This is a genomic window from Variovorax sp. Root318D1 (assembly GCF_001424835.1).
Taxonomy (GTDB): domain Bacteria; phylum Pseudomonadota; class Gammaproteobacteria; order Burkholderiales; family Burkholderiaceae_C; genus Variovorax.
Genome location: NZ_LMCQ01000012.1, coordinates 56564 through 112234, shown reverse-complemented (window position 1 = coordinate 112234; position 55671 = coordinate 56564). Strand labels below are relative to the sequence as shown.

The following is a 55671-nucleotide window of genomic DNA, read 5'->3' as shown; positions in this document are numbered from 1 at the left end:
GCATCGAGCTTGCGGGCAAGGACATCACGCATGCCAAGGCGAACACGCGCGGCTTGGGCATCGTGTTCCAGACCTACGCCCTCTTTCCGCACATGAGCGTGGCCGACAACGTGAGCTTCGGCCTGGAGATGCGCAAGATGCCGAAGTCCGAACGCACCGAACGGGTGAAGCAGGCGCTCGCGCTGGTTCACCTCGAAGCGCACGCCACGCGCTACCCGCGCGAGCTCTCGGGCGGGCAGCGCCAGCGCGTGGCACTCGCCCGCGCCCTGGTAATCGAACCGCCGGTGCTGCTGCTGGACGAGCCGCTCTCCAACCTGGACGCCAAGCTGCGCGAGGAAATGCAGTTCGAGCTGCGCCAGATCCAGCGCAAGGTCGGCACCACCACCGTGATGGTCACGCACGACCAGAGCGAAGCCATGTCCATCAGCGACCGCGTGGTGGTAATGGAAGGCGGCTGCGCCACGCAGATCGACCATCCGCACCGCGTGTACGAGCATCCGAGCACGCGCTTCATCTCCACTTTCGTGGGCAAGGCCAATTTGCTGGACGCGCGCGTCAAGGCTTGCGGCGCGCGCAGCTGCCATGTCGAGATCGGTTCGCTGACCGTGGAGGTCGACGACACCGGCTACGCATCGGGCGCGTCGGTGCTGATGAGCGTGCGGCCCGAAAAGCTGCAGCTGGTGGAGGCCGGCCGCGGCCGCCTCGACGGCACGGTGCAAGAACGCTTCTTCCTCGGCAGCCAATGGCTCTACCGCCTGAGCACGCACGCCGGCGACCTGACCGTGCTCAGCCCCAACGACGGCCGCGACGCGCTCGATGAAGGCAGCAACGCCGGCATCGACTGGCCCGCGCACTGCACGCGCCTGCTGCCGGCCGACGAGGCGGTGGCGGCATGAGCGGTTCGACCAAGGCGGCCACGCCGTGGTGGCTCTCCGGCCCCGCGCTGCTGCTGTTCGCGGCCCTGCTGCTGGTTCCGCTCGCGCTCACCGCGGTGCTGTCGTTCAACGTCTACGACCCGGCCACCGGCCCCAAGGCCGGCGAGTTCACGCTCGAGCACTACGCGCACGTGTTCACCGACTCGTACTACCACGGCATCTTCTGGCGCACCTTCTGGATCTCGGGCCTCGTCACCCTGATCTGCGTGCTGATCGGCGCGCCCGAGGCCTATGTGCTGAGCCGCATGCGCAACCCGTGGCGCTCGGTGCTGTTGCTGGTGGTGCTGGCCCCGCTGCTGGTGTCCGTGGTGGTGCGCGCCTTCGGCTGGAGCATGCTGCTCGGGCCCGAAGGCGCGGTGAACGGCCTGCTGCGGCTGGTGGGCATCGGGCCGGTGAAGATGCTCTACACCGAGATTGCCGTGATCGTGGCGCTGGTGCACGTGATGCTGCCCTTCATGGTGATCCCGGTCTGGACCTCGCTGCAGAAGCTCGATGCGGGCGTGGAGAACGCGGCGCTGTCGCTCAGAGCCTCGCCCTTCACCACACTCAGGCGCATCGTGCTGCCGCAGGTGATGCCGGGCATTCTCTCGGGCAGCCTGATCGTGTTCGGCCTGGCCGCGAGTTCGTTCGCGATCCCGGGGTTGCTCGGTGGGCGTCGATTGAAGATGGTTGCCACCGTCGTCTACGACGAATACCTGCACGAACTGAACTGGCCGCTCGGCGCGGCGGTGGCGCTCACATTGCTGGCAGCCAACCTGATCGTGATGCTGAGCTACAACCGCCTCGTCGAAGGCCGCTACAAGAAAGCGCTGGGATAACCGAATGAGCAAGAACGGCCCCCTCGCCCTCGCGTTCAACGCGCTCGTCATCACCTTCATGCTGGCGCCGCTCGTGGTGGTGTGCATCGTCGCGTTCACGCCCGAGAGCACATTGACCATTCCCACCACGCACTTCTCGTTGCGCTGGTTCGAAGCGGCGTTCGCGCATCCGGACTTCATGCAGTCGTTCTGGAACAGCCTGTGGCTTGCGCTGGCCTCGGCCACCATCGCCACGCTCATCGCGGTGCCGGCCGGCATGGCGATCACGCGCTACGCGTTCCCGGGACGCGATTTTCTCAACGGCCTGTTTCTCTCGCCGCTGATCATTCCGCACCTGGTGCTGGGCGTGGCCTTGCTGCGCCTGTTCGCGCTGGTGGGCGGCACGGGCAGCTTCGGCTGGCTGGTGATGGCGCACGCACTGATCGTCACGCCCTACACGCTGCGCCTGGTGGTTGCCGCGCTCGTGGGCTTCGACCGCAGCGCCGAGCAGGCCGCGCTCTCGCTGGGCGCGAGCCAGGCCACGATGTTCCGGCGCATCACGCTGCCCATGATCCTGCCGGGCGTCACGGGCGGCTGGCTGCTGGCTTTCATCAACAGCTTCGACGAAGTGACGATGTCGATCTTCGTCACCTCGCCCAGCACGGTGACGCTGCCGGTGCGCATGTACATGTATGCCACCGAGTCGATCGATCCGCTGATGGCGGCGGTGTCGGCGCTGATGGTGGCGGTGACCGCCATTGCCATGGTGGTGCTCGACCGCGTCTACGGGCTGGACCGCGTGCTGGTGGGGCGCCGATAGATGAGCCTGCCACCCCTTCATCAACCGCTGCTGCACCGCGTGGCCGAGACCGGCCGCGCCGCGGTGCCCTTCACGCTCGACGGTGAACCCGCCTCCGCGCTCACGGGCGACACGGTGCTCACGGCCGTGCTCACGCAAGCCGCCCAGTTGCGCCGCAATGAATTCAGCGGCGCGCCGCGCGCGGGCTTCTGCATGATGGGCGCGTGCCAGGATTGCTGGATCGCCACCGAGCAAGGCGATCGCCTGCGCGCCTGCTCCACTTTCATCGCGCCCGGCATGGCGCTGGTCACGGGAAGGAGCGGCACATGACGACCTCCTCTTCCGCATTGCAGCCGGTGATCGTCGGCGCCGGCCCGGCTGGCGTGCGAGCCGCCGAGGCGCTGGTGGCGCACGGCCTCCGGCCAGTGGTGATCGACGAAGCGTCGCGCGCCGGCGGCCAGATCTACCGGCGGCCGCCCGCGAGCATGGCCGAGCGCAGCGCGCAGGCGCTCTACGGCTTCGAGGCCCGCCGTGCCGACGCGGTGCATGCCGCCTTCGACTCAATGGAGGGCCACATCGACTACCGCCCAGACAGCCTGGTGTGGAACGCGCACGGCGGCCGGCTCGACGTGCTGCACGGCCCGACGCGCAGCACGACCAGCGTGCCGTATGGCCAGCTGATCGTTGCCACCGGCGCCACCGACCGCGTGCTGCCGGTGCCCGGCTGGACATTGCCCGGCGTCTACACGCTGGGGGGCGCGCAAGTCGCACTCAAGTTCCAGGGCTGCGCCATCGGGCAGCGCGTGGTGTTCATGGGCACCGGCCCCCTGCTCTACCTGGTGGCCTATCAGTACGCAAAGGCCGGCGCGAAGGTCGCCGCCGTGCTCGACACGGCGCGGCTCGCCGACCAGCTGGCCGCCACGCCCGCGATGCTGCGGCAACCCGCGGTGTTCGCAAAAGGCGTGTACTACGTGGCTTGGCTGCGTGCGCACGGCGTGGCGCTGCACAGCGGCGTGCGGCCGCAGCGCGTGCTCGGCGACGCCACCGAAAGCCGCGTGGCCGGCGTGGCATGGCGCGACGGCCGCGAAGAGCGCACGCTGGCCTGCGATGCCGTCGGCTTCGGCTATGCGCTGCGCTCCGAAACCCAGCTGGCCGATCTGCTCGGCTGCCGATTCGACTTTGCGCCGCTGCACCGGGCCCACCTGCCGGTGCGCGATGCCGCCGGCCGCTCCAGCGTAGAGGGCGTGTACCTCGCGGGCGATGGCGCCGGCATCATGGGGGCCGATGCAGCCGAATGGGCCGGCGAACGCGCCGCGCTCGCGCTGCTGGCCGACCGTGGCGTGGCCGTCGATCCCGCGCGCGCCGAAACGCTCGAACGCAAGCTCCACAAGCTCGGCGGATTTCGCCAGGGGCTGGAGCGCGCCTTCCCGGTGCCCTCCGATTGGGCCGCGCAAGCGCCCGACGAACTGGTGGTCTGCCGCTGCGAGAACATCACGGCCGGCACGTTGCGCCAGAGCGTTGCCGAGAACGGCACCGACGAAATGAACCGCCTCAAGGCCTTGTCGCGCGTCGGCATGGGCCGTTGCCAGGGCCGCATGTGCGGCGTGGCCGCGGCCGAGATCCTGGCGCACGCCACGGGGCTGCCATTGCAGCAGGTGGGACGGCTGCGCGGCCAGGCGCCGATCAAGCCGATTCCGATCCAGCTTGCCGTGCGCGAGCCTGCTGAAGGCGTCGACGCATGAGTTCGATCAAGACACTGCGCACCGACGTGGCCATTGTCGGCGGCGGCATCGTCGGCTCTTCGGCCGCGCTCGCGCTGCGGCAGATGGGCATCGGCGTGGCGCTGCTGGAGCGCGACCTCTGCGGCTCCCGCTCCAGCGGCGTGAACTTCGGCGGTGTGCGGCGCCAGGGGCGCCCGCTGAGCCAGTTGCCACTCGCGCAACGCGCGCATCGGATCTGGGGCCGCCTGCCTTCGCTGATCGGCACCGACGGCGAATACCTGCGCTCGGGCCATTTCAAGATCGCGCGCAGCGAGTCGGACATGGCCTCGCTCGAACGCTACCGCTCCCAAAGCCTGGACTTCGACCTCGGACTCGAGTTGATCTCCGATGCCCGCCTGCGCGAGCGCTGCCCCTGGCTCGGCGCGCGCGCCGTCGGCGGCTCGCTGTGCGTGGAAGACGGGCAGGCCAATCCGCGGCTGGTGTCGCCGGCCTTCGCGCTCGCGGCGCAGCGCGCGGGCGCGCAGGTCTTCGAGCGCCACGCAGTCGACGAAGTGGCGCACGACGGCGCGATGTTCATGCTGCGCTCGGGCAATGCGCTCGAAGTGCACGCGCCCGTGCTGCTCAACTGCGCGGGCGCCTGGTCCGGCCCGATCGCGACCCGATTCGACGAATCCGTGCCGCTGCGCTCGGGCAACCCCGTGATGGTGGTGACCGAGCCGATACCGCATTTCATGGACTGGAGCCTCGGCGTGGAGGGCGGCGGCATCTACGGCCGGCAGGTGGCGCGCGGCAACCTCGTGCTCGGCGGCGGCGCGGGCATCGCAGTCGATGCCGACCGCGCCCGCGCCGCCAGCGACGCCATCGCCACGCTTGCGGCACAGGCTATCGAGCTGCTGCCCGCACTGCGCCACGCGCATTTCATCCGTACCTGGAGTGGCACCGAAGGCTATCTGCCCGACCGCGAGCCGGTGCTCGGGCCCAGCCGCACCACGCCCGGACTGTTCCATGGCTTCGGCTTCTCGGGCGCGGGCTTCCAGATCGGCCCCGCGGCCGGCGAAGTGCTGGCCGAACTCGTGCGCGACGGCCGCAGCAGCACGCCGATCCAGGCCTTCTCGATCGAACGCTTCTTCGCAGAAGAACCAACCACCCCCACCCCACCCTGAAAGGAAAACACCATGTCCCGTTTCCAGAAGACCTCTTTCTTCTCTCTTCGCCGGACCGTGCTCGGTGCGGCGGCGGTTGCCGCGCTCGCGGCCGGCGGCGCAGCCAGCGCGCAGACCAAGACGCTCTACATCGGCATGAACGGCGGCACCATGGAGAAGGCGTACACGCAGTACGTGTTCCCCGCCTTCGAAAAGCTCCATGGGGCCAAGGTGGTGGTGGTGCCGGGCACCTCGTCCGACATCCTCGCGAAGGCGCAGGCCAACAAGGACCGGCCGCAGATGCACGTGATGTTCCTGGACGACGGCATCATGGTGCGCGCTATCGGCATGGGGCTGTGCCAGAAGCAGCGGCCCAATCCGTCGCTTGCAGAAATCTATCCGGCCGCGCGCTTCAAGGACGACATGGCCAGCGGCGTGAGCCTGGGCATGACGGGCCTGGCCTACAACGCGAAGATGTTCAAGGAAAAAGGCTGGGCCGCGCCCACGTCGTGGATGGACCTGGCCGACCCCAAGTACAAGGGCAAGGTGGTGTTCCAGTCGATGTCTTCATCGTCCTTCGGGCTGCACGGCTTCCTGATGTTCAACCGCATCCAGGGCGGCAACGACAAGAACGTGGAGCCCGGTTTCAAGGCCTGGCCCACCAGCATCGGCCCGAACGTGCTCGAGTACATCCCCAGTTCGGCCAAGCTGTCGGAAATGGTGCAGACCGGCGAGGCCGCGATCTTCCCGCTGACGCCCACGGCCGTGGCAGCGCTCAAGACCAAGGGCATTCCGGTGGAATACGCGCCGCCCAAGGAAGGCGCGGTGGTGCTGATGGTGGGCCAGTGCGTGATTGCCAACAACAGCGAGCCCGAGCTGTCGCAAAAGCTCGCCGAGTTCTTGCTGAGCCCGCTGGCTCAGGCCAACGTGCTGCAGTACGGCGCGCAGATCCCCACCAACCCGAAGGCACCCGCCGTGGGTGACGGCGTGCAGCAGGTGGCCGACATCAACAAATGGATGAAGACTGCGGTCACCATTGACTGGGACAGCATCAATGCGAATCGTCCTGCGTGGAATGCTCGGTGGAACAAGACGATCGCTCCCGCCGACGGGGTACCTTGCTCCGCGAATGTCCCCCGGCCTGCGGCCTCCTCCTTTATTTCGCTGCGCAAGGCACCCCATCGACGTGAGCGTTATGCGCGTGGGTCGTTGATCGGCGAAACACCAGCAGCGTGCCCCAGTGCACAGGGCATCGGGTGCTCCCCGCAGCGAAATAGAGGAGGAGCCGAAGGCGGGGGACATTCGCGGAGGGGAGTACCCGGTGGCCTGGGCACGCCACCCTGAACAGCAGCGCCTCGAAACAGCAACAGCCCCGAACAAACGCCTCAGCGATTCGCTTCCAGAATCCACCCCGCAGCCTTCTCAGCCATCATCAACGTCGGGCTGTTCGTGTTGCCGCTCGTGATCGTAGGCATCGCGCCCGCGTCCACCACGCGCAGCCCCTGCACGCCGCGCACGCGCAGCTTCGAATCGAGTACCGCCATCGGGTCGCCGTCGGCGCCCATCTTGGTTGTGCCCACCGGATGGAAGATGGTGGTCGCGATGTCGCCGGCCAGGCGCGCCAGATCTTCGTCGCTCTGGTACTGCACGCCGGGCTTCCATTCCTCGGGCTTGTACTTGGCAAGCGCGGGTTGCGACGCTATGCGGCGCGTCACGCGCAGCGAATCGGCGGCCACCTTGCGGTCTTCGTCCGTGCTCAGGTAGTTGGGCGCAATGGCGGGCGCGTCCTGGAAGCGCGAGCTCTTGATGCGCACGGTGCCGCGGCTCGTGGGGTTGAGGTTGCACACGCTCGCCGTAAAGGCCGGAAAGCTGTGCAGCGGTTCGCCGAAAGCGTCGAGCGACAACGGCTGCACGTGGTACTCGAGATTGGGCCACTCATGCTCGGGCGAACTGCGCGTGAAGGCGCCGAGCTGCGAAGGCGCCATGCTCATCGGCCCGCTGCGCTTCATCAGGTATTCGAGACCGATTTTCGCCTTGCCGTACATCGACGATGCCAGCACGTTGAGCGTGGGCGCACCATTGATCTTGTAGACCGCGCGAATCTGCAAATGGTCTTGCAGGTTGGCGCCGACGCCCGGTGCGTCGACCACCACATCGATGCCGTGCTGGCGCAGCAAATCGGCCGGGCCGATGCCCGAGAGCTGCAGGATCTGCGGCGAGCCGATGCTGCCGGCGCACAGCACCACCTCGCGCGTGGCGTGCGCGGTCACCATCTCGTGGCCGTCCCACACCTGCACGCCGGTGCAGCGCTGGCTGCCGTCGGGCTGCGCCTCGATGATCAGCTTGGTGACATGCGCGTTGACCCACATCTCGAAGTTGGGCCGGCCATAGCAGACTGGCCGCAAGAAGGCCTTGGCGGTGTTCCAGCGCCAGCCGTTCTTCTGGTTGACCTGGAAGTAGCCGACGCCTTCGTTGCTGCCGCGGTTGAAGTCGGTGCTGTGCGGCACGCCGGCCTCCACGGCGGCTTCGGCGAACGCGTCGAGGATGTCCCAGCGCAGCCGCTGCTTCTCCACGCGCCATTCGCCGCCGGCACCGTGCAGTTCGTCGGCGCCGAGGTAATAGTCCTCGTGCTTCTTGAAATCGGGCAGCACGTTCTGCCACTTCCAGTCGTCGTCGCCGGTGAGTTGCGCCCACTGGTCGTAGTCGCGCGACTGGCCGCGCATGTAGATCATGCCGTTGATGCTGGAGCAGCCGCCCAGCGTCTTGCCGCGCGGATAGCGCAGCGTGCGGCCGTTGAGGCCCGCGTCGGGCTCGGTGCTGTAGAGCCAGTCGGTGCGCGGGTTGCCGATGCAGTAGAGGTAGCCCACCGGAATGTGGATCCAGTGGTAGTCGTCCTTGCGGCCAGCCTCGATCAGCAGCGTGCGCTGTTGCGATTTGCGGGTCAGCCGGTTGCACATCAGGGCGCCGGCCGTGCCGCCGCCGATAACGATGTAGTCGAATGTGTTGTCGGCGCTCATGGCGGGCTGCTTGTCTCCGAAGAACGATATTTTTGAAGCTCATGGGCCCTGCGGGGGCCTCTGCAGGCAGTTTCGCCTAAGCCACAGGCAAAAAGCCAATGATTTCGGTGCAACTGGCTTATAAATCGTTCTTATATGACTGCCGCCGCCTTGGACCTCCAGATTCTGCGCGCCTTCGTGCTGGCGGCACGCGAGGGCAGCGTGTCGCGCGCCGCCGAGCGGCTGCATCTGACCCAGCCGGCGGTGAGCCTTCAGCTCAAGCGGCTGGCGGAAGAAACCGGACTCCAGCTCTTCACGCGAACGCCGCACGGGCTAGCGCTCACGGCCGACGGCGCGGCGCTGCTGCCGCAGGCCGAGCGCGTGCTCGCGGCCGTGGGCGACCTGCAGCAGGCCGCGCGCAACTTGCAGGGCACGGTGCGCGGTGCACTGCGCATCGGCACCATCCTCGACCCCGAATTCACCCGGCTCGGCGTGTTCCTGCGCGAACTGGTGGAGTCGGCCCCCCAGATCGAAACCGAGCTGCGCCACGGGATGAGCGGCACGGTGCTGGCGCAAGTGCTGCGCGGCGAGCTCGACGTGGGCTTTCACCTCGATGCGGATGACACGGACGATGGGAACGCCGCCGCGCCGGCGCCGCTCGCGGCGCGCACGCTCACGCGCTTCACCTACCGCGTGGTCGCACCCGCGGGCTGGGGTCCGCAGGTGCTGGGCCGCGACTGGAAGGCGCTGGCCGCGCTGCCCTGGCTCGCCACACCGCCGGAGTCCGCGCACCACCGGCTGCTCGACAAAGTGTTCGGCCCGCTCGGGCTCTCGCCGCGACGGGTGGCGCTGGTCGACCAGGAAGCCTCCATGCTCGACCTGCTGAAGTCCGGCGTGGGCCTGAGCCTGCTGCGCGACTCCATCGCCATTCGCGAGAGCCAGTCGCACGGCCTCGTGATGGCCGACCGCGTGCAGCTGGACTGCGCGCTGCGTTTTGTCTCGCTGGCGGCGCGGCGCAACGAGCCCGTGATCGCAAGCGCATGGAACGCGCTGGCGCGGGCCTGGCACTGATGACATTCGGACGGCCGCAAGTGTCTCGCCGGACGGCGTTCCGCCCTACGCAAACCGGAGCCGCAACGTAAGAAGGACGCCGACTCATCCGGTTACGATGCGGCCATCGAGACCGCCTCTTTTTTCTTACTTCGCCCTGCACCGCCGCATCATGTCCCCAGCAACTTCGACTGCCGACGCACCCGCCGCCGGCAGCGCGTTGCCGCGTGTCGAAGAACGCGAGGAGGACGGTCGCCGCTGGACCGTGGCCAGCGGCCGCTGGACCACGCTGGCCATGTCGTCGCGCCCTTCGTGGCAGGCACTTACCAGGGACCTGGCGGGCGCGCCTCCGGCTGAAGACCGCGCCTGGGATCTGCGTCCCATCGAGCAGCTCGATCACATCGGCGCGCAGTTGTTGTGGGAGCACTGGCGCCATGCCTGGCCGGCCACGCTCGAGATGTCGCCGCAGCACAAGGCGGTGCTCGACCAGGTGGCCCTGTACACGGTGGGAACGCCCGACGAGCCGCCGCCCACGCTGGCCGAGCGCCTGAAGCATTTCTCGCACACCGGCCCGCGCGCGCTGGAAATGATGCGCGATTTCGTCGGGTTGATCGGCCAGCTTGCGCTCGATGCCTTCACGCTCCTGCGCGCGCCGCACCGCGCGCCCTGGCGGGATTTTTCGGGGCACCTCTATCAGTTCGGCGCCACGGCACTGCACATCACGGCGCTGGTCGGCCTGTTGATCGGCGTGGTGCTGGCCTATTTGATCTCGCAGCAGCTGCGCCAGTACGGCGCCGAGGCCTTCGTGGTCAACATCCTCGGGCTGTCGCTGATCCGCGAGCTCGGGCCGGTGCTGGCCGCGGTGCTGATTGCGGGGCGCTCGGGCTCGGCCATCACGGCGCAGATCGGCGTGATGCGCGTGACCGAAGAGCTCGACGCCATGCGCGTGATGGGCATTCCGCACGGCTTCAGGCTAGTGATGCCGCGCGTGCTGGCGCTGGCCATCGCGATGCCGCTGATCAGCCTCTGGACCTCGATGGCGGCACTCGTGGGCGGCATGTTCGCGGCCGACGCCGCGCTCGATATTTCGCCGTCGTACTTCCTGTCGGCATTGCCGCGCGCGGTGCCGATCGTCAACCTCTGGCTCGCGCTCGCGAAGTCGGCGGTGTTCGGCATTCTGATTGCGCTGATCGGCTGCTACTTCGGCATGAAGGTGAAGCCGAACACCGAAAGCCTGGGGCGCGGCACCACCTCGTCGGTCGTGACCTCGATCACAGCGGTGATCCTGGTCGACGCGCTGTTCGCGGTGCTGTTCAAGGGCGTGGGGTTCAGGGCATGAGCGCAGCGCCGGGCCGCCCCAAGCAAGCTCGCACCGCAGTGCGAAGCGCGGAGGTTTTCGAGTGACCGATTCCCCAGTCGTCGTCGACATCCGCAAACTCTGGACGGTGTTCAAGAACGCCGACGGCGAGCATGTGGTGCACCGCGACCTCGACCTGCACATCGAGCGCCGCGAGGTGCTCTCGCTGGTCGGCGGATCGGGCACCGGCAAGACCGTGCTGCTGCGTCAGATCCTCGGCCTCGAAAAGCCGTCGAAGGGCACGGTCGAGGTGCTGGGCCGTGCGCCCGGCGAGCTCAGTGCCAAGGGCGCGGCCAACGTGGGCATGCTGTTCCAGCACGGCGCGCTGTTCTCTGCCTTCAGCGTGCTTGAGAACATTGCTTTCCCGCTGCGCGAGCTCAAGCTCTTGCCGGACGAGCTCATTCGCAACGCGGCGCTGGTCAAGCTGCAGATGGTGGGCCTCCAGCCCCGTCATGCCAACATGAGCCCGGCGGATTTGTCGGGCGGCATGATCAAGCGCGTGGCGCTGGCGCGTGCGCTCATCATGGACCCGCCGCTGCTCCTGCTCGACGAACCCACTGCCGGCCTCGATCCCGAATCCTCCGACAGCTTCTGCGATTTGCTGCGCGGCCTGCACCGCGAACTGGGGCTGACGGTGGTGATGGTCACGCACGACCTGGACACGCTGTTCGACCTGAGCACCCGCATCGCGGTGCTGGCCGACCACAAGGTGATCACCAGCGGCTCGGCGCGCGAAGTCATCACGTATCCGCATCCGTTCATCCACGAATATTTTCTGGGAGGGCGCGGCCAGCGTGCCCTGGAGGCCCTGCATGACAAACCCGCCAAAGCCCCGCCGCCACCCGTCGGCGCGGGCCACTGAAAGGTAGCCACATCATGGAAAACAAAGCCCATGCCATTGCCGCCGGCGCTTTCGTGCTCGGCCTCATCGCCGTGCTCGTGGGGCTGGTGGTCTGGTTCACGCGCGACAACACCGTGCGCAACGTCTACGAACTCTCCACCCGCGACGCGGTCAGCGGCCTGCAGCCGCAAGCCATGGTGCGCTACCGTGGCATCGCGGTCGGCAAGGTGACCTCGATCGACTTCGACCCCAAGGTGAAGGGCAACGTGCGCGTGCGCATCACCGTCGACGAACGCGTGCCGCTCACCACCTCGAGCTTTGCCACGCTGAGCTACCAGGGCGTGACCGGCCTGGCCTTCATCGCGCTGGACGACAAGGGCGAATCGAACGTCGTGCTCAAGCCCAACAACGACGATCCACCGCGCATTCCGCTCAAGCCCTCGATGCTGGCGCAGCTGCAGGACCGCGGCGAATCGATCATCAACCGGGTCGAGGAAGTGACCAAGCGCGCCAACACCCTGCTGGGCGACGACAACCAGAAGCGAACGGCCGACGCGCTCGAAAACATCGCGGCGGCCTCGGCCAGCGCCAACGCGCTCATCAAGCAGCTCGACAACACGGTGAAGACCGGCCTGAACCCCGCGCTGGCCGCACTGCCCGACACGATGACCTCGGTTAAAAAGGCGGCCGGCGACGTCTCGCGCGTGGCCAATAACTTCAACACCACCGTGGGCCGGCTGAACGCGCCGGACGGTCCGGTCGAGCGATTGAGCGACGGCACCAAGGCGCTGGCTCAGGCGGTCGATTCGTTCAATGCCGCGACGCTGCCGCGGGTGAACCGCGTGGCCGACGACACCTCCCGCGCGGTGCGCCGGCTCGGCCGCGCGGCCGATGGCATCAACGACAACCCGCAATCGCTGCTGTTCGGCTCCGGAGGCACCGCCGCGGGGCCCGGCGAGCCCGGCTTCTCGGCGCCGCCGGCCACCAACTCCCTGGCACGCCCCTGAAGGCGATGATGACCATGAAGAACAAAGCCACTCGCATCCCGACGTTCACCGCCGCCGGCCTTGCCTTGCTGATCGCCGGCTGCGGCGCGCTGCCGGACAAGCCGGTGCGCGCCACGCTGTACGACTTCGGACCGGGCGCTGCCTCAGCGGCCACCGCCGCCCAGCCGCCCACGGCCGCTTTGCCCACGCTCGCACTCGCCGAGATCGAGAGCAATACCCGGCTCGACGGCACGCAGATCCTCTACCGCCTCGGCTATGCCGATGCCAACGAGCTGCGCCCTTACGGGCAGTCGCGCTGGAGCCTGCCGCCAGCGCAGCTGATGCGCCAGCGGCTGCGTGACGCGCTCGCCGAGCGGCGCACCGTGCTCGGCCCGGAAGAAAGCGCGACCATCGCACGCACCGAGGGCAAGGTGCCCGACACGCTGCGCATCTCGCTCGACGAGTTCAGCCACTATTTCGAGTCGGCCGGCAGCAGTGTCGGCCTGGTCCGGCTGCGCGCCACGCTGATCCGCGGCGGCAGCGGCGGCGACCGCGTGGTGGGCCAGCGGACCTTCACCGTACGGCATCCCGCGCCGAGCGCCAACGCGCCCGGCGGCGTCAAGGCACTGGCCGCGGCCACCGATGCGGCCGTGGCCGAGGTCGTGCAGTGGGTGGACCAGCAGGCGCGGCCGTAGGCTCGGCTCACAAGGCAAGGCGAATTTTCATCACTGGAGGAGACCCACCATGAACGCAACACGCATCATCGGCATCCTGCTCGTCGTCGCAGGCATCGCGGGACTCGGGCTCGGCGGCTTCAGCTTCACGAAGGAAACGCACCAGGCCAAGCTGGGTCCGTTGGAGTTCTCGGTGAAGGAGAAGCAGCAGGTCAACTTCCCCGCCTGGGCGAGTGTGGCCGCCATCGTGGTGGGCGGCGCGCTGGTGCTGCTGGGCGGCAAGAAAGGCTGAGCCGGGTCGGGACGCCCGAATCGCGGGACGGGCCCGGGGTCAGGGACCCGATTTTCCGGAACCGTTTTTTCCGGCAGGCGCTGCGCCCAGCCGCCCGGAGACCGTGCCCGCGCAGGCCTTGAGCGCGCGTGCGATTTCGCCGTCCCAGGCGGTATCGAAGATGGCCGCCGGCCCAATGGCCGTGACCGACAGCACGATGGCCCCCGTGTGGTCGAACACCGGCGCTGCCATGGCGCTCACACCTTCGATCACCTCGCCTTCGGAACGGCTGATGCCGTGCAGCCGCACTTCCTGCAGCTGGCGCTCGAACTCGCTCCACGCTGGCAGGGGTGGTTGCGGCGGCATGCCGGCCTCAGGCGGCTCTTCGCCGGACTTGCGCTGCTTCTCGCGCCGGCCCTCTGCGTCGAGCAGCTGCCTGACCGTGTCAGCGGCGAGGTAAGCGGCAAAAATTCGGCCCGAGGCCGTGTTCGTGAGCGAGAACACCGTGCCGTGCCGCATGTTCACGTGCACTGGCGAAGGCGATTCGGCCGTGCGAACGATGGTGGCGCCGCGCGCGCCCCAGACCGCGAGCGCCACCGTGTGGCCGAGGCGCTGGGCCACCTCGGCGATGAGCGGCGTCGCAATGTGCACCGGGTCGGCCTGCTGCAGGCTGATGAGCCCCAGTTGCAAGGCCAGCGGCCCGAGCAGATAGTGGCCGCTGGCGCGGTCCTGCTCGATCAGGCCGAGCCGCCCGAAGCTCACCATGTAGGGATGGGCCTTGGCGGCCGTCATGTCGGCTTCCCGCGCCAGGTCTTTCAGCGCCATCGGCCGGCCGTGGTGCACCAGCGCGCGCAGCAGCTGGCCACCCACCTCGATGCTTTGGATACCGCGCTGGGCGGCGCGGTCGTTGTCAGGGGCTGACATGGCCGCCTTGGCGTCTGATTGTTCGTTCATGAAGAAGGGATTAGACATTAACCGATCTCGGGTTTAAACTCGCCAAATTCGTTAACCGCGAATTCATTTGCTTTAGACGAACAAGATAGCCAGCCATCCAACGGAGACATTCCCATGAGCCAAGCCAAGAAGTTCGCCAGCCAGGCCGACCTGGAAGAGAAGAAGATCACCTTCAGCCAGATCTCCGAGCACGCCTGGGCCTACACCGCCGAGGGCGACCCCAACACCGGCATCGTCATTGGCGACGATTGCGTGCTGGTGGCCGACACCCAGGCCACGCCCGCCATGGCGGCCGACGTGGTGCGCCGCATCCGCGAAGTGACCGACAAGCCGATCAAGTACGTGGTGCTCACGCACTACCACGCGGTGCGCGTGCTGGGCGCGGCCGGCTACGGGGCCGAGCACATCCTTGCCAGCCAGGACACGCGCGACCTGATCGTCGAGCGCGGCGAGCAGGACAAGGCCAGCGAGATCGGCCGCTTCCCGCGCCTGTTCCAGAACGTGGAAACGGTGCCGCCGGGCCTGACCTGGCCCACCATGACCTTCACCGGCAAGATGACGCTGTGGCTGGGCAAGCTCGAGGTTCAGCTGATTCAGCTGGGCCGCGGCCACACCAAGGGCGACACCGTCGTGTGGCTGCCAGAGGAGCGCACGCTGCTTTCGGGCGACCTGGTCGAATTCGGCGCCACGCCGTATGCAGGCGATGCCTACTTCCAGGACTGGCCGCAGACGCTGGACAACATCGCCGCGCTCAAGCCCGCCGCGCTGGTGCCAGGCCGCGGCGCCGCGCTCACCACGCCCGCCGAAGTGGCCGAAGGCCTGACCGGCACGCGCAACTTCATCTCCGACGTATACGCCAGCGTGCAAGAGGGCGTGAAGGCCGGCCGGGACCTCAACACGGTCTACAAGGACACCTACGCGAAGCTCAAGCCCAAGTACAGCCAGTGGGTGATCTTCGACCACTGCATGCCTTTCGACGTGAGCCGCGCGTACGACGAAGCCTCGGGCCACGCCGATCCGCGCGTGTGGACGGCGGAGCGGGACATCGAGATGTGGAAGACGCTGGAAGGCTGATTGCCTTGCTCCCTCCCCTCCCGGGGGAGGGTTGGGGTGGGGGCAGGCAGAGCGCCAATTTCAAGCGCCGCCGAGCCCCCATCCCAGCCTTCCCCCAAAGGGGGAAGGAGCAAGACAAGACACGGAGACAACACGTGATCGACTATCAAAGCCTGCGCTTCGACTACAAGCGCCACGCCGACCAGGACGCGGCCACGCCCGCCCGCCACCCGGTGGTGATCGTCGGCGCCGGCCCCGTTGGCCTCACGCTGGCCATAGACCTTGCGCTGCGCGGCATTCGCGTGGTGCTGCTCGACAACGACAACACGCTTTCGAGCGGCTCGCGCGCGATCTGCTTTGCCAAGCGCACGCTCGAAGTGTTCGACCGCCTCGGCTGCGGCGACCGCATGGTCGACAAGGGCGTGTCGTGGCACGTCGGCAAGGTGTTCTTCCACGACGAACAGGTCTACCGCTTCGACCTGCTGCCCGAGCCCGGCCACGAGCGCCCTGCCTTCATCAACCTGCAGCAGTACTACGTCGAAGGCTATCTCGTCGAACGCGCCGCGGCGCTGCCGCTGATCGACCTGCGCTGGAACAACAAGGTCGTCGGCATTGCACAGAACGGCGATGCTGCGGTGCTCACGGTCGAGACGCCCGAGGGCAGCTACCAGCTGGCGGCCGATTACGTTGGCGCCTGCGACGGCTCGCGCTCCAACATGCGGCAGCTGATGGGCCTCGAAGCCAAAGGCCGCGTGTTCCGCGACCGCTTCCTGATTGCCGACATCACGATGGATGCGGACTTGCCTACAGAGCGCCGCTTCTGGTTCGACCCACCGTTCCACCCCGGCCAGAGCGTGCTGCTGCACAAGCAGGCCGACGGCATGTGGCGCGTCGACTTCCAGCTCGGCTGGGACGCCGATCCGGTGGAAGAACGCAAACCCGAGAACATCACGCCGCGCGTACGCGCGCTGCTCGACAGCATCGGCTTTGAGGGCGTGCAGTTCCAGATCGGCTGGGCCAGCGTCTACACCTTTGCGTGCCAGCGCATGGAGCACTTCCGCCATGGCCGCGTGCTGTTCGCGGGCGACTCGGCGCACGGCGTGTCGCCCTTCGGCGCGCGCGGCGCCAACTCGGGCGTGCAGGACGCCGACAACCTCGCATGGAAACTCGCCGCCGTGCTCGAAGGCGACGCGCCCGATGCGCTGCTCGACAGCTATGCGAGCGAGCGCGAATACGCGGCCGACGAGAACATCCGCAACTCCACGCGCGCCACCGACTTCATCACGCCCAAGAGCGAAGTGAGCCGCCTGTTCCGCGACGCAGTGCTGGAGTTGACGAAGCGCCATGCCTTCGCGCGCACGCTGGTCAACAGCGGGCGGCTTTCGGTGCCCGCGGTGCTGCGCGACTCGCCGCTCAACACGCCTGATGCCGACGCGTTCAAGGGCGCGATGGTGCCGGGCGCCGCCGCGGCCGATGCGCCGCTCGTGCGGGCCGACGGCAGCACCGGCTGGCTGCTGCGCGAATGCGACCCGGTGCGGTTCACCGCGCTGGTGTTCGGCACCGGCGAGGCGGCCGAGCGCAGCCTGCAGGCACTGAAGGGCTGCGACTTTCCGCTGCACATCGTGCGCGTGCAAGGCGCGTCGTCCGAAGGCGCACTTGCCACGCAGCGCTACGACGCGCAACCCGGCACCGTGTATCTGCTGCGGCCCGACCAGCATGTGTGCGCACGCTGGCGGCATCCCGCGGCCGAGAACATCCGCGCCGCCATCGACCACGCATTGGCAAAGACTTGAGCACCACCATGCAACAGCGGCAACAACACCTGAACACGGCGCCGAACCTCGAAGCGCCGGACGATTTCTACGAAGCGCTGATCGAGGCGCACCAGGGCCTTTCCACCGAAGAGAGCAACGCGTACAACGCGCGCCTCGTGCTGGTGCTGGCCAACCACATCGGCTCGCTCGCCGTGCTGCGCGAAGCGCTCGACGCGGCGAAGTAAGACCATCCCCAGCCATTTCATGAGGACACCATGACCACCGCAACCCCCGCCGCCGAACGGCTCTATCAAAGCGGCTTCGGCAACGAGTACGCCAGCGAGGCCGTCGCGGGCGCCCTGCCTCAAGGCCGCAACAACCCGCAGCGCGCGCCCTTCGATCTGTACACCGAGCTGCTTTCGGGCACGGCCTTCACCGCGCCGCGCCGCGAGAACCGCCGCACCTGGCTCTACCGCCGCCAGCCCTCGGTGGTGTCGGGCCGCTACCAGCCGTACGCGCAGGCGCACTGGACCACCGGCGCCGACCGCGAGATCGCGCTGCCGCCCGAGCCGCTGCGCTGGAATCCGCTGCCGCTGGACGGCGCGGCCGAAGCCGACTTCATCGACGGCATGCACACGATCGCTGCCAACGGCGACGCCGAAGCGCAGGTGGGCATCGGCTCGCTCATGTACCTGGCGGGCCGTTCGATGGAGCGCCGCGCTTTTGTCAACGCCGATGGCGAGATGCTCGTCGTGCCGCAGCAGGGTCGCCTCGTGATCACGACCGAGCTCGGCGTGCTCGACGTGAAGCCCGGCGAAATCGCGCTGCTGCCGCGCGGCATGGCGTTCAAGGTGGCGCTGCCGGATTCGGAGGCTGGCGCCGGGCCCTCGCGCGGCTATGTCTGCGAGAACTACGGCGCACATTTCCGCCTGCCCGAACTCGGGCCCATCGGCTCCAACGGCCTGGCCAACGCGCGCGACTTCCAGGCGCCCGTGGCGGCTTTCGAGGACGGCGGCGGCGCCTACGAACTCGTCAAGAAGTTCGGCGGTCGCTTCTGGAAGGCACCGGCGAAGCAGTCGCCCTTCAACGTGGTCGCATGGCACGGCAACCTGGCGCCGGTGAAGTACGACACGGCCAATTTCATGGTCATCGGCTCGATCAGCTTCGACCACCCCGATCCGTCGATCTTCACCGTGCTGACCTCGCCCACCGACACGCCCGGCACGGCGAACTGCGACTTCGTGATCTTCCCGCCGCGCTGGATGGTGATGGAGAACACCTTCCGCCCGCCATGGTTCCACCGCAACCTCATGAGCGAATTCATGGGCCTGGTGCTGGGCGAGTACGACGCCAAGCCGGGCGGCTTCAAGCCTGGCGGCGCGAGCCTGCACAACTGCATGGTGCCGCACGGACCGGACGAGGAAGCCTTCGACAAGGCCGCGCACTCCGACCTGAAGCCGCACAAGCTGGACAACACGCTGGCCTTCATGTTCGAGAGCCGCTTGCGCTTCATTCCGACGAACTTCGCGCTCCAGAGCCCCGCGCTCGATACCGACTATGCGAACTGCTGGGCTGGCCTCCAGGACCAGTTCAAGCCGTGACCTCGTTGGACACTTACAGAAAGACATTCATGACCACCGCATTGAACGCCACCCATGACCCGAAGCTGCGCAGCTGGGTCCAATCGGCCAACGAGCCCGGCTGCGACTTTCCGATTCAGAACCTGCCCTTCGGACGCTTCCGCGCCGCCGGCAGCAACGAAGGCTTTCGCATCGGCGTGGCCATCGGCGACCAGGTGCTCGACCTCCGGGCCGCAGGCCTCACCGGCACCGACGATATGAACGCGCTGATGAGCGCCAGCGCGAAGGACCGACAGGCTCTGCGTGCCGCTATCTCCGCAGGCCTTGCCGAAGGCAGTGGCAAAAAGGCGGAATGGTCGAAGGCGCTGCTGCCGCAGGCCAAGGCCGAGATGACCGTGCCCTGCCGCATCGGCGACTACACCGACTTCTACACCGGCATCCATCACGCGACCACCATCGGCAAGCTGTTCCGACCCGACCAGCCGCTGATGCCCAACTACAAGTGGGTGCCCATCGGCTATCACGGCCGCGCCTCGTCCATCGGCGTGAGCGGGCAGGTCTTCAAACGTCCGCAGGGGCAGACCAAGGCGCCGGATGCGGTCGAGCCGAGCTTCGGCCCGTCGAAGCGGCTCGACTACGAACTGGAACTCGGCTTCTTTGTCGGCCGCGGCAACGAACTCGGCGAGCCGATTGCCATCGGCGAGGCCGAAGAGCATCTGTTCGGCGTGACCCTGCTCAACGACTGGTCGGCGCGTGACCTGCAAGCCTGGGAGTACCAGCCGCTCGGGCCGTTTCTCTCGAAGAACTTCGCGAGCACGCTCTCGCCGTGGATCGTGACGATGGAAGCGCTGGCACCGTTCCGCGCCAGATTCGAGCGCCAGGCGGGAGACCCGCAGCCGCTGCCATACCTCGATGCGCCCTCCAACCGCGAAAGTGGCGCGCTCGACATCACGCTCGAGGTGCTGCTGCAGACGGCAAAGATGCGCGCCGCGGGCGACGCCCCTGCGCGCCTCACGCGCGGCAACACCACCGAGGCCGCCTACTGGACCGCCGCGCAGCTCGTCACGCACCACACGGTGAACGGCTGCAACCTGCAGCCCGGTGACCTGCTGGGGTCGGGCACGCTCTCGGGCCCCAAGCCCGACGAAGCCGGTTCGCTGATAGAGATCACACTGGGCGGCAAGCAGGCGATCACCTTGCCCAACGGCGAGAAGCGCACCTTTCTCGAAGACGGCGACACGCTGATCATGCGCGGCTACTGCGAGCGCGCGGGGGCGGTGCGGATCGGCTTGGGTGAAGTCAGCGGCACGGTGGCTTAGAGCCTTATCCCCTCCCCGCGTTGTCCCCTCTCCCTCTGGGAGAGGGCTAGGGTGAGGGCAGGCGGCCTTACAACATCGCGCGGCCTTGAATGCCGCTTGCCCTCACCCCAACCCTCTCCCAGAGGGAGAGGGAGCAAGATTCAAGGGGCGGTTGCAGCCGTGGCGGCCGCCGGCCACGCCACTTCGCTGGCTACGCGCGGCTTGCCCATGGGGGCGGCGGCCTTGCCGACCTTGATGGCGGCCATGTCGGCTTCGCTCGGGTACTGGTCCAGCAGCCAGTAGTCGAACACGCGGCGCGCAATGGGTGCCGCGGCGCCGGCGCCCCAGCCGGCGTTCTCGACGATCACGGCCAGGGCGATCTTCGGATCGTTCACCGGCGCGAAGGCCATGAACAAGGCGTGGTCGCGCTGGTGCTCCTCGAGGGCGCGTGCGTTGTACTTCGTGTTCTGCGCCTGCGTCACGGCCTGCGCCGTACCGGTCTTGCCGGCTGCCTGGTAGCTGGCACCGGCGAAAACGCCGCGCGCCGTACCGCTGGTAACCACGCTGGTCAGGCCCTCCCGAATCACCGCAACGTTGGCGGCGGTGTAGCCGAGGTTCTCGGCCGGCGGCTGCGGCAGCGGCGCCACTTCACCGCTCACCGTGTTGCGCGTGGCCAGCACCAGATGCGGCTTGTGCTTCAAACCACCGTCGGCCACGATGGCCGTGGCCTGCGCCAGTTGCAGCATGGTGAAGGTGTTGTAGCCCTGGCCGATGCCCAGCGAGATGGTCTCGCCCGCATACCATTTCTTCTGCTCGGGCCGCTTGTAGGCGTTGCGCTTCCACTCGGTGCTCGGCAGCACGCCGCGCACTTCGCCGCCCAGGTCGATGCCGGTGATCTGCCCGAAGCCCATCGGCTTCATGAAGTCGTGGATCAAATCCACGCCCATCTCGTTGGCCAGCGAGTAGTAATAGATGTTGCTCGACACCTGGATCGAGCGCCGCATGTCGACGCCGCCCAGGTTGCCTTCGGGGCTGCCGAAGCGGTGGCCGCCGAAGTTGAAGTAGCCGGGGTCGTTCACCACCACGTTCGGGCCGCGCTTGCCGGTCTGCAGCGCGGCCAGCGCCATGAAGGGCTTGTAGGTCGAGCCGGGCGGATAGGTGCCGCGCAAGGCGCGGTTGAGCAGCGGCTTGTCGAGCGACTCGCTGAGCTCCTTCCAGCTTTCGGTGTCGATGCCCTCGACGAACAGATTGGGGTCGAAGGTCGGCTTGCTCACGAAGGCCAGCACCTCGCCGGTCTTGGGATCGATGGCGACCAGTGCGCCGCGGCGGTCGCCGAACATGTCTTCCACCAGCTTCTGCAGCTTGATGTCGAGCGACAGCATCACGGTGTTGCCGGGCGTGGCCGGATGGCTCGCGAGCCGACGCACCGCACGGCCGCCGGCCGATGTTTCCATCTGCTCGACGCCGGTCTGGCCATGCAACGTCTTCTCGTAGCTTTGCTCGATGCCGAGCTTGCCGATGTAGTCGGTGCCCTTGTAGTTGGCCTGGTCTTCCTCGGCCCAGTCTTCCATCGCGGTCTTCTCGCGCTGGTTGATGCGGCCGATGTAGCCGAGCACGTGCGAGGCGATCTCGCCATGCGGGTAGTTGCGGAACAGCCGCGCCTTGATCTCCACGCCCGGAAAGCGGTAGCGCTGCGCCGCGAAGCGCGCCACCTCCTCGTCGCTCAGGCGGGTGCGGATCGGAATGGAGTCGAAGCTGCGCGAGTCCTCGCGCAGCCGCTTGAAGCGGCGGCGGTCGCGCGGCGAGACCTCGAGCACCTGCGTCAGGCTTTCGATGGTTTCCTCGACGTCGCCCACCTTGGAGGGCGTGATCTCCAGCGTGTAGGCCGAATAGTTCGAGGCCAGCACGATGCCGTTGCGGTCGAGGATCAGGCCGCGATTGGGCACCACCGGCACGATGGCCGTGCGGTTGCTCTCGGCCTGCTCGGCCAGGTCTTCATGCCGCACCACCTGCAGGTACACCAGCCGCGCGCCCAGCAGACTGAAGGCGAAGAGCACCACCATGCCGATCACGATCACGCGGCGCTTGAAGCGCGCGAGGTCGGCGGCAACGTTGCGGATTTCGGTCATGGCGGCGTGAGCTTAGGCGCGTGCAAGTGCGGTGGCAAATGCAACGGCAAATTTGAGCTTTGGCTTAGAGGGGACGGTTCTCGTCGGGTTCCGGCGTACGGCGCTGAGGGGCCAGCAGAAGCGCGGTCGCCAAGGGCCACAGCACGGCTTCGAGCGCCGGGGAAATCAACACCGTCCAGCCCGGGAATACGCCGCCGCCAACCAGGCGCGTGACAACCTCGACCAGCTGCGAAACCGCAAAGAGCGGCAGCACCTGCAGCGCTTGCGACAACACCGGGTACCAGAGCAGGCGCCGGTGGATGGTGATCGCGAAGAAGCCCAGTGTGGTGTAAGACAGCGCATGCTGGCCCAGCATGGAAGCTTGGTGCACGTCCATGCACAGGCCGAAAACGAAGGCCACGCCAATGCCCACGCGCATCGGCTGGTGCACGCCCCAGAACACGATGGCCAGGGCCAGCAGGTCGGGCATCCACGCGGCGCGGCCGATCGGGATCATGTTGATGAGCAGCGCCACCACCAGGCTCGACCACATGAAGAGCGGGCTCACGGGCAGCAGGAGCTGCTGTTGTCCGGGACGCTTGATCATCGGGCGCGCTCCGCGGGTTTCTTGTCGGCCTTGGCGGACTTGGCCTCCGGCTTCTTGCGCACCGCGGCTGCGGGCGCGGCGGGCGGCGGCGCCGAGGGCGTGCCCGTGGGCGCCAGCACCAGCACGTAGCGCGCGGCCGTCACGCGGGCCAGCGGCACGCAGTAGATGCGCGCAAAGGCGGAGTCGGCACGCCGTTCGATGCGCTCGATCTTCGCCACCGGCAGGCCCGGCGGATAGACGCCGTCGACACCGCTGGTGGAAAGCAGGTCGCCCTCCTGCAGGTCGGCATTGGCGGCCATGAAGCGCAGCTCGAGCCCACCGCCGTGCGCCGACGCGTCGCCGAAGGCCACGCTGCGCACGCCGGTGCGGGTGTTCTGCACCGGGATGGAAAGATCGCGGTCGATCACCAGCGTGACTTCGCTGGTGAATGGCAGCACCTGCGTCACCTGCCCGAGCACGCCGTGCGCGTCGATCACGGGCGAGCCTGGCGCCACGCCCTGCGTGAGCCCCTGATCGATGACGATCTTGCGCGTGTACGGGTCGGCCGCGTCGTACAGCACCTCGGCCGCACGGCCCGGGGCCTGGGTGGTCTGGCGCAGATCGAGCAACGCGCGCAGCCGCGCGTTGTCCTGCGCCAGGGTATCGGCCTGGCTCGCGCGTTCAGCCTGCAGCATGAGCGCCTTGCGTGCCTCGTTTTCGTTGCGCTGCGCAGTCTGCAGGTCTTCCAGATAGCGGCCGCCGCCCACCACCAGCTGCACCGGCTTGAGCGCCAACCATTGCACCGGGTAGAGCACCGCGCCGACGGCCGCGCGAAGGGGCTGCACGAGATGGAGGCGCGCATCGGCCACCATCAGGAACAGCGCCAGCGCGCCGAAGAAGATCAGCTTGCTCAGCGCCGACTGCCCCTGGTTGAACAGGGGCGGGGCTGTGCGATCGAGCGTGCCCAAGGGCATGGTTCAGGCCTGGCGGAGCAACAACGTCAGATGGCAAAAAGGCCGGCCTGCGCAAGCAGAGCCGGCCGATGATGGCGGTGGCGCATTCACTCGCTCGTGAAGATGCTTCCCAAGCGGTCCATGCGCTCGAGGGCAATGCCGCAACCGCGCACCACGCAGGTCAGCGGGTCTTCGGCCACCAGCACCGGCAGGCCGGTTTCCTCGGCCAGCAGGCGGTCCAGATCGCGCAGCAGCGCGCCGCCGCCGGTGAGCATCATGCCGCGCTCGGCGATGTCGGCGCCGAGTTCGGGCGGGGTCTGTTCCAGCGCGTTCTTCACGGCCGAGACGATGTTGTTGAGCGGATCGGTCAGGGCTTCCAGCACTTCGTTGCTGCTGATGGTGAAGCTGCGCGGCACGCCTTCGGACAGGTTGCGGCCCTTGACTTCCATCTCCTTGACCTCGGAGCCCGGGAAGGCCGAGCCGATGTTCTTCTTGATCACCTCGGCCGTCGGCTCGCCGATCAGCATGCCGTAGTTGCGGCGGATGTAGTTGATGATGGCTTCGTCGAAGCGGTCGCCGCCCACGCGCACGGAGCCCTTGTAGACCATGCCGCCCAGGCTGATGACGCCCACCTCGGTGGTGCCACCGCCGATGTCGACCACCATAGATCCCGAGGCTTCGCTCACGGGCAGGCCGGCGCCGATGGCCGCGGCCATGGGTTCTTCGATGAGATAGACGGAAGTAGCACCGGCCGCTTCGGCCGCGTCCTTGATGGCGCGGCGCTCGACCTGGGTGGAGCCGCAGGGCACGCAGATGATGATGCGCGGGCTGGGCGTGAGCAGCGTCCGCGGGTGCACCATCTTGATGAACTGCTTGATCATCTGCTCGGTGATCACGAAGTCGGCAATCACGCCGTCCTTCATCGGGCGAATCGCCTCGATGTTGCCGGGCACCTTGCCCAGCATGGCCTTGGCTTCGCGGCCGACAGCCTGGATCACCTTCTTGCCGTGGGGACCGCCTTCGTGGCGGATGGCGACCACCGAGGGCTCGTCCAGCACAATGCCCTTGTTGCGGGCAAATATCAGTGTGTTGGCGGTGCCGAGGTCGATCGCAAGGTCGGTCGAAAAGTACCGACGGAAAGCTCCAAACATGTGCGGAATCCTCTGGAGCACGGCCTGCGCGTCGGCAGATCGTCGCTCTGTTTTTGGTCGTGTGACGGGGTGAATTGATTGTTTTTGGCGCAAAAGCCGGCGCGTTCGCGGGGGTTGCGGCAAAGGCGGGATAATACCCGAATCCCCTCTGGAATCCCGTGTCGGCACCCCTTCCGGCGTGCATTACCTCCGGTTTTTTTGGCCGGTTTCACCCATGTCCCTTTCCGCTTCAGATATTGCACGCATTGCCTCGCTGGCACGGCTGCAGCTTGCCCCCGATGAAAGCGAGCGCATGCTCAGCCAAATCAACGGCTTCTTCGACCTGGTCGAACGCATGCGCTCCGTCGACACCGCCGGCGTCGAGCCGCTGGCCCACCCGGTGGCCGCCGTCGAGAACGTCACGCTGCGCCTTCGCGACGACGTGGTGAGCGAGCCCGACAACCGTGAAGCCAACCAGAAGAGCGCCCCGGCTGTCGAAGCGGGACTGTTCCTCGTGCCGAAGGTGATCGAATGATGAGCGGCGAATTGCATCAGATGGGCGTGGTCGCCCTCGCCAAGGCATTGGCAGAGCGCAAGGTTTCCGCCGTCGAGACCGCGCAGCTTTTCCTCAGCCGCATGAAGGCGCACGAATCACTGGGTACTTTTGTAGACATCAACGAAGAAGTCACGCTGGCCCAGGCCCGCGCGGCCGACGCGCAAATCGCCAAGGGCAACGCGCCTGCGCTGGCCGGCGTGCCAATTGCGCACAAAGACATCTTCGTCACCACCGATTTCGCCACCACCGCCGGCTCGAAGATGCTCGCGGGCTACCGCTCGCCCTTCGATGCCACCGTGGTGCGCCGCCTGGCCGAGGCCGGCGCGGTCACGCTCGGCAAGCTGAGCTGCGACGAATTCGCAATGGGCTCGGCCAACGAGAACGTCGCCGTGCCCGCCGTGGGCCACGACAAGGCCGTGCCGGTGCAGAACCCCTGGAACCGCGAACACATTCCGGGCGGCTCCTCCGGCGCCAGTGCGGCCGCCGTGGCGGCGCGCCTCGCGCCCGCGGCCACCGGCACCGACACCGGCGGCTCGATCCGCCAGCCGGCCTCGTTCTGCGGCGTCACGGGCATCAAGCCCACCTACGGCCGCGCCTCGCGCTACGGCATGGTGGCCTTCGCATCGAGCCTCGACCAGGCCGGCCCGATGGCCCGCTCGGCCGAAGACTGCGCGCTGCTGCTGTCGGCCTTCTGCGGCCCCGACCTGGACCGCGACTCCACTTCGCTCGACAAGCCCGCGGAGAACTTCGGCCGCTCGCTCGACGACTCGCTCGAGGGCCTGCGCATCGGCGTGCCGAAAGAATTCTTCGGCGAAGGCGTGGCGCCCGGCGTACGCGCTGCCATCGATGCGGCGCTCGCACAATACGAGAAGCTCGGCGCAAAGCGCGTCGAAGTCACGCTGCCGCTCACCGAGCTGTCGATTCCCGTGTACTACATCCTGGCCGCGGCCGAAGCCTCGAGCAACCTGAGCCGCTTCGACGGCGTCAAGTTCGGCCACCGCGCGAAGCAGTACAAGGACCTGGCCGACATGTACGAGCGCACGCGCGCCGAAGGCTTCGGCGACGAGGTGAAGCGCCGCATCATGATCGGCACCTACGTGCTCTCGCACGGCTACTACGACGCGTACTACCTGCAGGCGCAAAAGGTGCGCCGCATGATCGCGGACGACTTCCAGCAGGCTTTCAAGCAATGCGACGTGATCGCCGGCCCCGCCGCGCCGACCACCGCATGGAAGATCGGCGAACACGGCGGCGACCCGGTGGCCGACTACCTGGCCGACATCTTCACGCTGCCCGCCTCGCTGGCCGGCCTGCCCGGCATGAGCGTGCCCGCGGGCTTCGATGACAGCGGCATGCAAGGCTCGAAGCAGGGCATCGGCAAGCCGATGCCCGTCGGCCTGCAGCTGATCGGCAACTACTTCGGCGAAGCCAAGCTGCTGAACGCGGCCCACCGCTTCCAGCAGGCCACCGACTGGCACACGCGCACGCCGGAGGGATTCTGAGATGAGCGAACCCGTGAACACTTTCGAAGCACAACAACAAGGCCGCCCGACCGGCCCGCTGGTGCGCGGCTATGAAGTCATCATCGGCTTCGAGACGCACGCGCAGCTGTCGACCGCGAGCAAGATCTTCAGCCGCGCCTCCACCGCCTTTGGCGCCGAGCCCAACACCCAAGCCAGCGCGGTGGACCTCGCGCTGCCCGGTACCTTGCCGGTGATGAACAAAGGCGCGGTCGAGCGCGCCATCAAGCTGGGCCTGGCGCTCGGCTCGCACATTGCGCCGCGCAGCGTGTTCGCGCGCAAGAACTATTTCTACCCCGATCTGCCCAAGGGCTACCAGATCAGCCAGTACGAGATCCCGGTCGTGCAGGGCGGCTCGGTCTCGTTCTTCCTCGGCGAAGAAAAGAAGACCGTGCGCCTGGTGCGCGCCCACCTCGAGGAAGACGCGGGCAAGTCGCTGCACGAAGACTTCATCGGCCAGAGCGGCATCGACCTGAACCGTGCCGGCACGCCGCTCTTGGAGATCGTGACCGAGCCCGACATGCGCTCCACCGCGGAAGCCGTGGCCTATGCGCGCGAGCTGCACAAGATCGTCACCTGGATCGGCATCTGCGACGGCAACATGCAGGAAGGCAGTTTCCGCTGCGACGCCAACGTGTCGGTGCGCAGGCCCGGCGAGAAGCTCGGCACGCGGCGCGAGATCAAGAACCTGAACAGCTTCAAGTTCATGCAGCAGGCGATCGACTACGAGATCAACTCGCAGATCAACGAGCTGGAAGACGGACGCAAGATCGAACAGGCCACCGTGCTGTTCGACCCCGATACCGGCGAGACGCGCACCATGCGCACCAAGGAAGACGCGGCCGACTACCGCTACTTTCCCGACCCGGACCTGCCGCCGCTCGCCATCGAGCCCGAATGGATCGAGCGCGTGCGCGCCACCATGCCCGAGCTGCCGCGCGCCATGGCCGAGCGCTATGTGCGCGACCACGGCATGTCGGAATACGACGCGGCGCAACTCACCCAAGGCCCGGCGCTCGCACGCTATTTCGACGATGCGGTGAAAGCCGGCGCCACGCCCAAGCTGGCCAGCAACTGGATCACCGGCGAGATGGCGCGCCGCCTGAACGCACAAGAAATCGGCATCGACGCCGCACCGGTCACGGCGCAGCAGCTGGCCCAGCTGGTGAAGCGCATTGCCGACGGCACGCTGCCCAACAACGCCGCGCGCCAGGTGTTCGACGCTCTCTGGACCGGCGAAGGCAGCGACGTCGACGCCATCATCGAAGCCAAGGACCTGAAGCCCATGAGCGACACCGGCGCGCTCGACAAGATCCTGGACGAGGTCATTGCCAAGAACCAGAAGAATGTCGACGAGTACCGCGCCGGCAAGGAAAAGGCCCTCAACGGCCTGGTGGGCCAGGTCATGAAGGCCAGCGGCGGCAAGGCGAACCCCGCGCAAGTCACCGAACTCCTCAAGGCCAAGCTGGCCTGATCGGCCCCCTCCGGCGGCGAGCTACTTGCCGCCGCCGTTCTGGGGCGACCAGATTTGCTTGAGGCGCGCGCGCTCCTCGTCGAAGCGCGCATTCACGCGCCTCTTCTCGTCTTCCTGCTCGCCGATGAAGCGGTTCTGCACCGCCACGCTCTGCTTGTTGTCATCGAGCTTGCGGCGCACCGCGCCCGGTGCCTTGCTGACGTCGTGCTTGTAGAACTCGAGTTCCTCGTCGATGTGCTTGCGGTCTTCACCGAGCTCTTCGAGGCGCTTCTTGGCCGCCTGGATCACCGCATCGATCTGCACCAGCGCCTCGCCGCGTTCACGGTCATGCACGGTGATGTTGGGATAGCGCACCAGCAGTGCACGCTCGCGGCGGCGCTCGTCGAGCAGCCGCGCGGCCTGCAGCGACGCCTCGCGGGCGCGGTCTTCGCGCTCGGCCAATTCGCGGGCCGTATACGTCGGCTCGATGCGGCGGCGCGTGGTGCCGCTCGGACTCAGTTCGCGCTGCTCGCGGTCGGTGCATTCGGCAATCGGGCGGTCGGCCGTCAGCGTGCGGCCGCGCGCGTCGGTGCAGGTATAGATGCTGGCGGGCGCCTGTACGGCGGGCTGCGCCGGCACTTCGGCGGGCAGCAGCATCACCAACATCGTCATCGGCAGCAGCGCCGCTGCTGCGAATGGTCGTACCCTCTGGTTCTCGAGCTTGTGCACAGGCATCGAGTTACCTCAGCGGGCGCCGTAGCGCGCGCGGTAGGCCAGCACGCGCTCCCGGTGCGCGCCCAGATCAGCGGCGGCATGGTTGCCTGACAGGTAGTTCAAGAGGTCGTCGAGCGTCGCAATGGGCACCACCGCCAGGCCCAGCTGATTGCGCACGTACTGCACCGCACTGTGGTCCACGTCGACACCGTTCTCGGTGGCTTTCTCCTGCCGGTCGAGCGCAATGGCCACCGCATGCGGCGTGGCGCCCGCGGCCTCGATGGCGGCAATCGATTCGCGCACCGCGGTGCCCGCCGACATCACGTCGTCGACGATCAGCACCCGGCCCTTGAGGGGCGCGCCCACCAGGTTGCCGCCCTCACCGTGCGCCTTGGCTTCCTTGCGGTTGTAGGCAAAGGGGTAGTTGCGGCCGCGCCGGGCCAGTTCGGCGGCCACCGTGGCGCCCAGTGGAATGCCCTTGTAGGCGGGGCCGAAGATCATGTCGAACTCGACGCCGCTCTCGATCAGCCGGTCTGCATAGAATTCGGCGAGCCGCGCGATCTTGGCGCCGTCGTCGAAAAGGCCCGAATTGAAGAAATAGGGGCTCAACCGGCCGGCCTTGGTCTTGAACTCGCCAAAGCGCAGCACGCCCGCGTCGAGCGCAAACTGGACGAAGTCCTGCGCCACCGCACTGCTTTCCACACCATCTACAGCCATCGGAATTTCCTTGTGTTCAAACTGACCAGCCTCAATCTCAATGGCCTGCGTTCGGCCGCCACGAAAGGGGTGGCGGACTGGGTGGCCGAACTTGCGCCGGATTGTATTTGCATGCAGGAAATCCGGGTCCAGGCGAGCGACATCGAGGGCCGCTTCGAAGAAATGGCGGGGCTCAAGGGCCACTTTCATTTCGCCGAGAAAAAAGGCTACGCCGGCACCGCGATCTACACGAAACACGCGCCCAGCGACGTCGTCGTGGGCTGGGGCGACGCCGAATTCGACGCTGAAGGCCGGTATCTCGAGCTGCGCTTCGACACCCCCGCCCGCAAGCTGTCGATCATCAGCTGCTATTTTCCGAGCGGGAGCTCGGGCGAGGAGCGGCAGGAGGCCAAGTTCAGGTTCCTGAAGGGGTTCTTCCCGCACCTCACCGCACTCAAGAAAGAGCGCGAATTCATCCTCTGCGGTGACATCAACATCGCGCACAAGGAGATCGACCTCAAGAACTGGCGCGGCAACCAGAAGAACAGCGGCTTCCTGCCCGAGGAGCGCGCTTGGATGACCCGGCTGCTCGACGCCGGCACCGACGGCGCGGGCCTGGTGGACGTCTACCGCACGCTCAAGCCCGACACCACGGGCGAGGCCTACACATGGTGGAGCAACCGCGGCCAGGCCTATGCAAACAACGTGGGATGGCGGCTCGACTATCACTTGGCCACGCCCAACACGGGCGCCCTGGCGCGCACCGAGCAGATCTACAAGACCATCAAGTTCAGCGATCACGCGCCGATCACGGTCGAGTACGACTTCACGCTCTGACCGGTCAGCGCGGCGCGGCCGTCTTGCCCGCATGCCGCGCCAGGTGAACCTGGTGCAGCGTGATCTTGCGCACCTCGGCCTGGCTGGTCTCGATGTGCGCGCGCAGCAGCATCGCAGCCTGGTCACCGCGGTTGGCGCGAATGGCCTTGAGGATCTTGCCGTGCTCCTCGTAGGTGGCGTCGATGCGCGGCTGCTGGGTGAAATCGAGCCGGCGGATGATGCGGATGCGGTCGGTCACGTCGCTGTGAACGCGCGCCATCTCGGCGTTGCCCGCGGCAGCCACCAGCGCGCAATGAAAAGCCTCGTCCCATTGCGCCACCTGCGCGGTGTCGCTGCTGCGCTGCGCCACCGGCACCAGCCAGATGTCGGCCAGCGCGTCGAGCACGCTGCGGTCGACGCGGCGGTCGGCTTCGCACAAGCGGTGCACGGCGGTGGTCTCCAGCACCATGCGCAGGTCGTAGAGCTGCTCGAACTGGTCGAAGTCGAAGGGCAGCACGCGCCAGCCGCTGCGAAACAGCACTTCGACAAAACCTTCCTGCTGGAGGCGGAACAGCGCCTGGCGCACGGGCGTGCGCGAAACGCCGAGCCGCTCGCTGATCTCGTTCTCGGTGAAACGGTCGCCGGGCACGAGGATGAAATCGGCCACGTCGCGCTTGAGCTGCGCGTAGACCTCGTCGGCGCGGGTACGAAAAACGGTCGCGTCGGCGGCGGCGGGAACGGCGGATGCGGGTGAAGTGGAGCGGGAGCGAACGGTAGACACGTGTGGAATGGTAGTCGCTGTCATCGCCCGCCGAGAAGCGCCGCCAAGAGCGCGGCGCTCGGCGCGGTCCAGCCGACGATTCCGCCCTGGGCACGCACCATGTCGAGCGTGGCGGCCTTGAAGGCCGGAAAGTAGCTTTCGGTGCAGTCTTCGAGCAAGAGGCAGTCGTAGCCGCGGTCATTGGCTTCGCGCATCGAGGTCTGCACGCAGACTTCGGTGGTGACGCCGCCGAACAGCAGGTGCGTGATGCCGCGCTGTTGCAGCAGCTCGTGCAGGCCGGTGGCGTAGAAAGCGCCTTTTCCGGGTTTGTCGACGACGATCTCGCCGCCGATGGGCGCGAGCGCATCGATGATCTGGTTGCCCGGTTCCCCGGCCACGAGGATGCGACCCATCGGGCCTTCGTCGCCGATGCGCAAGGCGGGGTTGCCGCGGTTTCGCTTGGCGGGCGGACAGTCGGAGAGGTCGGGCTTGTGCGCCTCCCGGGTGTGCACCACGAGGCCTCCGGCTTCCCGCCATGCCTGCAAAGCTGTTCTTGTCGCCGGAACGATCGCTTCGAGCAAGGACACGTCGTTGCCCAAGGTTTCGCCGAAGCCGCCGGGTTCGATGAAGTCGCGCTGCATGTCGATGAGGACCAGCGCGGTGTTCCTGATCTCGAACTCGTAGGGGAAGGGGATGGCTTCTTCTATGCGCATGGTGTTGCTCTTTGATTCAAAGGGCCGCTCATGCCGCAGCCTTCAGTGGCTCGTGGTGCCCACCGCCCATGTGCGCCCCGATCACATGCCTCTCAGCGCCTGCAGCCGAAGTCTCGAACACGATGCGTCCCTCGCTCATCACGACGATGCGGTCGGCCAGCTCCAGCAGTTCGTCGAGGTCTTCGCTGATGAGCAGCACCGCCCCGCCCTTCTCGCGCACCTGCACGATGCGCTCGTGGATCTCGGCCACGGCGGCAAAGTCGAGGCCGAACACGGGGTTGGCAGCGATCAGCACATTGATGTCGCCGGCGAGCTCGCGCGCCAGCACCGCGCGCTGCACGTTGCCGCCCGACAGGCTGCGGATCGCGGCGCCTTCGCCCTGCGTCTTGACCCCGTATTCGGCAATCCACTCGCGCGCCCGGTTGCGCCAGAACGGAAAATTCAGCACGCCGCCACGCGACAACGGAGGCCTGTCGAAATCGCGCAGCGCCATGTTCTCCGCCACGCTGAGGTCGCCCACGCACGCGTTGCGCAGCGGCTCCTCGGGCAGGCTGCGCACCTTGAGGCGTCGGTTTTCTGCGCGCCGTGCGCTGTAGGGCTGGCCCATGACGCTCACCTTGCCGGCGAGCCGTGGGCGCTGCCCGACCAGCGCCTCGACCAGCTCGCGCTGGCCGTTGCCCGAGACGCCCGCTACGCCGAGAATTTCGCCCGCGCGCACGGAAAGTGCCAGGTCGTGCAGCGCCAACGTGCCCCGGTCGCCTTGCGCCTTGAGTCCTTCGACCTTCAGTGCAATGGGCGCCGCAGCGAGCACGGGCTTTCTTGCGACGGGTGATGCAGCCGGTGCGGAAACCGCAGCGTCCTCGCCGCCCATCATGGCTCCAGCCAACCGCGCCGGGCTCGTGTCCGCCACGCGGCAATGGTGCACCGCCTTGCCGCGGCGCAGCACCGTCACGCTGTCGGCATAGGCCATCACTTCGCGGAACTTGTGCGTGATGATGAGCACGGTGCACAGGCCGCTCTTCGCGAATTCGCGCACGTGGCCCAGCACTTCGTCGGCCTCCTGCGGCGTGAGCACCGAGGTCGGTTCGTCGAGGATCAGGAGGCGCGGCTTCAGGTAGAGCTGCTTCAGCAGTTCGAGCTTCTGCTTCTCGCCCGCCGCGAGCTCCGACGGCCGCACGTCGAGGTCGAGGCTGAAGGGCGTGGTCGCCAGAAAAGCCTTGAGCTCGGCTCGCTTCGCCTTCCAGTCGATCAGCGCCGGTGTCTTGCCGCCCGCGAGCAGAAGGTTCTCGGCCACGGTCATGCCCGGCGCGAGTGTGAAGTGCTGGTACACCATGCCGATGCCGAGCGCGCGCGCCACGATGGGGTTGGCAATGTCCTGCTCGCGGCCATCGATCAGGATGCTGCCCTCTTCCGCGCGCTGGAAGCCGGCCACGCACTTCACGAGCGTGCTCTTGCCCGCGCCGTTCTCGCCAAGGAGCGCATGCACAGTGCCGGGCTCGACGCGCATCGTCACGCGGTCCATCGCGGTGAAGGCACCGAAGCGCTTGGTCAGCTCATACGTGTCGAGCGCGAGCGCGCCGCTGCCCGCAGGCAGCGCACCGATGGCGTGAGGCGTGGTGCTCATGCGTGGGTCGCTCAGTCCAGCGCCGCCAGCAGCTGCTGCGAGGTGGCGTGCGCGCCGAACACGCCGCCCTGCATCGTGATCATCTTCAGCGCCGCCAGGTGGTTGCCGTGGTCGGTGGCGGCGGTGCAATCGGACAGCAGCAGACATTCGAAGCCGCGGTCGTTGGCGTCGCGCATGGTGGTGTGCACGCAGACGTCGGTGGTGATGCCCGCAAGAATCAGGTTCTCGATGCCGCGCGTGCGCAGGATCAGCTCCAGGTCCGTCGCGTAGAACGAGCCCTTGCCGGGCTTGTCGATCACCACCTCGCCGGGCAGCGGCGCCAGTTCGGGAATGATCTCCCAGCCCGGCTCGCCGCGCACCAGGATGCGCCCGCACGGCCCGTCGTCCCCAATGCCCACGCCGCCCGCGCCAATCTGCCGCGAACGCCAGCGCTTGTTGGCGGGCAGGTCGGCCAGGTCCGGCCGATGGCCTTCGCGCGTGTGGATGATGTGAAAGCCCAGTGGCCGCAGCGCCGCCAGCGTGCGCGCGATGGGCTGGATCGGCGCCTGCACCAGCGAGAGGTCGTAGCCCATCACGTCGACGTATCCGCCCTTGCCGCAGAAGTCGGTCTGCATGTCGATGACGATGAGCGCAGTGTTGTCGGGCCGCAGCGCGCCGTTGTAGGGCCAGGCATAGGGCTCGGCGGCGATGTGGCGAGTGGGTGCGGTGTTCATTGCGTGCTTCCTTCGTAGGTACGCTCGGGCGGCGCGAAGCCGCAGCTGCTGCCGTCGGTCACCTTCACGTCGGCGCTCCATGGCAGCTTGTAGGTTCCGGCGGCCATATCGTGCATGTAGGTGTAGGGGCAGTCCTGCGCGCCGCCCTTCACCGCCACGTAGCCGCGGTGGTAGAGCTGGTAGATGTTGTTCTCCACGCCCCAGCCGGTGCGTGCCTCGCGCACGAGGTCGGGCCGCAGCTCGGCGGTGATGATCTCGTCGACGCGGCCGCCGCCTTCGGCCAGCACGGTGCCGTCGAAGTTGCAGAACATGCCCTCGCCCATCGAGTCGAAGCTGCCGTCGCTGCCGCACAGGCACACGCTCGCGGTGTAGGCCAGGTTGCAGAAGGCGTTGGCCTGGTTGGTGATTTTCCACGCATGGCGGATGGGCGCGGTGTAGCCGGCGGTGCGCAGGATGATCTCGGCCCCCTTGTATGCGGCCTCGCGCGCCATCTCGGGAAACATGCCGTCGTGGCAGATGATGAGCGACAGCTTGCTGCCGTTCGGCCCGTCGCACACCGGCACGCCCAGGTTGCCGGGCTCCCACGGTTCCACCGGCACCCACGGATGCAGCTTGCGGTAATAGAGCCTGATCTCGCCGTCGGCGTCGATGATGAGGCCGCTGTTGTAGGGATTGCCGCCGGGGTTGGCTTCCATGATCGAGAAGCAGCCCCAGATGCGGTGCGCGATGCAGGCCGCCTTGAACGCGGCCACTTCGGGCCCGTCGAGCGTGCACAGGATCTCGGGGTTCATGTCCATCGAGAGGCCGTGCAGTGCGTACTCGGGGAACACCACCAGGTCCATCGTCGACTGGTTGCGGCGCGCCTTGGCCACCATGGCGCAGATGCGCTCGGTCTGCGCGGCCAGGTCCGCTGGCGTCTTCACGCTCGGCAGCTGCAGCTGCACCAGGCCGACGACCACGCCGTGCGCCGATTTGTTGAGGCCTCCGAGACCGCTCATGGCGTTCAGCTCCTTGTCGATGAAAGTTCGCCGGGGCTTCCGGCGGCCGCCGCTCCCGGCTTGCAGGTGAACACCAGGATCACCAGCGTGAGCACGTAGGGCACGGTGTTGAACAGGTGGTAGCCCCAGCCGACGCCGATGGACTGCAGCGCGGGCCCGATGGCGCCCGCGCCGCCGAAGAGCAGCGCCGCGCCGACACAGCGCAGCGGGCTCCAGCGCGCGAAGATCACGAGCGCCACCGCGATCAGGCCCTGGCCGCTCGAGATGCCTTCGTTCCAGCTGCCCGGATAGAACAGCGTGAGCGACGCACCGCCGAGCCCGGCGATGAAGCCGCCCGCCGTCGTCGCCGCGATGCGCAGGCCCGACACCGAATAGCCGAGCGCGCGCGTGGCCTGCGCCGAATCGCCGGCCATGCGCACCAGCAAGCCGGCGCGCGTGCGGGCAAAGCCCCACCAGAGCAGCACGGCCAGCACCACGCCCACGGGCACCAGCGCGTTGAGCTGCAAGGCGGAACGCACCACCGGGTTGTCGCTCCAGAAGCCGAGCGGTATCGCGGGAATCTGCGGCGCCTGCGGCTGGATGAGCGGCTTGCCGAGGTAGAACGCCAGGCCAGTGCCGAGCAACATGAGCGCAATGCCGGTGGCCACGTCGTTCACGCGGTCGAGCGAACACAAGAGGCCATGCAGCAGTGCAAGCAGTGCGCCCGCCACCGCGCCGATCAGCACGCCGAGCCAGGCCGAATCGGTGAGGTACGCGCCGCCGAAAGCCGCCATGGCCGACAGCACCAGCACGCCTTCGAGCCCGAGGTTGATGCGGCCCGATTTTTCGGTGAGGCATTCGCCCAGGCTCACGAACAGGAATGGCGCGCCCACGCGCAGCGCGCCGCCGACGATGCCCGCCACGAGGGCGATCCACTGGTCCGCGGTCATTGGACGGCCTCCGCGGCTGGTGCCGCAGCAGCTGCTGCATTCGCCTTGGGAATGGCCTTGCGGCCCAGCGCCTTCCAATCGACCATGCGCAAACCCTCGCTCGCAAGGATCAGCACGAAGGCGATGCCTTGCAGCACCAGCACCGAGGCATCGGGCAGCCCGAGGCGGCGCTGCAACAGGCTGCCGGCCGCACCGAAGCCGCCGAAGAGAATGGCGACCGGCACGATGGCCACCGGGTTGTGCCGTGCGATGAAGGACACGAGGATGCCCGCATAGCCATAGCCCGCGATCAGCGAGGCGTTGGCGTTGGTGTGCACCGCCGCCACCTCCACCGCGCCCGCGAGCCCCGCGCAGGCGCCGCCCAAGCCGCAGGCGCTGAGGATGAGCCGCGTGGCCGGTAGCCCGACGAGCTGCGCGGTGCGCGGATTGCCGCCCACCACGCGCACTGAAAAGCCCGAGGCCGTGGCGCGCAGCCACCATCCGAGCCCCAGGCAAGCCACCACGCCGATGACGAATCCCCAGTGCACGTCGGAACCGCCGATGCCGCCGATCAGCAAGCCGGTGTCGAGCGCATAGGTCGAGGGTTTGTTGAGACTGGCGGGGTCGCGCAGCGGCCCTTCGACCAGGTGCTTGAAGATGCCGATGGCAATGTAGGCCAGGAGCAGGCTGCTGATGGTTTCGTTGATGCCACGGTACTGGCGCAGCCAGCCCGCAAGAACGATCCACAGCGCGCCGGCCAACGCACCGGCAAGGCAGACCATCGCCGTCCCCGCCATGTTGCCGGGCAGCGGCACTGCATGCGCGAGCGCGGCCGAGGCCAGGCCGCCCAGCACCAGCGCGCCTTCGCCGCCAATGACGATGAGACCTGCGCGCGCCGGCAGCGCCACGCACAGGGCAGTGAGCATCAGCGGCGCGGCGCGCTGCAAGGTGTTCTGCCAGGAGAACCAGTCGCCGAACGCGCCCTTGAAGAGCGTCGCCCAGACCTCCACTGGATCGACCCCGGCAAAGGCCACCAGCACGCCGAACAACAGCAGCGCCGCCGCAATGGCGAACACCGGCAGGGCGAATTCCTTGAGCGCGTGGCGCATGGCGTCGATGCGGCGCGTATCAGGCCGAACCGATGACGCCTTCGACCAGGTAGTTCATCTTTTCCAGCTCGAGGTCGGTCTGCTTCAGCACCTTGCCGGCCGGCACCACGACGGCGCCCTTGTTGTCCTTGATGCCGTCCTTGAAGATGTCGAAGGTGCCCGCGATCATCTTGGCCTTGATTTCGTCGGCCTGCTTCTTCGCGGCGTCCGGCACCATGGGGCCGTAGGCGGACATCTTCACGTAGCCTTCCTTCAGGCCGCCGCGCAAAAAGTTGGGGTGCGGCTTGCCGCTTTGCGCGGCCTCGATGGCGGTCTTGTAGGCCGTAAGCCAGTTCCACTCGGCACCGGTGAGGTACGCGTTGGGCGCCAGCTTGGCCTGGCTCGCGTGGTAGCCGCAGACCATCTTGCCGCGCTTGGCTGCTGTCTCGACCACCACCTTGGGGCCGTCGACGTGCATGGTGAACACGTCGCAGCCCTGGTCGGCCAGGCTGTTGGTGGCTTCCGCTTCCTTCACGGCCATCGACCAGTCACCCGTGAAGATCACGCTGCAGGTGATGTTCGGCTTGACCGAGCGCGCGCCGAGCGTGAAGGCATTGATGTTGCGCAGCACCTGCGGAATCGGCTTGGCGGCGACGAAGGCGATCTTGTTGCTCTTGGTCATGTGGGCCGCGATCACGCCGTTCAAAAACTGGCATTCGTCGATGTAGCCGAAGAAGCTGCCGGCGTTCTTGGGATGCTTGCCTTCGGTCCAGAGGCCGCCGCAGTGGGAGAAGCGCACGTCGGGGTTCTTGGGCGCCACCGCGAGGATGTGCGGATCGAAGTAGCCGAACGACGTGGGGAACAGCAGCTTGGCGCCGTCCTGCGAAATCATGCCTGCCATGGTTTTCTGCACGGCCGCGGTCTCGGGCACGTTCTCTTCTTCCACCACCTTCACGCCGGGCAACTTCTTGACTTCGGCCGCGGCCATGGCGTGCGCCTGGTTGTATCCGTAGTCGTCGCGTGCACCGACGTAGATCACGCCGACGGTCAGCGGCTTGGCCTGTGCACCGGCAAGGGCGCTCCAGCCCCCCAGGGTGCCTGCGGCGCCGAGCGCGGCCAGGGATTTGAGGGAATCGCGGCGGTTGATGGGGCTGGTCATGGCTTTCTCCGATCTTGGATACAAGGTGGGGTGCAAAAAATGTGCCTGCGTGTTCAGTCCATCAGGCTCACGTGCGCGGCGACCACGCGCCAGCCTTCGGCGGTGCGCAGCCAGGTCTGGCTCTGGCGGCCGGTCTGGCGGCTGCCTTCGCGGCGGAACTCGACGTTGGCCGTCGCAAGGTCGCGGCCGTAGGTGGTGATGACGGTGCGCAGCAGCTCGCGCGGCGGGCTCTGCACCGGCAGCGACGCGCGGAAGGCGCGGATGTCGGCGTGGCCGTAGTGGTTCTCCGAGAAGCCGTAGCGCAGCGTGTGCGGGCTGTTCCAGAACAGCTCGTCGAGCACCTCGCGCTGGTTGGTGACGAGCGCTTCTTCGTAGCGCGCGAACACGGCCGTCACTTCGGCGAGCACCTCGGGAATGTTGATCTCCGGGGTCATCTGCGAACCTCTCGCTGGAAGATGTCGAGGCTGAACTTCTTCATCGCGACGAAGCTGTCGCTGCTCAGCGTCTCCAGGGTGCGCGGCCGCGCGTCGCCGTAGCGCAGGATCTCGGCCACCTTGGTCGGCCGCTTGGTCAGCAGCAGCACCTCGTCGGCCAGGTACACGGCCTCTTCGAGGTCGTGCGACACCAGGAGCATGGTGGTGCCGGTCTGCATGAACACCTCCTGCAGCTTCTCGCGGATGAAGAGCGTCATCTCGAAGTCGAGCGCCGAGAACGGCTCGTCGAGAAACAGCACCTCGGGGTTGGGCGCGAGCGCCCGCATGATGGATGCGGTCTGCTGCTGGCCACCCGAGAGTTCGTAGGGAAAGCGCTTGAGGTCGAACTTGACGTCGAACGACGCCACCAGCTCTTCCATGCGCCGGTCGACCTCGGCCTTGCTGCGCCCTTCGAGCTTCAGCGGATAGGCGATGTTGTCGATGGTGCGCATCCACGGGAACATCGCCTCGCGGTAGTTCTGGAACACGTAGCCGATCTTGGTGTCCTTGCGCTCTTTGCCGTCGAACAGGATCTCGCCCGAGTCGATGGGAACGAGCCCCGCGATCATGTTGATGAGCGTGGACTTGCCGCAGCCGTTGGGGCCGAACACCGAGACGATCTTGTGCTTGGGAATGTCGAGGTCGAAGTTCTCGTAGAGCGGCCAGCCCGCAAAGTACTTGGTGAGCCCGCGAATGGTGATGTGGGTGCCGGCCGGGCCGGGCTTGAAGACAGGCTTGGGCACGTCGGCATACACCGGGCCGTTGACGACGATGTCGGGTGTCACTTTCATCGTCCGCTCCAATGCACGATGCGGCGCTCGGCAACCAGGAAAAGAATGTTGAGCGCATAACCCAGTGCGCCCGCCGCGAGGATCGCCGCGTACATGCTCTTCACGTTGAGCACCTGCTGCGCATCGATGATGCGGTGGCCGAGTCCGGTGTCGGAGCCGATGAACATCTCGGCCACGATGACGATCACCAATGCCATCGACACCGCCGAGCGCAGGCCCACGAAGCTGGGCTGAAGGCTTTCCCACACCAGCACGTCCTTGAAGATCTGCCAGCGCGAGGCGCCCATGACGCGCGCCGCCATCACGCGCTGCTTGCGCGCATTGATCACGCCGTAGGCGCTGTTGAACACCACGATGAGCAGCGCGCCGAAGGCCGCGATGGCCACCTTGTTGACGTCCGACACGCCAAAGATCAACAGGAACAGCGGAATCAGCGCGGACGAAGGCGTGGAGCGGAAGAAGTCGATCAGGAATTCGACGCTGCGATACGCCTTTTCGTTGCTGCCGAGCAGCACGCCCAGCGGCACGCCGACCACCGCCGCAATGGCAAAGGCTTGCAGCGTGCGCCACACGGTCATCGCAAAGTCAGTGAGCAGCGGCCCGCCCGCAAGCCCCGTGATGAGAGCCGCAACGGTGTCGGCCGGGGTGGGCAGCAGGATCGGCTTGATGAATCCGAGCCGCACCGCCAGGTCCCACACGATGAACAGCACCACGGGTCCGATGAAGGGCAGCAGCCTGTCGCGCAGCGGCGGCTTCGGTGCCGCCGCATTGGCGCCGGCCGCTGGCGGTGTCCACGGCGCGGCCGTGGTCGTGCTTGCGTCGGCCATGGTCAAGCCTTGTAGAGCAGGCCGTCCACCAGCACCTTCTTCTCGAAGATGCCTTTCTCTGTGAACAGGTCATAGAACTTCTGGAAGTACGCCACGTCGCTCGGCTTGAACTCGTTGTAGAGCATGTAGGAGGCGAGCGGCACTTCGGCTGTGAGCTTGCCTTCGATGGCGGTGTAGCCCTTCATGTGCTGGCGGGCGTCGTCGGGCTTGGTGCGCACCAGTTCGACGCCGCGCGCATAGGCGGCGATGTACTTCTTGGCCACTTCGGGGTTCTTCTTGATGAACTCGCTGGTGAGGCTGGCCGCGCCGCCGTGCCAGGGTGCCATCGGATCACCCAGGATGTACTTGGCGACCACGCCGGCCTCGATGACGCGCGTGGTGCCGTTCATGCGGCCCACGGTGCCGGTGGGCTCGAGCGTGTAGCAGGCGTCGACCTGGCCCGCGACGAGCGCGGCCACGTGCTGGCCGATGGGGAGCTCGCTCACCGTGGCGCCCTTGGCGCCCGCGCGTTCGAGCATGGTCTTGCACAGGGTCACGTTCTGGATGCCGGGGCCGGAGGCGATCTTCTTGCCGGCCAGCTCGGCCATGGTCTTGATCGGACTGTCCTTGGCGACGATGAATTCGTCGAGCACGAACTTGGCGTTGCTCGGGTTGGTGCAGAAGATCTTGAAGAGCCCCGGCTGTGCGATCTCGCCGATGGCGAGGTTGGCCGAGCCGGTACCGTTGGAGCTGCCGTCGCAGCGGCCCGCGAGCATGCCTTCCATGACCTGCTGTGCGCCCGCGAACTTGAGCGGCTCCACGTCCAGGCCCGCCTCCTTGAAATAGCCGCGGTCCACCGCCGCAAAGAAGGGCAGCCCCGCGGCCACGGGCCAGAAGCCGATGCGGATCTTCGGTGCGGCTTGCGCGCGCACGATGGCGGGCGCGGCCAGCACGGCCAGCCCCGCGGCGCCGGCCTGGAGCAACTGGCGGCGCGACGCGGCGGCGGGCGATTTCTCAGGGATGCTCATGAAGACTCCTCGATCGGTCAGGTTGGAATGGCTTGGAAAGAAGCGCCGGCAGCGGCAGGGGTGCGGCTCGCGATGTAGGCGCGCCAGCCGCCGTGGTGGCTCACGTCTTCGGCATTGGCCAGTGCGTGGCCTTCGCAGATGAAGCCGTGCACCCAGCTGCCGTCTTCGAGTTCGACGCTGCCCAGGCCCAGCGGCGGCGGAATCAGCGCCAGGAAGCCGCCGACCTGCGCAAGGGGAACGGACCACACTTCGAGCGCGATGGCCGTTCCGCCGCTGGGGCAGCGCTGCAGGCCCGGCTTGGGCGGCACCGTGCCCGGCAAGGCATGCAGGCTGTAGCAGGGCGAAGTGGTGGTGGCGCGCAGCAGCGTGGCGCCGCGTTCGGTGAGCTGGCCGTTGAGCGGCATGCCCGAAAGGTGCGCGCCGACGACGGCGATGGGCATGGTCTGCACCACGGGCGCGCCCAGGCCCGGCACGGGCTTCGATTCGGGCAGCGGCAATCCCGTGGCGCCCTGCGGCAGGCCGGTGGCGTGGTGGTAGCGCTGGCCCAGATCGGCCAGCGCGAGATCGCTGCCGCAGGGGCCGATCAGCGTGATGCCGAAGGGCAGGCCGTCGGCGCGGATCGCGCTGGGCACCGAGATGGCGGCGTAGTCGAGCAGGTTGACGAAGTTGGTGTACGCGCCAAGGTTGCGATTGAGCACGACCGGGTCGGCGCGCATCTCGTCGCGCGTGTAGTGCGTGGGCGCAGTCGGCACCAGCAGCACGTCGATGCCGCGCCACATCGGCTCGGCCTGCTGTGCGAATGCGCGCAACCGGGTCTGGGCCTCGAACACGTCGGCCGCGCTGTAGCCACGGCCGCTCTCGAGGATGCCGCGCACCGGCTCGATCACCTGCGAGCCGTGCGCATCGAAGAACTCGCGCACCGCGGCATAGCGCTCGGCTACCAGCGCGCTTTCATAGAGCAGCGCGGCGGCTTCGGCCAACGGCGCGTAGGGAATGATCACTGCCGTGCCGCCGAGCGCGACGAGCCGCGCCTGCGCATCGCGAAAGGCTTCTTCGGCCACGCTGTCGCCGAAGAAGCTCAGCGCGTCCGGCACGCCGAACCGGAAAGCGGAGGGGAACGGGTCGGTGCGCAGCGCGAGCTCGCGCGAATAGGGGTCGCGCGCGTCCGGCCCGGCAGCCGCCAGGAGCACGTCGACCGCCAGCGCCACGGTGCGCGCGAAGATCGATACGCAGTCGGCGCTCTGGGCCGCGGGCACCACGCCGAAGGCGCTTAGCAAGCCGCGCGAAGGCTTGATGCCGACGATGTTGTTGAGCCCGGCGGGCACCCGGCCCGAACCGGCGGTGTCGGTGCCGAGCGCGAAGTCGACCTCGCCCGCGGCCACCACGTAGGCCGAACCCGAACTGGAGCCGCCCGAGACGTAGCGCGGATCGAAGGCATTGGGCACTTCGCCATAAGGAGAGCGGGTGCCGTTCAGGCCGCAGGCGAACTGGTCGAGGTTGGTCTTGCCGAGCAGCGATGCACCGGCATCGAGCAGTTTCTGCACCACCGCCGCGTGTACCGAGGGCCTGCGGTCGAAAGCCGGACAGGCTGCCGTGGTGGGCACGCCGGCCACGTCGATGTTGTCCTTGACGGCAAAGCGCAGGCCGGCGAGCGGCCGGTTGCCGGTGTCCGCGCCGGGCACGGGCTGCGCGAAGCGTGCAATCCACGCAGCGGCAGCCGATCCGTTTTTTTCATGCACCATCATCAGGCATCCAAACTTGTGTACAAGTCGAGATGCAAGCAATGTGCCAGGGGCGATCGACCCTCTTTCAACGCCGTGGTGGAGGAATTACTCCCTCTCCCTCTGGGAGAGGGTTGGGGTGAGGGCTCCGTGCCGCCGATGACGCGCGGCTCATATATGAAGGCCGCTGCCCTCACCCCCGCCCTCTCCCGGAGGGAGAGGGAGTCATACGTCAGCCCGCCCTCCCCGAAGGACGGGCCATACCTCAGCCCCGCTTGGCTTCCCTGTAAAGCTTCTCCACCTTCGGCAGATTGGCTTCGAGCTGCTGGATCCGATCCGGCCCGCTCGGGTGGGTGGACAGGAAACTCAGCCCGCCCTGGTTCTTGGACGCCGCGGCCATCTTCTTCCAGAGCGATACCGAGGCCTGGGGGTCGTAACCCGCGCGGGCCGCGAGCTCCAGGCCAACGAGATCGGCCTCGGTCTCGTCGCTGCGGCTGAACTTCAGCGTGAGCAGCTGCGTGCCGGCACGGGCCGCCAGGTCGCCCATCTGGCCGAGGCCCAGCAGCTGCGCGCCGATGGAGAGCGCGGCGCCGGTGCCGGCGCTCTTGGCCATGCGCGCACGCGCATGCTCGCGCAGCGCATGGGCCATCTCATGCCCCATCACCATCGCAACCTCGTCGTCGCTGAGCTTGAGCTGCTCGAGGATGCCGGTGAAGAAAGCGATCTTGCCGCCGGGCATGCAGAAGGCGTTGATCTGCTTGCTGCCGATGAGATTGACCTCCCATTTCCACTGCTGCGCCCGGCTGTTCCACGGCGTGGCAAAGGGAATCAGGCGGGTCGCGATGGTGCGCAGCCGCTGCAGCTGCGCATTGCCGTCGCCAGCAAGCGCCCCCTTGGCGCGCGCCTTTTCGAGCAGCTGGCCGTACTGCTGCACGCCGGCGGCCTCGATGCGGTCGGCCGGCACGAGGTTGCGCGCCATCGATGCATTGCCCACGTTCACCTGCGCCAGCGCCGGGCCTGTGAGCACCGCGCCGGCCGCAGCCAAGAGAAAGGCCCGCCGCGGCTGCCAGGCCGAAGCGCGGGAAAGCAAGTCGGCGGAAGGAACGAGAGGCTCGCATCGTGTGCACATGCGCGGATCATAGGAACAATTGCCGACAAAAAGACGGCTCGGCGCCGGGCGCGCCCTCATGGACAATCCGAGGCTCATGTCTGCCCAGCCCGCCGAAACCCCCACCGCCTCTTCCCTGCCCTGGCGCGACGCGCTGAAGGTCTATCTCGAGCCCGCCACCCTGCGCATGCTGGCCCTCGGCTTTTCCGCCGGGTTGCCGCTGTTGCTGGTGCTGGGCACGCTGAGCTTTCGGCTGCGCGAGGCGGGCATCGACCGCACCACCATCGGCTACCTGAGCTGGGTCGGGCTGGCCTACGGCTTCAAGTGGGTCTGGGCGCCGCTGGTCGACCGGCTGCCGCTGCCGCCGCTCACCACGCTGCTCGGGCGCCGGCGCGGCTGGCTGCTGCTGGCGCAGGGGCTGGTGATCGTGGGACTGGTCGGCATGGCGCTCAACGACCCCCGCAACGGCCTCACGCCGCTGATCTGGTGCGCACTGCTGGTGGCCTTCGGTTCGGCCACGCAGGACATCGCGCTCGACGCCTTCCGCATCGAGTCGGCCGAAACGCGCAAGCAAGCCGCGCTCGCCGCCGCCTACCAAACCGGCTACCGGCTGGCGATGATCTGGGCCGGCGCCGGCGTGCTGTGGGTCGCCGCCTGGGCCGAGGTGGCTCCGGCGGCGGCCGTCACCGGCGCTGCGGCCTACCAGAACGGCGCCTGGAAAACGGCCTACCTGGTGATGGCGGCCTCGATGGCGGTCGGCGTGCTCACGGTGCTGCTCTCGCCCGAGCCCGTGCGGCGCGTGCTGCCCAAGCCGAAGAACGCCGCCGAATGGCTACAAAGCGTGCTGATCGAGCCCTTTGCCGATTTCATCCGCCGCTACAAGTGGCAGGCCGCGCTGATCCTCTCGCTGATTGCGATCTACCGCATCAGCGACGTGGTGATGGGCATCATGGCCAACCCGTTCTACGTGGACATGGGCTTCACCAAGGACGAAGTGGCTACGGTGAGCAAGATCTATGGCGTGGTCATGACGCTGGCGGGCGCCTTCGTGGGCGGCGTGCTGTCGATGCGCCTGGGCGTGATGCGCGTGCTGATGCTGGGCGCGGTGCTCAGCGCGGGGAGCAACCTGCTCTTTGCCTGGCTGGCCTCGCGCGGACACGACCTGACCGCGCTGATCGCGGTGGTGTCGGCGGACAACCTGGCGGGCGGCATTGCCTCGGCGGCGTTCATCGCCTACCTGTCGAGCCTTACGAACATCAGCTACTCGGCCACGCAGTACGCCCTGTTCAGCTCGCTGATGCTGTTGCTGCCGAAGTTCATCGCCGGCTACTCGGGCGTGTTCGTCGATGCCTACGGCTACGCCCAGTTCTTCACCGCCACCGCCCTCCTGGGCGTGCCGGTGCTGCTGCTGGTGGCGCTGGCCGCCCGGATCACCACGACCACAGGCCCGGCCGAGCGTCAATAGAGCACGGGCCTTATAGGAAAACAGCTGACGCAGCGCGGCCCGCTCAACTGGTAGGCTTTGACAATTAGGTTACCTTTCAAGTTACTTTCGCCTCGCTTTGGAAAAAAGCGTTTCCCTCTCACTCCGCCCCCGCCAACCCCCACAAGCAACGTGCCGCCTCGCATTTCTCCTCTTCAGATCAGCGCCTTCACGGCCACTTCGGCCGTCGGCGTCGGCAAGGAGCCGCTCGCCGAGGCACTCGCTCACTCGCGCAGCGGCCTGCGCGCCAACGATTTCGGCGATGCGCCCCTGCCCACGTGGATCGGCCGGGTCGACGGGCTCGAAGACATCCGCCTGCCGGAAGCGCTGGCCTCCTGGGACTGCCGCAACAACCGCCTAGCCTGGCTGGGCCTGCATGCGGACGGGTTCCTCGAAGCCGTGGCCGCCGCGCGGGCCAAGTACGGCGCCTCGCGCATCGCACTGATCCTGGGCACCTCGACGTCCAGCATCGGCGAAACGGAGCTGGCCTATACGCAGCTCGATGCCGATGGCCTCTTTCCACAGAACCAACGGCGTGCGGCCGTGCATACGCCGCATTCGCTGGCCATGTTCGTGCAGCAGGTGCTCGGGCTCACCGGGCCCAGCGAGACGATTTCCACCGCCTGCTCGTCGAGCGCCAAGGTATTTGCCTCGGCCGAGCGGCTGATTCGCCTCGGCCTGGCCGACGCTGCGGTGGTGGGCGGGGTCGACACGCTGTGCGGCAGCGTGCTGTTCGGCTTCAACTCGCTCGAACTGGTGTCGAACGAACCGTGCCGGCCCTTCGACGCCGGCCGCAAGGGCATCAGCCTTGGCGAGGCGGCCGGCTTTGCGCTGGTGGAGCGGGTGCAGGACGAGGCCGGCGCGCCGCTGCGGCTGCTCGGCTACGGCGAAGCCAGCGATGCGCACCACATGTCGACACCGCACCCCGAAGGCCTGGGTGCCGAACGCGCGCTCGACGAGGCGCTGGCGCGCGCGGGCCTGGCGCCCGACGCCATCGACTACATCAACATGCACGGCACCGCGAGCCAGAAGAACGACGAGGTCGAAGGCGCGCTGGTGGCAAGGCGCTTCCCCGCCACCACCCATGCCAGCTCGACCAAGGGCTTCATGGGCCACACGCTGGGTGCGGCGGGCATCGTCGAATCGGTGATCAGCCTGCTCGCGATCGAGCGCGGGCTGATGCCGGGCACGGTGAACACGAATGAACTCGACACAGGGTTCGGGCCGCAGATCCGGCTGCAGCCCGCGCAGGGCGAGGTGCGCTACGCGCTGACCAACTCTTTCGGCTTCGGCGGCAACAACTGCTCGCTGGTGTTCGGCAAGGCTGCGGCATGACCGTCACCCACCAGGCTCCGAAGCCCCCGACTCTCTACATCGAAGGCCCCGCCTTCTGGACGCCCACCCTGCCCGGCTGGGACGCCGCCCGCGCCGCCTTCCGCGGCGAAGGCGCGCTGGCCGACCCGCCCGCCAAGCGCCCGTCGCCGCAGGTGCTGGCACCGGCCGAGCGCCGCCGCGCGCCCGACACCGTGGCCCTCGCGCTCGAAGTGGCGGCCGCATCGATGGCCGCCTCGGGCCGCAATGCGGCCGACGTGCCCTGCGTGTTCGTCTCGGCACACGGCGACCTTTCGATCAACGACTACATGTGCAGCACGCTGGCCACCGATCCCACGGTGCTCTCGCCCACGCGCTTTCACAACTCGGTGCACAACGCGGCCGTGGGCTACTGGACCATCGGCACCGGCTGCATGGCGGCCAGCAATTCGGTTTCGGCCTACGAAAACAGCTTTGCCGCCGGACTGCTCGAAGCCGCGGTGCAATGCGCGGCCGACCAGTCGCCGGTGCTGCTGGTGGGCTACGACACACCCACCGTGGGCGCGCTGACCTCGGTGACCGACAGCCAGGGCCTCTTGGCCGTGGCGCTGGTGATCGCGCCCGAGCGCACGGCGCGCACCGTGGCCGCTCTCGATTGGTCGCTGCAGGAAAGCGGCGGCGGCACTGTGCCGGCCTCGCCTGCTTCCGATGCGGCAAAGACGCTGGTGAACATCAATCCGATGGCCCGTGCGCTCGGCCTGTTCGAATCGCTGGCGCGTGTGGAGGCCGACCCGCCGCCGCTCGAACTGCCGCTGTCTTCTTCCACCCTTTCGCTGCGGCTGCAACTGCGGCCGATCCGGGACTGAAGCTCCATGACCGGCACTGCGCAACGGTATGACGCAGTGATCATGGGCGGCGGGCTCGCGGGGCTCACCCTGGCCCTGCAGCTGAAGCAGCGCTTCGAAGACATCGACGTGCTGGTGCTGGAGCGGCGCAGCCATCCGGTGCCGCACGCGGCCCACAAGGTGGGCGAATCGTCGGTGGAGATCGGCGCGCACTACTTCGACACGGTGCTCGGCCTCAAGCTCCACATGGACAGCGCGCAGTTGCGCAAATTCGGTTTCCGCTTCTTCTTCAGCGAAGGCCGGCGCGACATTGACCAGGTGACCGAGATCGGTGCCAGCCGCTACCTGGCCGTTCCCAGCTACCAGATCGACCGCGGCATCTTCGAGAACTACCTGGCCCAGGAGGCCGTGCGGCGCGGCGTGCGCTTCGACGATGCCGCGCTGGTGCGCCGCGTCGATCTGGCCCAGGACGCCGATGCGCCGCACCGCCTGGAGTGGTCGCGCGGCGACGAAACCCACAGCGCAGAGGCGCGCTGGCTGATCGATGCCTGCGGCCGCGCCAGCCTGCTCAAGCGCAAGCTCGGGCTCGCAGAGGCCAACGCGCACGGCGTGAACGCCGTGTGGTTTCGCATCGGCGAGCGCATTTCCATCGACGAATGGAGCGACGACACGGCCTGGCGCGGGCGCTGCGATCCCCAGGCGCGCTGGCTTTCGACCAACCACCTGGTGGGCGCCGGCTACTGGGCCTGGCTGATTCCGCTGGCTTCGGGCTCGCACTCGGTGGGCATCGTGGCCGACCCGAAGTTGCATCCGCTCGACACCATCGACACCTTCGACAAAGCCATGCAGTGGTTTGCCACCTACCAGCCGCGGCTTTTCGACGCGCTCGACGGCAAGCGGCACCTGCTGCAGGACTTTGCCTTCCTCAAGCACTTTTCGCACGGCTGCAAGCAGGTGTTCTCGGGCCAGCGGTGGGCGTTGACGGGCGAGGCGGGGTTGTTTCTCGACCCCTTCTATTCGCCCGGCAGCGACTTCATTGCGATCAGCAACACCTACATCACCGACCTGGTGGCGCACGACCGCGCGGGCCGCTCGCTCGAAGCGCGCGCGCAGCTCTACGACCAGATCTACCACTCCTTCTACGAAAGTACGCTGGCGCTCTACCAGGACCAGTACCCGCTGTTCGGCGACCCCGAAGTGCTGCCGGTGAAGGTGATCTGGGACTACGCCTACTACTGGGGCGTGCTCTCGCAGATCTTCTTCCAGCAGCGGCTCACCGACCTGATGCTGCTGGGCAGCCTGAAGGAAGAGCTGCAGCACTGCCAGCGCCTGAACCTGGCGGTGCAGCAGCTGCTGCGCGCATGGTCCGCCGCCAGCCCGCAGCGCAACATCCCGGTCATGCTCGACCAGGCGGCCATGCCGTGGTTCGCCGAACTCAATCGCAGCCTGAAAGACCCGCGGCTCGATGCTGCCGCGTTCAAGTCGCGCATCCGAGCCTCGACATTCCAGCTGCGCCAGCTGGCGGGCGAAATCCTCGGGCGGGCGCGGGCGGACAATGCGGCACTGGCGGACTGCACCCTGCCCGCTATCCTCGAGGAAAACTTGACCATACCGCCGGCCGACGCGCCGGCCGGTCCCTTACTTTTCGCGGCACCCCCGGGTTGACATCCGGACGCCGGGTTTACCCAACTTTACGGAGCGTTCAAGCCCCGTTGCCCCCCGTGGAGGACCATGAAGCGCATGAGCACCCCCCAACTCCTGATGATCGAAGACGACGCCCGCCTGGCACACATGGTGGGCGAATACCTGACGCAGTCGGGATTCCTCTTCTCGCATGCCGGCGACGGCGCCAGCGGCCTCGAGCTGCTGCAGCAGCACGCGCCGGACCTGGTGATCCTCGACCTGATGCTGCCGGACACCGACGGCCTCGAAATCTGCCGCCGCATCCGGTCGCTGCCCGCCCCCGCATCGAAGGTGTCGGTGCTGATGCTCACCGCCAAGGGCGACCCGATGGACCGCATCATCGGCCTGGAGATCGGCGCCGACGACTACCTGCCCAAGCCCTTCGAGCCGCGCGAGCTGCTGGCACGCATCCGCGCGGTGCTGCGCCGGCGCAGCGAGAACAGCGCCGACACCGAAGCCAGCACGGTGATGCGCTTCGGCACGCTCGAGATCGACCGCAACGCGCGCACCGTGTCGGTAGGCGGCGCGCTGGCCGACCTCACCTCCTACCAGTTCGACCTCCTCGTGGCCATGGCCGAGCGGGCGGGCCGGGTGCTAACGCGCGACCAGATCATGGAAGCGGTGCGCGGCCGCGAACTCGAAGCCTTCGACCGCTCGATCGACGTGCACATGGGCCGCATCCGCGCGGCGATCGAGGTCGACGCCAAGAACCCGAAGCGCATCCTCACCGTGCGTGGCGTGGGCTACGTCTTCGCCAAGCAGCAAGATTGATTTGATGCTGCGCAACCTGTATTCACGCCACCTGTACGTCCGCATCTGGCTCGCGGTGGTGGGCGGCGTCGTCATCCTCACGCTGATGGCCAACTGGATCGTGCGCGAGGCGGCCGAGGCCGAGCGCGAGCGGCTGGCACCGGTGCCGCGCAACGTGGTGGTGCTCGACGCGCAAGACCGCACCATCGGCAGCGGCAAGGCCCTGCGGGTGCCGGGCCAGGGCCTGGAGTTCGACGTGACGCTAGCCGACGGCAAGGCCATCACGCTGCGCGTGGCGCCGCGCGACCGGCCGCCCGGTGGCGGGTTCGCGCCCTGGCGCACCCCCTTCGGGCTCGGCTGGATGATCGCCCTCGTGGGCATTGCCGTGGCCCTGGGCGTGTACCCCATCGTGCGCCGACTCACCCAACGGCTGGAAACATTGCAACGCGGCGTGCAACGCTGGGGCGAAGGCGACCTCTCGGTGCGCGTGACCGAAGAAGGGCAGGACGAAGTGGCTGATCTCTCCAAGCGTTTCAACGCATCGGCCGAACGCATCGAAAAACTGGTGCGCTCGCACAAATCGCTGCTGGCCAATGCGTCTCACGAGCTGCGCTCGCCGCTCACCCGCATCCGCATGGGGCTGGAGCTGATGGGCGAGCGCCCGAGCCCCGCCGCGCGCGACGAGATATCGCGCAACATCGGCGAGCTGGACCAGCTCATCGACGAAATCCTGCTGGCCAGCCGGCTCGATGCGAGCGAGGCCGACATGGGCACCATCGAGGCGGTCGACCTCACCGGCCTCGCGGCCGAGGAGTGTTCGCAGGTGAATGCCGAACTCGACCTGGTGGAAGGCACCGACAACGCCAAGCTCACGGTGCCCGGCGTTTCGCGCCTGCTGCGCCGCGCGATCCGCAATCTGCTGGAGAACGCCCGCCGCTATGGCGCGGGCGAAATCTCGGTCGAGCTCGGCAGCGCCAACGGCTTTGCGATCGTGCGCGTGAACGACCGAGGCCCGGGTGTGCCGGCGGCCCTGCGCGAGCGCATCTTCGAACCCTTCTATCGGCTCCCCGGCGCCAGCGAGCGCAACGGCGGCGTCGGCCTCGGGCTGGCGCTGGTGAAGTCGATCGCCGAGCGCCACGGCGGCAGCGTGCGCTGCGAGGAGCGCCCGGGCGGCGGCGCGAGCTTCGTCATCCGACTGCCGGCGGCAAGCGGCGCCATCTGACCAGCCGGCGGGCGCGCAGTCAGGTTGGGCCCGAGGGCCCCGCCTAAAATCCCGCCCCTATGCAGAGATCGCACATCGTCAGGCCCGCGGCCATGTTCTGGGGGCTGGTGGTGTTCATGCCCGTCGGCGTCACCTACCTTGCGGCGCTGCTGCTGCTCGCCACCATGGGGCTGGCCGGCGGCTATCGCGAACGCTTCGCGCGGCTGCGTGCCAACCCGCTGTGGTGGCCGATGGTGGCGTACCTGGCGTGGACCTTCATCGTGCTGGCCATTGGCCCGCACTACCCCGAGACCAGCTCGAACCTGTTCCACGGGCTGCGCATCGGCCTCACCATCTTGATGGCGATGGCGCTCACGCGCGAGGAAGCGATATGGGCGCTGCGCGGCTTCCTGCTGATCGCGGCGCTGAACGTCCTCTTGATCGTGGCGTATTACGCCTTCGGCTTTCCGATCTGGTCGCCGTTGCGCGCGGTGGTCATGGAAGTGGGCAACAAGTCGATCAGCAACGCGCTGCTCTTCAGCGTGGTGGCGTCCACGGCTGCCGTATGGGGCATTGCGCAGATCGCAGCACACAGGCCGCTGCGCGCTGTCCCCGCCTTCGTGCTGGTGCTCGGGCTGGGGCTGGTGGTTGCGCTGCCGCTGACCTCGCGCACGTCGGTGCTCGCGCTGATGCTGGTGATTCCGGCCGTGTGCATCCACCAATGGCGCAGTCACCTGAAGATGCTGGTGAGCGCGCTGGTGCTGGGTGCCGTGGTGCTGGCGGCCGGGCTCTATCAGTTGCCGCAGCTGCAGCACAAGGTCGAGACCGGCGTGGAGGAAATCGAGAAGGCGCAAGCCGGCGAGATCTTCAAAGGCAGTTGGGTCATTCGCTACTACATGTACCGAGACACCGGCCTCATGATCGCCGACCGGCCGCTCACCGGCTGGGGCATCGGCGGCTGGACCGACCAGTGGCACAAGCGCGGCCCGGTGCTCTTCGCCGATTCGAACATGCCGCACAACGACTTTTTGTGGGTCGGCGCGCAGGGAGGCCTGCCGGCCTTATTGAGCCTGCTGGTCATCATGGCCGGCGCCGTCTGGCAGGCGTGGAAACGGCCCGATATTGCGGGCCGCTACGCGCTCGCCGCCACGCTGATCGCGCTGATCGCGTCGAGCGTGAACTCGGCGATGCGCGACGCGCAGATCGGCCTGGCGCTGCTGTGGATTGCGATGGTGTACCTGCGGCTTGCGCAGGAACCCCGGAGCGCCCAACCCTGGCGCGATTTGTGGCCGGGGCGCCGTATCGCCGCGGCGCCCGATATGGCCGCCGCCAGCTAGCAGCAGCCCGTCGGAGTCAGTGCCGGGACGACACCGTCTCGCCCGCCTTCAGGCGATAGACAGTGCCGCAGTACGGGCACTTGGCTTCGCCGGTGCGCGCCACGTCCAGGTAGACCTTGGGGTGGGTGTCCCAGAGCTTCATGTCCGCCTTGGGGCTGGGGCAGAACACGCCGCCCTGATGGTTCAGATCCTTGGCCAGGAGTTCGACGACTGCGTTGGTAGGCATGGGTTTTCTCAGACTTTCGTGAGCCAATGGGCGTACTTGGGATTCTTGCCATTCACGATGTCGAAGAAGGCCGCCTGGATCTTCTCGGTGATCGGGCCGCGCGAGCCGCCGTCGCCGCGGTTGCCGATCTCGATGCGGTCGAGTTCGCGGATGGGCGTCACTTCGGCGGCGGTGCCGGTGAAGAAGGCTTCGTCGGAGATGTAGACCTCGTCGCGCGTGATGCGCTTTTGCACGAGTTCGATGCCGAGGTCCTTGCACACGTGCAGGATGGTGTTGCGCGTGATGCCGTTGAGCGCGCCGGCCGACAGGTCGGGCGTGTAGACCACGCCGCCCTTGACCACGAAGATGTTCTCGCCCGCGCCTTCGGAGACGAAGCCGCTCGCGTCGAGCAGCAGTGCTTCGTCGTAGCCGTCGTCCAGCGCTTCCATGTTGGCGAGGATGGAGTTGGTGTAGTTGCTCACCGACTTGGCCTGCGTCATCGTGATGTTGACGTGGTGGCGGGTGTAGCTGGAAGTCTTCACGCGGATGCCGCGCCGCATGCCCTCTTCGCCCAGGTAGGCGCCCCAGGACCAGGCCGCGACCATGGCGTGGATCCGGTTGCCCTTGGGGCTCACGCCGAGCTTTTCGGAGCCGATCCAGATCAGCGGGCGCAGGTAGCAGCTTTCGAGCTTGTTCTCGCGCACGACCTGCTTCTGGGCTTCGTTCAGCTGTTCTGGCGTGAAGGGGATCTTCATGCGCAGGATCTTGGCGCTGTTGAACAGGCGCTCGGTGTGCTCGGCCAGGCGGAAGATGGACGTGCCGCCATCGGCCGTCTTGTAGGCGCGCACGCCCTCGAAGGCGCCGCAGCCGTAGTGCAGCGTGTGGCTCAGCACGTGGATCTTGGCGTCGCGCCAGTCCACGAGTTCGCCGTCCATCCAGATCTTGCCGTCACGGTCGTCCAGCGAGGGGGGGATCGAGCTCATTTCCTGATTCCTTTGTTTGGGAAGCGGTGTGGGGGGTGCGACGGAGAGGAAGTCGCAAAAGCTTGCGATTTTACGGCCGGCCCCGGAACGGGGTGCCCGACAATGGCCGGTTGTCCAAACCAGTGGAAAAAGGGTTTCCGTGTCCGTATTCAAGAACGTCATCGTCTATCGCATCGAACCTGCCTGGTCCCAAACATTGACCGAGGTGGAAGAAGGTCTCGGCAAGCAGCGCTTCGAGCCCTGCGGCCCCTCGCAGGAAAAGTCCGCCGGCTGGGTCGAGCCCCGCGGCGAGGCCAACGGCCCGCTGGCCGAGTCCATCGGCGGCCAGTGGCTGGTCGAATACATGATCGAGAGCAAGGCGGTGCCCGGCTCCGTGGTGCGCCGCAAGCTCGACGAGCGCTGCGCGCAAATCGAGGCCACCACCGGCCGCAAGCCCGGCAAGAAGGAAAAGAAGGAGCTCAAGGAAGACATCACGCTCGAGCTGCTGCCAATGGCCTTCACGCGCAGCGCCCGCGTGGCCGTGTGGATCGACCAGGCCGAGCGCCGCCTGGTGATCAACAGCGCCAATGCCGCGCGCGCCGACGAAGTGGTGACCAGTCTCGTGAAGTCGCTCGACGGTTTTGCCGTGGCCCTCATCAACACGCAGATCGAGCCGGCCGCCGCCATGGCCAACTGGCTGCTCACGCAGGAGCCGCCGGCCGGCTTCACCATCGACCGCGAGTGCGAACTCAAGGCCTCGGACGATTCGAAAGCCGTGGTGCGCTACGCCAAACACCCGCTCGACATCGAGGAAGTGCAAAAGCACATCACCGATGGCAAGCGACCGACGCGCCTGGCGCTCACCTGGGACGACCGCGTGTCTTTCGAGCTGACGCACGGCATGCTGATCCGCAAGATCGTGTTCCTCGAAGGCACGGGCGACGGTGCCTCGGGCGGCAAGAAGGAAGACAACTTCGATGCCGACGTGGCCATTGCCACCGGCGAACTCGGCCAACTGGTGCCGGCGCTGCTCGACGCGCTGGGCGGCGAAGCGGCATTCTCGGGCGCCCCGAAGGATGAGAGCGCGAAACCGGAGGCAGTGCCTGCTGCGGCGCCCACCACCTCGACGCCGGCCGACGCCGTCGAGGAAGAAGAAGACGCACCGTTCTGAAGGAAGGACGGCGCCCCGCCCGGCTTGCCTGATCAGCTCGCCGGCGTTTCTTCTTCGGGCGGAGCCTCGGGCCGCGTCAGCGTCCAGCTCTGC

Annotated in this window: 54 protein-coding genes and 1 pseudogene (2 of these 55 only partly in view); 30 read left to right on the top strand and 25 right to left on the bottom strand. The window is 67.5% G+C overall.

Annotation, left to right across the window (positions count from 1 at the left end; translation table 11 throughout):
- From ASC78_RS10790 to ASC78_RS10760, 7 genes and pseudogenes are all read left to right on the top strand, one after another.
- Positions 1-896, top strand: partial view of an ABC transporter ATP-binding protein gene (locus tag ASC78_RS10790; RefSeq protein WP_055800547.1) — the 3' portion only. It extends 175 nt beyond the left edge of the window; the window shows 896 of its 1071 coding nt (coding positions 176-1071); the start codon falls outside the window, past its left edge; the stop codon is at positions 894-896.
- Positions 893-1753 carry an ABC transporter permease gene (locus ASC78_RS10785; protein WP_055800544.1) on the top strand — a complete coding sequence of 287 codons (861 nt, stop codon included), beginning with the start codon at positions 893-895 and terminating at the stop codon, positions 1751-1753. Before ASC78_RS10790 ends, ASC78_RS10785 begins: the two co-directional genes overlap by 4 nt.
- A 4-nt stretch (positions 1754-1757) precedes the next feature.
- Complete coding sequence (locus tag ASC78_RS10780) at positions 1758-2552, top strand: ABC transporter permease (RefSeq protein WP_055800541.1); 795 nt, start codon at positions 1758-1760, stop codon at positions 2550-2552.
- Complete coding sequence (locus ASC78_RS10775; protein ID WP_055800539.1) at positions 2553-2861, top strand: (2Fe-2S)-binding protein; 309 nt, start codon at positions 2553-2555, stop codon at positions 2859-2861.
- Positions 2858-4273: an FAD/NAD(P)-dependent oxidoreductase gene (locus ASC78_RS10770; protein ID WP_055800534.1), complete on the top strand. Its 1416-nt coding sequence runs from the start codon at positions 2858-2860 to the stop codon at positions 4271-4273. The genes ASC78_RS10775 and ASC78_RS10770 overlap by 4 nt, the downstream gene beginning before the upstream one ends.
- Positions 4270-5415 (top strand): NAD(P)/FAD-dependent oxidoreductase, encoded by a 1146-nt coding sequence (locus ASC78_RS10765; protein ID WP_055800532.1) that lies wholly within the window; start codon positions 4270-4272, stop codon positions 5413-5415. The genes ASC78_RS10770 and ASC78_RS10765 overlap by 4 nt, the downstream gene beginning before the upstream one ends.
- A gap of 12 nt (positions 5416-5427) precedes the next feature.
- Positions 5428-6492: pseudogene (locus ASC78_RS10760) on the top strand (ABC transporter substrate-binding protein); the annotation flags it as partial.
- Positions 6493-6779: 287 nt separating this feature from the next.
- Here ASC78_RS10760 and ASC78_RS10755 read toward each other — a convergent pair.
- On the bottom strand, positions 6780-8411 hold the full coding sequence (locus ASC78_RS10755) for a GMC family oxidoreductase (RefSeq protein WP_055800529.1): 1632 nt from the start codon (positions 8409-8411) through the stop codon (positions 6780-6782).
- A 135-nt stretch (positions 8412-8546) separates the two neighbouring features.
- Between ASC78_RS10755 and ASC78_RS10750 the strand changes: the two genes are divergently transcribed.
- From ASC78_RS10750 to ASC78_RS10725, 6 genes are all read left to right on the top strand, one after another.
- On the top strand, positions 8547-9461 hold the full coding sequence (locus tag ASC78_RS10750; protein ID WP_055800526.1) for a LysR family transcriptional regulator: 915 nt from the start codon (positions 8547-8549) through the stop codon (positions 9459-9461).
- Between the two features lie 151 nt (positions 9462-9612).
- Positions 9613-10779 (top strand): MlaE family ABC transporter permease, encoded by a 1167-nt coding sequence (locus ASC78_RS10745; RefSeq protein WP_055800523.1) that lies wholly within the window; start codon positions 9613-9615, stop codon positions 10777-10779.
- Positions 10780-10840: 61 nt separating this feature from the next.
- Positions 10841-11659, top strand: a complete 819-nt coding sequence (locus ASC78_RS10740) for an ABC transporter ATP-binding protein (RefSeq protein WP_055800520.1) — start codon at positions 10841-10843, stop codon at positions 11657-11659.
- 14 nt (positions 11660-11673) lie between these two features.
- Positions 11674-12645 (top strand): MlaD family protein, encoded by a 972-nt coding sequence (locus ASC78_RS10735; RefSeq protein ID WP_055800518.1) that lies wholly within the window; start codon positions 11674-11676, stop codon positions 12643-12645.
- Positions 12646-12659: 14 nt separating this feature from the next.
- Positions 12660-13319, top strand: coding sequence for an ABC-type transport auxiliary lipoprotein family protein (locus ASC78_RS10730; RefSeq protein ID WP_443082712.1), 660 nt, complete (start codon positions 12660-12662; stop codon positions 13317-13319).
- Between the two features lie 49 nt (positions 13320-13368).
- Positions 13369-13590 carry a hypothetical protein gene (locus ASC78_RS10725; RefSeq protein ID WP_021005054.1) on the top strand — a complete coding sequence of 74 codons (222 nt, stop codon included), beginning with the start codon at positions 13369-13371 and terminating at the stop codon, positions 13588-13590.
- 39 nt (positions 13591-13629) lie between these two features.
- Here ASC78_RS10725 and ASC78_RS10720 read toward each other — a convergent pair whose 3' ends face one another.
- Positions 13630-14493, bottom strand: coding sequence for an IclR family transcriptional regulator (locus ASC78_RS10720; protein WP_055802040.1), 864 nt, complete (start codon positions 14491-14493; stop codon positions 13630-13632).
- 144 nt (positions 14494-14637) lie between these two features.
- Between ASC78_RS10720 and ASC78_RS10715 the strand changes: the two genes are divergently transcribed.
- From ASC78_RS10715 to fahA, 5 genes are all read left to right on the top strand, one after another.
- Positions 14638-15597 (top strand): MBL fold metallo-hydrolase, encoded by a 960-nt coding sequence (locus tag ASC78_RS10715; protein ID WP_055800515.1) that lies wholly within the window; start codon positions 14638-14640, stop codon positions 15595-15597.
- A 134-nt stretch (positions 15598-15731) separates the two neighbouring features.
- On the top strand, positions 15732-17369 hold the full coding sequence (locus ASC78_RS10710) for an FAD-dependent oxidoreductase (RefSeq protein ID WP_055800512.1): 1638 nt from the start codon (positions 15732-15734) through the stop codon (positions 17367-17369).
- 8 nt (positions 17370-17377) lie between these two features.
- The gene (locus ASC78_RS10705) at positions 17378-17575 is read left to right on the top strand and encodes a DUF2783 domain-containing protein (RefSeq protein WP_055802037.1); all 198 of its coding nucleotides are present in this window, start codon (positions 17378-17380) and stop codon (positions 17573-17575) included.
- 30 nt (positions 17576-17605) lie between these two features.
- Positions 17606-18931, top strand: coding sequence for a homogentisate 1,2-dioxygenase (hmgA, locus tag ASC78_RS10700; RefSeq protein ID WP_055800509.1), 1326 nt, complete (start codon positions 17606-17608; stop codon positions 18929-18931).
- 29 nt (positions 18932-18960) lie between these two features.
- Positions 18961-20229 carry a fumarylacetoacetase gene (fahA, locus tag ASC78_RS10695; protein WP_055800506.1) on the top strand — a complete coding sequence of 423 codons (1269 nt, stop codon included), beginning with the start codon at positions 18961-18963 and terminating at the stop codon, positions 20227-20229.
- A 140-nt stretch (positions 20230-20369) separates the two neighbouring features.
- On the opposite strand, the gene mrdA is transcribed toward fahA, so the two are convergent.
- From mrdA to ASC78_RS10675, 4 genes are all read right to left on the bottom strand, one after another.
- The gene (gene mrdA, locus ASC78_RS10690) at positions 20370-22337 is read right to left on the bottom strand and encodes a penicillin-binding protein 2 (RefSeq protein ID WP_055800503.1); all 1968 of its coding nucleotides are present in this window, start codon (positions 22335-22337) and stop codon (positions 20370-20372) included.
- Between the two features lie 64 nt (positions 22338-22401).
- Entirely contained in the window at positions 22402-22923 is a 522-nt protein-coding gene (gene mreD / locus ASC78_RS10685) for a rod shape-determining protein MreD (protein ID WP_055800500.1), read from the bottom strand.
- Complete coding sequence (gene mreC / locus ASC78_RS10680) at positions 22920-23876, bottom strand: rod shape-determining protein MreC (protein ID WP_055800497.1); 957 nt, start codon at positions 23874-23876, stop codon at positions 22920-22922. Before mreC ends, mreD begins: the two co-directional genes overlap by 4 nt.
- A gap of 86 nt (positions 23877-23962) precedes the next feature.
- A complete protein-coding gene (locus ASC78_RS10675; RefSeq protein WP_007833435.1) occupies positions 23963-25006 on the bottom strand; it encodes a rod shape-determining protein in 1044 nt (347 codons plus the stop codon).
- 214 nt (positions 25007-25220) lie between these two features.
- Between ASC78_RS10675 and gatC the strand changes: the two genes are divergently transcribed.
- The 3 genes from gatC to gatB are packed head-to-tail and all read left to right on the top strand — an operon-like array spanning position 25221 to position 28535.
- Positions 25221-25520, top strand: coding sequence for an Asp-tRNA(Asn)/Glu-tRNA(Gln) amidotransferase subunit GatC (gatC, locus tag ASC78_RS10670; protein WP_055800493.1), 300 nt, complete (start codon positions 25221-25223; stop codon positions 25518-25520).
- On the top strand, positions 25520-27043 hold the full coding sequence (gene gatA, locus ASC78_RS10665; protein WP_082517521.1) for an Asp-tRNA(Asn)/Glu-tRNA(Gln) amidotransferase subunit GatA: 1524 nt from the start codon (positions 25520-25522) through the stop codon (positions 27041-27043). The genes gatC and gatA overlap by 1 nt, the downstream gene beginning before the upstream one ends.
- Position 27044: 1 nt before the next feature.
- The gene (gatB, locus tag ASC78_RS10660; RefSeq protein ID WP_055800488.1) at positions 27045-28535 is read left to right on the top strand and encodes an Asp-tRNA(Asn)/Glu-tRNA(Gln) amidotransferase subunit GatB; all 1491 of its coding nucleotides are present in this window, start codon (positions 27045-27047) and stop codon (positions 28533-28535) included.
- Between the two features lie 21 nt (positions 28536-28556).
- Here gatB and ASC78_RS10655 read toward each other — a convergent pair whose 3' ends face one another.
- Positions 28557-29249, bottom strand: coding sequence for a DUF4124 domain-containing protein (locus ASC78_RS10655; protein ID WP_055800485.1), 693 nt, complete (start codon positions 29247-29249; stop codon positions 28557-28559).
- A 9-nt stretch (positions 29250-29258) separates the two neighbouring features.
- Positions 29259-29945 carry an orotate phosphoribosyltransferase gene (pyrE, locus tag ASC78_RS10650; protein ID WP_055800484.1) on the bottom strand — a complete coding sequence of 229 codons (687 nt, stop codon included), beginning with the start codon at positions 29943-29945 and terminating at the stop codon, positions 29259-29261.
- A 12-nt stretch (positions 29946-29957) separates the two neighbouring features.
- On the opposite strand from pyrE, the gene ASC78_RS10645 reads away from it, so the two are divergent.
- On the top strand, positions 29958-30761 hold the full coding sequence (locus ASC78_RS10645) for an exodeoxyribonuclease III (RefSeq protein ID WP_055800481.1): 804 nt from the start codon (positions 29958-29960) through the stop codon (positions 30759-30761).
- 4 nt (positions 30762-30765) lie between these two features.
- On the opposite strand, the gene ASC78_RS10640 is transcribed toward ASC78_RS10645, so the two are convergent.
- The 14 genes from ASC78_RS10640 to ASC78_RS10575 form a co-directional block, all read right to left on the bottom strand.
- Positions 30766-31545, bottom strand: coding sequence for a GntR family transcriptional regulator (locus ASC78_RS10640; protein WP_055800479.1), 780 nt, complete (start codon positions 31543-31545; stop codon positions 30766-30768).
- Positions 31542-32213 carry a cysteine hydrolase family protein gene (locus ASC78_RS10635; protein ID WP_055800477.1) on the bottom strand — a complete coding sequence of 224 codons (672 nt, stop codon included), beginning with the start codon at positions 32211-32213 and terminating at the stop codon, positions 31542-31544. Before ASC78_RS10635 ends, ASC78_RS10640 begins: the two co-directional genes overlap by 4 nt.
- A gap of 28 nt (positions 32214-32241) precedes the next feature.
- Positions 32242-33837, bottom strand: coding sequence for an ABC transporter ATP-binding protein (locus ASC78_RS10630; protein ID WP_200934296.1), 1596 nt, complete (start codon positions 33835-33837; stop codon positions 32242-32244).
- Positions 33838-33848: 11 nt separating this feature from the next.
- Positions 33849-34550: a biuret amidohydrolase gene (gene biuH / locus ASC78_RS10625; protein WP_055802033.1), complete on the bottom strand. Its 702-nt coding sequence runs from the start codon at positions 34548-34550 to the stop codon at positions 33849-33851.
- Entirely contained in the window at positions 34547-35548 is a 1002-nt protein-coding gene (locus ASC78_RS10620; protein WP_055800474.1) for a formamidase, read from the bottom strand. The genes biuH and ASC78_RS10620 overlap by 4 nt, the downstream gene beginning before the upstream one ends.
- Positions 35549-35553: 5 nt before the next feature.
- Positions 35554-36477 (bottom strand): ABC transporter permease, encoded by a 924-nt coding sequence (locus ASC78_RS10615; protein ID WP_055800471.1) that lies wholly within the window; start codon positions 36475-36477, stop codon positions 35554-35556.
- The gene (locus ASC78_RS10610) at positions 36474-37565 is read right to left on the bottom strand and encodes an ABC transporter permease (protein ID WP_055800467.1); all 1092 of its coding nucleotides are present in this window, start codon (positions 37563-37565) and stop codon (positions 36474-36476) included. The genes ASC78_RS10615 and ASC78_RS10610 overlap by 4 nt, the downstream gene beginning before the upstream one ends.
- A 19-nt stretch (positions 37566-37584) precedes the next feature.
- Positions 37585-38703 (bottom strand): BMP family ABC transporter substrate-binding protein, encoded by a 1119-nt coding sequence (locus tag ASC78_RS10605; protein ID WP_055800464.1) that lies wholly within the window; start codon positions 38701-38703, stop codon positions 37585-37587.
- A gap of 53 nt (positions 38704-38756) precedes the next feature.
- Positions 38757-39137: an oxalurate catabolism protein HpxZ gene (gene hpxZ / locus ASC78_RS10600; RefSeq protein WP_055800461.1), complete on the bottom strand. Its 381-nt coding sequence runs from the start codon at positions 39135-39137 to the stop codon at positions 38757-38759.
- The gene (locus ASC78_RS10595) at positions 39134-39967 is read right to left on the bottom strand and encodes an ABC transporter ATP-binding protein (RefSeq protein WP_055800458.1); all 834 of its coding nucleotides are present in this window, start codon (positions 39965-39967) and stop codon (positions 39134-39136) included. Before ASC78_RS10595 ends, hpxZ begins: the two co-directional genes overlap by 4 nt.
- Complete coding sequence (locus ASC78_RS10590; protein WP_055800456.1) at positions 39964-40794, bottom strand: ABC transporter permease; 831 nt, start codon at positions 40792-40794, stop codon at positions 39964-39966. The genes ASC78_RS10595 and ASC78_RS10590 overlap by 4 nt, the downstream gene beginning before the upstream one ends.
- A gap of 2 nt (positions 40795-40796) precedes the next feature.
- Entirely contained in the window at positions 40797-41801 is a 1005-nt protein-coding gene (locus ASC78_RS10585) for an ABC transporter substrate-binding protein (protein ID WP_055800454.1), read from the bottom strand.
- Positions 41802-41818: 17 nt separating this feature from the next.
- Positions 41819-43546 carry an allophanate hydrolase gene (gene atzF, locus ASC78_RS10580; RefSeq protein ID WP_055800450.1) on the bottom strand — a complete coding sequence of 576 codons (1728 nt, stop codon included), beginning with the start codon at positions 43544-43546 and terminating at the stop codon, positions 41819-41821.
- 241 nt (positions 43547-43787) lie between these two features.
- Entirely contained in the window at positions 43788-44651 is an 864-nt protein-coding gene (locus ASC78_RS10575) for a M48 family metallopeptidase (protein ID WP_055800447.1), read from the bottom strand.
- A 58-nt stretch (positions 44652-44709) separates the two neighbouring features.
- Here ASC78_RS10575 and ASC78_RS10570 point away from each other — a divergent pair, with 58 nt between their 5' ends.
- From ASC78_RS10570 to ASC78_RS10540, 7 genes are all read left to right on the top strand, one after another.
- Entirely contained in the window at positions 44710-46095 is a 1386-nt protein-coding gene (locus tag ASC78_RS10570; protein ID WP_082517497.1) for an AmpG family muropeptide MFS transporter, read from the top strand.
- Between the two features lie 150 nt (positions 46096-46245).
- On the top strand, positions 46246-47448 hold the full coding sequence (locus ASC78_RS10565) for a beta-ketoacyl-[acyl-carrier-protein] synthase family protein (RefSeq protein WP_200934295.1): 1203 nt from the start codon (positions 46246-46248) through the stop codon (positions 47446-47448).
- Complete coding sequence (locus ASC78_RS10560) at positions 47445-48290, top strand: beta-ketoacyl synthase chain length factor (RefSeq protein ID WP_055800442.1); 846 nt, start codon at positions 47445-47447, stop codon at positions 48288-48290. Before ASC78_RS10565 ends, ASC78_RS10560 begins: the two co-directional genes overlap by 4 nt.
- A 6-nt stretch (positions 48291-48296) precedes the next feature.
- On the top strand, positions 48297-49934 hold the full coding sequence (locus ASC78_RS10555) for an NAD(P)/FAD-dependent oxidoreductase (RefSeq protein ID WP_055800439.1): 1638 nt from the start codon (positions 48297-48299) through the stop codon (positions 49932-49934).
- 66 nt (positions 49935-50000) lie between these two features.
- Entirely contained in the window at positions 50001-50723 is a 723-nt protein-coding gene (locus ASC78_RS10550) for a response regulator (RefSeq protein ID WP_055800436.1), read from the top strand.
- 4 nt (positions 50724-50727) lie between these two features.
- On the top strand, positions 50728-51924 hold the full coding sequence (locus ASC78_RS10545; protein ID WP_055802026.1) for an ATP-binding protein: 1197 nt from the start codon (positions 50728-50730) through the stop codon (positions 51922-51924).
- Between the two features lie 59 nt (positions 51925-51983).
- Positions 51984-53240, top strand: coding sequence for an O-antigen ligase family protein (locus ASC78_RS10540; protein WP_055800434.1), 1257 nt, complete (start codon positions 51984-51986; stop codon positions 53238-53240).
- A gap of 16 nt (positions 53241-53256) precedes the next feature.
- Here ASC78_RS10540 and ASC78_RS10535 read toward each other — a convergent pair whose 3' ends face one another.
- Both ASC78_RS10535 and ASC78_RS10530 read right to left on the bottom strand, forming a co-directional pair.
- A complete protein-coding gene (locus ASC78_RS10535) occupies positions 53257-53466 on the bottom strand; it encodes a zinc-finger domain-containing protein (RefSeq protein WP_055800431.1) in 210 nt (69 codons plus the stop codon).
- An 8-nt stretch (positions 53467-53474) separates the two neighbouring features.
- Positions 53475-54428: a branched-chain amino acid transaminase gene (locus ASC78_RS10530; protein WP_055800429.1), complete on the bottom strand. Its 954-nt coding sequence runs from the start codon at positions 54426-54428 to the stop codon at positions 53475-53477.
- A gap of 139 nt (positions 54429-54567) precedes the next feature.
- Here ASC78_RS10530 and ASC78_RS10525 point away from each other — a divergent pair, with 139 nt between their 5' ends.
- On the top strand, positions 54568-55578 hold the full coding sequence (locus ASC78_RS10525; RefSeq protein WP_055800426.1) for a recombination-associated protein RdgC: 1011 nt from the start codon (positions 54568-54570) through the stop codon (positions 55576-55578).
- A gap of 32 nt (positions 55579-55610) precedes the next feature.
- On the opposite strand, the gene ASC78_RS10520 is transcribed toward ASC78_RS10525, so the two are convergent.
- Positions 55611-55671, bottom strand: partial view of a hypothetical protein gene (locus ASC78_RS10520; protein WP_055800424.1) — the 3' portion only. Its footprint extends 368 nt past the window's final position; 61 of the gene's 429 nt are visible here — the last part of the coding sequence; the start codon falls outside the window, past its right edge; the stop codon is at positions 55611-55613.

Excerpts from the sequence above, each read along its gene's own strand:
- ASC78_RS10785 (WP_055800544.1), top strand. The coding sequence starts at position 893 with ATGAGCGGTTCGACCAAGGCGGCCACGCCGTGGTGGCTCTCCGGCCCC.
- ASC78_RS10780 (WP_055800541.1), top strand. The coding sequence starts at position 1,758 with ATGAGCAAGAACGGCCCCCTCGCCCTCGCGTTCAACGCGCTCGTCATC.
- ASC78_RS10775 (WP_055800539.1), top strand. The coding sequence starts at position 2,553 with ATGAGCCTGCCACCCCTTCATCAACCGCTGCTGCACCGCGTGGCCGAG.
- ASC78_RS10770 (WP_055800534.1), top strand. The coding sequence starts at position 2,858 with ATGACGACCTCCTCTTCCGCATTGCAGCCGGTGATCGTCGGCGCCGGC.
- ASC78_RS10765 (WP_055800532.1), top strand. The coding sequence starts at position 4,270 with ATGAGTTCGATCAAGACACTGCGCACCGACGTGGCCATTGTCGGCGGC.
- ASC78_RS10755 (WP_055800529.1), bottom strand. The coding sequence starts at position 8,411 with ATGAGCGCCGACAACACATTCGACTACATCGTTATCGGCGGCGGCACG.
- ASC78_RS10750 (WP_055800526.1), top strand. The coding sequence starts at position 8,547 with ATGACTGCCGCCGCCTTGGACCTCCAGATTCTGCGCGCCTTCGTGCTG.
- ASC78_RS10745 (WP_055800523.1), top strand. The coding sequence starts at position 9,613 with ATGTCCCCAGCAACTTCGACTGCCGACGCACCCGCCGCCGGCAGCGCG.
- ASC78_RS10735 (WP_055800518.1), top strand. The coding sequence starts at position 11,674 with ATGGAAAACAAAGCCCATGCCATTGCCGCCGGCGCTTTCGTGCTCGGC.
- ASC78_RS10730 (WP_443082712.1), top strand. The coding sequence starts at position 12,660 with ATGAAGAACAAAGCCACTCGCATCCCGACGTTCACCGCCGCCGGCCTT.
- ASC78_RS10725 (WP_021005054.1), top strand. The coding sequence starts at position 13,369 with ATGAACGCAACACGCATCATCGGCATCCTGCTCGTCGTCGCAGGCATC.
- ASC78_RS10720 (WP_055802040.1), bottom strand. The coding sequence starts at position 14,493 with ATGTCAGCCCCTGACAACGACCGCGCCGCCCAGCGCGGTATCCAAAGC.
- ASC78_RS10715 (WP_055800515.1), top strand. The coding sequence starts at position 14,638 with ATGAGCCAAGCCAAGAAGTTCGCCAGCCAGGCCGACCTGGAAGAGAAG.
- ASC78_RS10705 (WP_055802037.1), top strand. The coding sequence starts at position 17,378 with ATGCAACAGCGGCAACAACACCTGAACACGGCGCCGAACCTCGAAGCG.
- hmgA (WP_055800509.1), top strand. The coding sequence starts at position 17,606 with ATGACCACCGCAACCCCCGCCGCCGAACGGCTCTATCAAAGCGGCTTC.
- fahA (WP_055800506.1), top strand. The coding sequence starts at position 18,961 with ATGACCACCGCATTGAACGCCACCCATGACCCGAAGCTGCGCAGCTGG.
- mrdA (WP_055800503.1), bottom strand. The coding sequence starts at position 22,337 with ATGACCGAAATCCGCAACGTTGCCGCCGACCTCGCGCGCTTCAAGCGC.
- mreD (WP_055800500.1), bottom strand. The coding sequence starts at position 22,923 with ATGATCAAGCGTCCCGGACAACAGCAGCTCCTGCTGCCCGTGAGCCCG.
- mreC (WP_055800497.1), bottom strand. The coding sequence starts at position 23,876 with ATGCCCTTGGGCACGCTCGATCGCACAGCCCCGCCCCTGTTCAACCAG.
- ASC78_RS10675 (WP_007833435.1), bottom strand. The coding sequence starts at position 25,006 with ATGTTTGGAGCTTTCCGTCGGTACTTTTCGACCGACCTTGCGATCGAC.
- gatC (WP_055800493.1), top strand. The coding sequence starts at position 25,221 with ATGTCCCTTTCCGCTTCAGATATTGCACGCATTGCCTCGCTGGCACGG.
- gatA (WP_082517521.1), top strand. The coding sequence starts at position 25,520 with ATGAGCGGCGAATTGCATCAGATGGGCGTGGTCGCCCTCGCCAAGGCA.
- gatB (WP_055800488.1), top strand. The coding sequence starts at position 27,045 with ATGAGCGAACCCGTGAACACTTTCGAAGCACAACAACAAGGCCGCCCG.
- ASC78_RS10655 (WP_055800485.1), bottom strand. The coding sequence starts at position 29,249 with ATGCCTGTGCACAAGCTCGAGAACCAGAGGGTACGACCATTCGCAGCA.
- pyrE (WP_055800484.1), bottom strand. The coding sequence starts at position 29,945 with ATGGCTGTAGATGGTGTGGAAAGCAGTGCGGTGGCGCAGGACTTCGTC.
- ASC78_RS10640 (WP_055800479.1), bottom strand. The coding sequence starts at position 31,545 with ATGACAGCGACTACCATTCCACACGTGTCTACCGTTCGCTCCCGCTCC.
- ASC78_RS10635 (WP_055800477.1), bottom strand. The coding sequence starts at position 32,213 with ATGCGCATAGAAGAAGCCATCCCCTTCCCCTACGAGTTCGAGATCAGG.
- ASC78_RS10630 (WP_200934296.1), bottom strand. The coding sequence starts at position 33,837 with ATGAGCACCACGCCTCACGCCATCGGTGCGCTGCCTGCGGGCAGCGGC.
- biuH (WP_055802033.1), bottom strand. The coding sequence starts at position 34,550 with ATGAACACCGCACCCACTCGCCACATCGCCGCCGAGCCCTATGCCTGG.
- ASC78_RS10620 (WP_055800474.1), bottom strand. The coding sequence starts at position 35,548 with ATGAGCGGTCTCGGAGGCCTCAACAAATCGGCGCACGGCGTGGTCGTC.
- ASC78_RS10615 (WP_055800471.1), bottom strand. The coding sequence starts at position 36,477 with ATGACCGCGGACCAGTGGATCGCCCTCGTGGCGGGCATCGTCGGCGGC.
- ASC78_RS10610 (WP_055800467.1), bottom strand. The coding sequence starts at position 37,565 with ATGCGCCACGCGCTCAAGGAATTCGCCCTGCCGGTGTTCGCCATTGCG.
- ASC78_RS10605 (WP_055800464.1), bottom strand. The coding sequence starts at position 38,703 with ATGACCAGCCCCATCAACCGCCGCGATTCCCTCAAATCCCTGGCCGCG.
- hpxZ (WP_055800461.1), bottom strand. The coding sequence starts at position 39,137 with ATGACCCCGGAGATCAACATTCCCGAGGTGCTCGCCGAAGTGACGGCC.
- ASC78_RS10595 (WP_055800458.1), bottom strand. The coding sequence starts at position 39,967 with ATGAAAGTGACACCCGACATCGTCGTCAACGGCCCGGTGTATGCCGAC.
- ASC78_RS10590 (WP_055800456.1), bottom strand. The coding sequence starts at position 40,794 with ATGGCCGACGCAAGCACGACCACGGCCGCGCCGTGGACACCGCCAGCG.
- ASC78_RS10585 (WP_055800454.1), bottom strand. The coding sequence starts at position 41,801 with ATGAGCATCCCTGAGAAATCGCCCGCCGCCGCGTCGCGCCGCCAGTTG.
- atzF (WP_055800450.1), bottom strand. The coding sequence starts at position 43,546 with ATGATGGTGCATGAAAAAAACGGATCGGCTGCCGCTGCGTGGATTGCA.
- ASC78_RS10575 (WP_055800447.1), bottom strand. The coding sequence starts at position 44,651 with ATGTGCACACGATGCGAGCCTCTCGTTCCTTCCGCCGACTTGCTTTCC.
- ASC78_RS10570 (WP_082517497.1), top strand. The coding sequence starts at position 44,710 with ATGGACAATCCGAGGCTCATGTCTGCCCAGCCCGCCGAAACCCCCACC.
- ASC78_RS10560 (WP_055800442.1), top strand. The coding sequence starts at position 47,445 with ATGACCGTCACCCACCAGGCTCCGAAGCCCCCGACTCTCTACATCGAA.
- ASC78_RS10555 (WP_055800439.1), top strand. The coding sequence starts at position 48,297 with ATGACCGGCACTGCGCAACGGTATGACGCAGTGATCATGGGCGGCGGG.
- ASC78_RS10550 (WP_055800436.1), top strand. The coding sequence starts at position 50,001 with ATGAAGCGCATGAGCACCCCCCAACTCCTGATGATCGAAGACGACGCC.
- ASC78_RS10545 (WP_055802026.1), top strand. The coding sequence starts at position 50,728 with ATGCTGCGCAACCTGTATTCACGCCACCTGTACGTCCGCATCTGGCTC.
- ASC78_RS10540 (WP_055800434.1), top strand. The coding sequence starts at position 51,984 with ATGCAGAGATCGCACATCGTCAGGCCCGCGGCCATGTTCTGGGGGCTG.
- ASC78_RS10535 (WP_055800431.1), bottom strand. The coding sequence starts at position 53,466 with ATGCCTACCAACGCAGTCGTCGAACTCCTGGCCAAGGATCTGAACCAT.
- ASC78_RS10530 (WP_055800429.1), bottom strand. The coding sequence starts at position 54,428 with ATGAGCTCGATCCCCCCCTCGCTGGACGACCGTGACGGCAAGATCTGG.